We start from the raw sequence: 48,191 nt of genomic DNA, 5'->3' as shown, positions 1-48,191 counted from the left end.
GAAGGAGTTGGTATCAACATGACGTAGTTGTTATCAACATGACGTAGTTGTTATCAACATGACGTAGTTGTTATCAACATGACGTAGTTGGTATCAACATGGCTGAGTTATTACCAATCAATACCTTTTTGTGCTTTTATATTATTATCAAAAGCATGTTTAATCGATTGCACTTCACTAACCGTATCAGCTAATTCTAAGAGTGAACGATGTGCGCCACGGCCTGTGGCTATTACATGTTGCATCGGCGGGCGATTAGCGATGGCGTCTAGTACTTCATCAAGATCAAGGTATTTAAACGACAGCATGTAAGTCAGTTCATCAAGTAGCACAACATCAATGGTTTCGTCAGCTAATAGTTTCTTTGCTTCTTTCCAAACAAGTTGAGCAGCCGCAATATCGGTTGACTTATCTTGTGTATTCCAAGTAAACCCTGTTGCCATCACGTGAAAAGGTACGCCGAGCTTTTCTAGGACATTTCTTTCGCCACAAGCCCAAGTGCCTTTTATAAACTGAATGGCTGCTGCGTTTAGACCGTGTCCTACTGCGCGAGTTAGCGTGCCAAATCCTGATGTTGACTTACCCTTACCGTTACCTGTAATTACAATTAATATACCGCGTTCATCAGTGGCAGCATCAACTCTTGCATCAACTTTATCTTTTACTTTTTGCATGCGTGCTTGGTGTTTTTCACTTTTTTGTGTTTCGTCAACCATGAGTATTCCTATGGGTAATTATAGTTTTTTTAAAGAGGAGAAAAGGCAAGGCTAACGTTAAGGGGGTCCCTTAAAAAATAGCAATTTACCGTGTATTCCCGCACGATTTTATTGATGTTAATGGTGGTGATTTTATTGTGGATAGGTATGCTGACTCATTGGCAACTCTTAAGTCACTACAATTTACAGTTGCGGGAACAGTCAAGGTTTCTCACCTTATTCCCTAAACACGTTTACGTTGCGTTAGTTTACGAGATTTTTAATTATTTACAATATCTAGCGGCATTAAACATCATTGATTTTATGTTTTTGATAAATAGAATCTAAGGCAAGGAATTTTCAGTAATAAAAATGCCAACAATAGTTGTTGGCATTTTAGTGTTTTCTAATAATAACGTTATTTAACTAAGCCATTGGCTTACCAAATTTTTACACGTTTCTCAGGGGCGATATACATAGCATCACCTTCTTTAACGTTAAACGCTTTGTAGAATTCAGGCATGTTAGATAAAGAGCCTAATGCACGGAACTCACCAGGTGAATGAGGGTCAGTTGCTACTTGATTACGTAATGATTTCTCAACCTTTTTTCCACGCCATACTTGAGCAAAGCCCATGAAGAAACGTTGATCGCCAGTTAGTCCGTCAATTACCGGTGCTTCTTTACCATTTAATGAAGCAATATAAGCTTTATACGCGATAGTTACCCCTGATAAATCACCAATATTCTCGCCCAGTGTTAAAGAACCGTTTACATTTAAGTCTTCAAATACTGAATAGCCATCGTATTGTTTTACCAAGTCATCGGTGCGAACTTTAAAGGCCGCTAAATCTGCTTCAGTCCACCAGTTACGCATGTTACCGTCGCCATCATACTTACTCCCTTGGTCGTCAAATCCGTGACCCATTTCATGACCGATAACCGCGCCAATACCGCCATAGTTAACCGCATCGTCAGCAGCTAAGTTGAAAAATGGTGGCTGTAATATGGCTGCAGGGAAAACAATTTCATTCTTAGTTGGATTGTAATAAGCATTAACAGTTTGCGGCGTCATGCCCCATTCTTGCTTATCAATTGGACCACCTAACTTAGCGACTTCTTTTTGATGAGAAACACTACCAGAACGCATTTTATTGCCAACTAAGTCATCACCTTTAATAACAAGTGCGGAGTAATCTTCCCACTTATTTGGGTAACCAATTTTAGGATCAAAGCTTGCTAGTTTTACATGGGCAGCTTTTTTAGTTGAATCAGACATCCACTCTAGTTCATCAATACTTGCACCATATGCTCCGCGTAAGTTTTCAACAAGTTGTGTCATACGGGTTTTAGCTTCAGGCTTAAAGTGACGGCTCACATAAACTTTACCAATAACCTCACCTAAATTGCTGTTAACTACGCCAACACCACGCTTCCACATTGGACGTTGTTCTTTTTGTCCTCTTAACTGCTGAGAATAAAAGTCAAAATTTTCATTATCTAAATCAGCGGTTAAAGAACCAGAAAAGTTACTTAAGGTATGGAAAGTTAAGTAAGTTTGCCAATCAGCTAATGAGGTTGCTGCAAATATTTCGCCAAAACCTTTAACAAATGAAGGTTGGTTAATAATGATGTCTTTTTGGGCTGATACGCCTTGAGCAGCAAGGTAAGCATTCCAGTTAAATGCATCAGTAACTGTGTTTAAGTCAGCGACATCGAATTTATTGTAAGTTTTACTGCTGTCACGAGTTTCAACTTTTGTCCAATGAAAACCTGCTAATTTAGTTTCAATTGCCATGACCGTTTGCGCAGCAGCTTTACCGTTTTTCAAACCAGCTAAGTTGAACATATTTTCAATATGAGCAACATAACCTTTACGTAATGCGGCAAAACGTTCGGTTTCATCAAAGTAGTAATCTCTGTCGGGTAAGCCTAAACCTGTTTGCCAAATATGAGTGGCATAGCGAGTTGAGTCTTTACCGTCAACGCTGATATAAAACGCTAATGGGCTACCGACACCATTTTTTTGATTTTTACCAAAAAATGTCGCAAGTTCATTCTTGTCTTTTAAACCATTGATGCTATCAAATAATGGTTGGATAGGAGCCGTACCTGCAGTATTACGTGCATCCATGTTCATATATGAACGGAATAAGTCAGCTACTTTTTGTTCGTCGCTGCCCATTTTTAAATTTTCTGTTGCTGCTAATTCTTCAATGATTACTTTTACATTGTCATCAGCTTCGTCACGTAAGTCATAAAAGGCACCAATTGACGTTTTATCTCCAGGGATTTCATTAGCGTTCAACCAAGCACCGTTTACATAACGATAAAAGTTGTCTTGCGGACGAACGGATAAGTCCATTGTTGCTTTGTCGATACCTGAAGCTAATGCAGTTTTTTGCATGATAGGCATTTCTTGCTTAGTTGTCTCAGTGCTTTCTGGATTGTCGTTGCAAGCGGCAAGCAACAATAACGAAGAACAGACTGCACCTGTTATTATTTTTTTCATGGTAATCTCATTATTATTAAGTAAAGAATATGGTTATAAAATGGTAAACGCATTGATACTAAAGGGTTACAGGGCTTTTTACTAGATTTGGACATGAATTTTTACATAATGTATCAGCAGTGCCGTATTTTATTTTGTACATTAAGCCTGATGATTTTTTTATTTTTTTATTTAACTAATTGAAAGTAATCGTAATATTTTTCACTTTGATTTTTATCAATATTAATTATTGGCTTTTTTGCTGCCAAATAAAACATTGACTGTGCTATGCTGTGGCTACTTATAGAGTAATCGTTCTCTTACTGAATAACATAAGATGAAGTTTAATTAATGTTTCAACCCGTCAGTTTTTTCATTGGGCTACGCTATAGTCGTAGCCGTAAAAGTTCTGGATTTGTATCCTTTATCACTTTTTTCTCCATTGTCGGTATCGTCCTGGGTGTCGCATCATTGATCACAGTTGTTTCCGTTATGGACGGTTTAGAAGGTGAACAAAAACGGAGAATATTGGGTCTAGTTCCCCATATTGTCGTCGCCAATCAACCTCAGCAAAACAAAAACAATGCTTTACCTACATGGCAAATCCTACGTGAACAATTATTACTTACGCCTAAAGTTAAAGAAGTTACTCCTTTGTTGGAAAGTGAAGCACTCATACAAGCTAATTCTGGCGCATTACGCGGTGTACTCATTCAAGGAATCATGCCTGAATTCGAGCAGCACAATATTGTTAACAACTCTATGGTATCAGGACATTTAGATAATCTATCGACACAGAGCTTTGCCATTGTTATCGGACAGTCGCTAGCAAGGCAACTTGATGTCGATTTGGGTGATAAAATACGTTTAACACTGCCTAATAAAACCGTCTTTACCCCAATGGGGAGAATTCCGGTGCAACGCACTTTTACCATCGCTGGTATTTTTAGTGTTGGCTCACAAGTTGATGAAGGACTGGTCTATATTCACAGTAAAGATGGCGCAAAACTTCATCGACAAAGAGGTGATGGCGTTGAAAAACTTCGTTTGTATCTTGATGATGCTTTTGCTGCTGAGCAAGTGGTCAAACGTTTAAAACAACAATATCCACAGTATGATTTTACGACATGGCGCGATACTCAAGGCGCTTTATTTTCTGCTGTGCGCATGGAGAAAAATATGATGTGGTTGATGTTGAGCTTAATTATTGCCGTTGCCGCGTTTAATATTGTTTCCGCTTTAGTGATGGTTGTTATCGAAAAAAAGGGTGAAATTAGTATTTTACAAACACTTGGGCTAGATCGTCTTGGCGTGGTAAAAATATTTATTACTCAAGGTTTAGTTAATGGTTTTTGGGGCGTCACTATCGGTACTGTGGTTGGCGCTATACTAACCTTAAATTTAAATACTATATTTACCCTTCTCGGTGTTAATTTATTGGGAGCAGGGCAGTCTTTGCCCGTCGAACTATCAGTGAACAATGTGTTTAGTATTGTTTTATCAGCGTTAGCGATGAGTTTTATTGCTACATTATATCCCGCTTATCAGGCTTCTTTAACAGAGCCTGCCGAGGTTTTACGAAATGAGTAAAGGTTTACTTTGTCAGCAATTATCAAAGTCATATTATCAAGGTAGCATTGAAACCAAAGTCTTAGACGGGCTTGATTTGTCAGTAGATGCGGGTGAACTTGTTGCTATAGTGGGCAGCTCTGGTTGTGGTAAAAGTACTTTTTTACATATAGCTGGAGCACTAGATTCTCCGTCTTCAGGGCAGGTCTTTATTAGCGGTGTTGATATCCACCAGTTATCTGACAAGCAACGTGCTAAATTTCGCAATAAACATATTGGTTTTATTTATCAATTCCATCATTTAATGATGGAGTTTTCAGCACAAGAAAACGTGGCAATGCCTTTACTGATTCGCGGGGATTCACCTAAATCGGCCCTAGCTGCCGCACAAGAAATGCTCACACAGGTTGGGTTAAGTCACCGCTTTGAGCACCGGCCCTCCGCGCTTTCTGGTGGTGAGCGTCAACGTGTGGCTATTGCTCGGGCATTAGTGACTAAACCTTCATTAATATTAGCTGATGAACCAACAGGTAATTTAGACTTTGATACCGCAGAGCAAATATATCAGTTATTACGTGACCTTAATAAAACGGTAAACACCAGTTTTGTTATTGTTACCCATGACTTAATACTTGCTGCCAGAATGGATCGTCAACTACGTTTATCGCACGGCCGGTTAGCGCCCCTTGAAAGTTAAGGCTTTTAAATGACCAAATCATTAAGTTTATTTTTAGGTTTACGTTATGTGCGTAGCCGAAACGGTAATGGCTTCTCTTCGTTTATTTCAGCATCTTCCACTATCGGTATTGCGCTTGGTGTAATGGTATTGATTATTGTGCTCTCAGCAATGAACGGGTTCGAGCGAGCATTAGCGCAACATTTGCTGTCGGTTATTCCTCACGGTGAGCTAATTGCTATTAATACGCCGATAGATAACTGGCAAAAACACGTGGCGAAAGCACAACAACATCCACAAGTGATAGCCGCTGCACCTGTGATAAAACTTACCGGTATGATGCAACATGGCAGTGAACTCAAAGCCGTTGCTGTGCGTGGTGTCGATGTAAAGTTAGAACAGCAAGTTTCTACCATTGCCGATTATATGATTGCCGGCAGCTGGCAAGCGATCGTTGATAATGAAAATACCGAAAACCCTACGGTTGGTGTTGTTATCGGTTCGGGAGTTGCAAAAAAATTACAACTTGAATTAGGCGACTCACTACAATTGTTACTATCGAGTGTTATTGCCCAAAAAAATAACCAGCAAGCGAGTGCTAAATTTCCTGTGCCGGTTAAGCACCAAGTAAAAGTTGTTGGCATTTTTAAATTTGGCGGTACGATTGACGAAAACTCTGTATATCTTTCACTTGAGCATGCCGAAAAAATGGTTAATCTCGCGAAGGGGCAAGTTCAGGGAATTCGCATAAAAGTAGCTGATGTTTTTCAAGCGCCCCAGGTAACACGTGATGTTGCTTATAGCTTTGATGATACTTATGTTGCCATTTATGATTGGACACGAAGTCACGGCCATATTTTTAATGATATACAACTTGTACGATTAGTGATGTTTATTGTCTTAATATTAGTCATAGCGGTAGCAAGTTTTAATATTGTTTCAACGCTTATTATGGCAGTCAATGAGAAAAAAGGTGATATCGCTATTTTAAAAACTATGGGAGCACCGGCGAGCGTTATAATGATGACCTTTATGTTTCAAGGACTGGTTAATGGAGTCGTGGGTTGTCTAGTGGGGACAGTGTTAGGTATTGTTATCTCATTAAATTTAACTGATATTGTTATTGCAGTAGAAACACTTCTTAACGTAAAAGTGTTATCAGGTGATATCTATTTTATCGACTTTCTTCCCACTCACTTAAGCCAAGCTGACGTTGTAATTACTGTTTGTACTGCTTTACTGATGAGTCTACTGGCGACTATTTACCCCGCATGGCAAGCAACTAAAGTTGAGCCAGCGCAGGTGTTAGGACAAATGTAGCGGGTTTCACTTTTATATTATTAACCGATAATTTTTATCACCAACGCGAGACTAGAGCAGATTTTTACTTTCTACTTTTACGTTTATTCCATTGTTTGATAACAGAATATCGCCATAGACCATGTATGGCAAAATAACCTATTAGCGAGAAAAGTACCGCTAGCACGCCACAGCCAAGTAAAAATGCTGGTCCAATAGTTGATAAACTATCAACCAGCCATTGCCAATTCGCTTCAAATACAAATTCTTTTTCAGATCGGCCTAGTAGCCAGATGCCAACCATATAACAGCCATAAAAAATTGCGGGTATTGTGAGCGGATTAGTTATCCAAACGAGTGCAACAGAAAGTGGCAAATTCGAATGTACTATAATAGCAACACCAGCAGCTAAAACCATTTGAAAAGGTACCGGGATAAAGGCAAAAAATAAACCTACGGCAAAAGCTTTTGCGACAGAATTACGGTTTAAATGCCATAAGTTGGGGTTATGCAATGACGCACCAAAAATTTTTAAATGTTTATTATTTTTTATGGTGTTGTGATCCGGCATATAACGCTTGAAGAGTTTTTTAGGCATATACTTACTTATATTATCTAGGCTTTATTTATCGATTAGACAGATACGGAAATTAATCACTATGGAACGGTGGCTATTTACATTTTTTATCGGTGCTATTTTGTCACTATTCTTACCGATAGTACCAGACATTTCGCAAGTTTATATTTGTTTTTGTTTTGCTGTCATTTTTTGTCTCATCAAAAGGTTACGGAGTTATAGTGGGCTCTTTTTTGGCTGTGCTTGGTTACTCTATGCTGGCTTCGTTTATCAAAATATATGGCAAGTTAATAGCCTAATTACAGATGATTTTTTCGGTACAACCTTAACGGTAAGAGGTGTTGTTGCTAATATTCCAAAGTCATTAACGCGTAAAACAAACAAGGATGAAAGGGTTAAACAAGTATCACGTTTTAATTTTGTTGTTGAAGAAGTCAATCAACAAAAACTTCAATCAAAGATAAATATTCGTCTGCGTTGGGATCATAAGTCTGTTAAACCGGATCACTTAAAAAAAGTTACTAAGATTAACCAAGGCCAGAAATGGCAACTTACGGTGCGAGTAAAACCTGCCCATGGTTTTGCAAATATTGGCGGTTTTAGCTATCAAACATGGTTAAGACAAAAGGAACTCCATGCTACTGGCTATGTAAAACATTCAGCAAAAAATAAATTAATAGCAGCGCAGCCTAGTTATCGTCAAAAATTGTACTTACAACTCAATGAATTAATGGACTCATTGACTTTAACAAACGAGCTGCACCATTTTATTTTTGCTCTTACCTTTGGCGAGCGTGGCAAAATTACGGCTGAGCAATGGCAAGTTTTACAAGCAACAGGAACACAGCATTTAATGGCTATTTCTGGCTTACACTTAGGCTTAATTGCCAGTGGTGCTTTTGGATTCATGTTGATGTTTTTTCGCTATAGTCCGTTTTACGTACTGTTAACTCAAAAAGGCAAGTTATGGTTGGTAAAAAAGAACAGCCGTATCGTGGCTTTCGCTTTTAGTAGCTTAGTCGCACTATTTTATGCTTATCTGGCCGGCTTTTCTTTACCCACATTACGTGCCTTGATCATGATGCAAATATTTATTTGCGCTAAGCTAGTGGGGGTTAAATTAACAATAATACGTTGGTTATTACTGAGTATCGTTTGCATTATATTAATATCACCCTTTAGTCTATTTAGTGTCAGTTTTTGGCTAAGCGTTTATGCGGTATCACTGATATTATTGGTTATCTGGCGATGTCGAAAGTTACTCTTAACATCAGGTGATGGTCAAGTTGACAAAATAAAAGCCTGGCTCCACTCTCTAATTATTATCCAGCTAGGCTTAACATTATTTATGTTGCCCGTGGCGGCTTTATTGAATCATCAACTGCCTCTTTCTGCATTACTTGCTAATATTATTGCCGTGCCTTGGATGAGCTTTACCGCTATTCCGTTATGTTTATTGGCTGTGGTTGCTATGCCTTTGAGTGAAACGCTGGCTATGTTTTTTCTTGAGTTATCGTTAATATCATTAACGTTTATTTGGCAGTGGCTAAGTTACTTATCGAGCCAACAATGGCTGTTTATCGACGTTAGCCATCAGACATTAATGATTATTTTGATAATCAGCGGTTTATGCTTCATCAGTTATTTTTTAGCCTTACCCAAAAAAGTACTGGCTGTTGCGCTATTACTGACTTTTTTATTGAGTTATATGTTTTTTAATGACCAACAAAAAAATGATGATTGGCAAGTAAATGTCCTTGATGTTGGGCAAGGGTTAGCGGTTGTTATTGAAAGGCATGGGCAGGCTATTTTATACGATACTGGGGCAAGTTACCCCAGTGGATTTAACTTGGCAGAAAGTGTGGTTTTTCCTTATTTACAGTATCAAGGTTTGACCACTCTTGACTATTTACTGTTAAGTCATGCAGATAACGACCATGCTGGTGGCTTGGCTTTTATCGATAAAAAAATGGCGCTAAATAAAATTATCGTTAAGCACATCAAATATAATCAACCGGTAGAAGATGTTGGCAGGTATAGTTTTGTTAACATGTACAGTTGTAAACAAGGCGATGATTTTTCTTGGCAAGGTCTCACTTTTTCTGTGTTGTGGCCGGTGGTTCTTGAAGATAAAGAAAATGATAATTCGTGCGTGATCCATATTTCTGATGGTAAATATAAGGTGCTATTAACGGGTGATATTCCTCATAAAGTTGAAAAAATACTGGTCGCTAATACTGAAATCGCTAATCAGTTAAAAGCTGATGTTATTGTTGCGCCGCACCATGGCTCTAAAACCTCATCAAGTACGCGTTTTATTAAAGCGGTTTCACCCGAGGCCGTTATCTTTAGTGCGGGTTTTATGAATCGATGGAAGATGCCTAATAAAGCGGTACTTAAACGTTATCATCAGCTTAATGTAACGCCGTATGCAACTGCTGAGCATGGAATGATCCGCATAAACATTACCGAACAAGCCCTTGAAATTCAATCTTATCGTCTGCATATCAATCCATATTGGTTTGCTAATTAACGTTGTAAATATTATTAGTTGGTTGCAACTAAGAAATAACGCTAAAATGGCTTGGATATGAATAATTAATCGCGAAGTCACAGAGAGACTGAATGTTAGCAAGTAAAAGCAAAGTAGCCGCACAAGCCACAACGTGGCAAAATTTTAAACGCTTAATGAGTTATGCCAAACCTTACAAAGCAGGGTTTGTCATCGCTATATTAGGGATGCTTGGCTATGCCGGTATCGACACTTTATTTTTCTCGCAGTTACAGCCATTAATCGATGATGGTTTAACTGATGCTAATCCTAACTTTATGAAGTGGGCCCCACTTTTTGTTATTGTTTGTTTTATTATCCGAGGTATCTGCCATTTTTTTGGTAATTACTGTTTAGCTTGGGTGGGTAATAATGTAGTTACCGATTTAAGACAAAATTTATTCGAACACATTATGGCGCTACCGGTGACTTTTCATGATAAAGAGTCTACTGGAACGTTAATCTCTAAACTGACCTTTGATACCGAGCAAGTTCTTAATGCAACCAGTAAAGCGTTGCTTACCTTAGTACAACAAGGTGCTATGGTGATTGGCTTTCTCGCGGTTATGTTTTACAACAGTTGGCAGTTATCAGCAATATTCCTCCTTATAACTCCTATCATCGCTATTATTGTTACTGTGGTTTCGAAACGTTTTCGCCAAGTTAGTAAAAAAATTCAAAATGCGATGGGAGAAGTCACTTCTGCTGCCGAGCAGACCTTTAACGCTCATAAGGTTGTCTTAACCTTTGGCGGACAAGAACGTGAATTCGAACGTTTTGGTCAGATAAATAAACATAATCGCCAACAGCGCATGAAAATGGTGGCCACAAAATCTTTCAGCGTACCCTTGATACAAATTATCGCTTCTTTTGCGTTAGCGTTTGTACTTTACGTTGCCAATTTAGAAAGTATGAAAGCAAGCTTAACGCCAGGGATTTTCATAACGGTGATTACTTGTATGACTATGCTACTGAGACCTTTAAAGTTATTAACTACGGTTAACAGTGACTTTCAAAATGGTATGGCGGCTTGTGTCAGTATTTTTGCAGTGCTTGACCAAGAAAATGAAAAAGACACGGGCCAACAATCACTTGAGAAAGCCAAAGGAACACTTGCTTTTGAACAAGTTGATTTTTCTTATACTAACGACGAAAAATTAGCGCTTACTCAACTAAGCTTTACCGCGAATGCTGGAGAAACAGTAGCTTTGGTTGGTCGCTCGGGGAGTGGTAAATCAACCGCCAGTGCAATTTTACTGCGCTTCTATGATGCAACAGCGGGTAAAGTATTAATTGATGGAAAAGACATTACCTCATACAAGTTGAAAGACTTACGTGCTCAGTTTGCTTATGTTTCTCAGCAAGTGGTGTTATTTAATGACTCTATCGCTAATAATATTGCCTATGGTAAACCCAACGCCAGTCGTGACGAAGTTTTAGCTGCGGCTAAAAGTGCTCATGTGCTTGAGTTTGCAGAAAACATGGTTGACGGGATAGATACTAATATTGGTGATAATGGTGCTTTACTTTCTGGTGGACAACGCCAACGTGTTGCTATCGCTCGAGCATTATTGTGTGATGCACCTTTTTTAATTCTTGATGAAGCAACCAGTGCATTAGATACCGAGTCAGAACGTCATATTCAAGATGCTTTGCAAGTTTTACAAAAAGATCGTACCTGTATTGTTATTGCTCATCGCTTGTCTACCATTGAAAATGCCGATAAAATTATTGTTATGGAACAAGGGAAAATTCTTGAACAGGGCGATCATCAAACGTTATTAGCAAAAGAAGGTGCTTATGCAAAATTACACAACTTTCAATTTAGCGAATAAAATGACGGTTGAGATTTTGCTATGCGCTTAATTGAAAAGGTTTGGTTTTTTCAACACCCAGCAAAATGGCTGCTCGTGCCGTTCTTGTTACCGTTAACCGTTATTTTTTGGTTGCTATCCGCGTTACGACGAAAATGCTATCAACTGTATTTTTTTAAATCTTTTGGTATCGACATCCCTGTTGTGGTGGTGGGTAATATTGGTATTGGTGGTAACGGAAAAACACCGGTGGTTTTGTACTTAATTAAGCAATGCTTAGCACAAAACATGAAAGTTGGCGTTATTAGTCGAGGTTATGGCGGACAAGCACCGCACTATCCCTATTTACTCAATGCAAGCAGTAGCGCAGCTGAAACAGGCGATGAGCCTTTATTAATTTATCAACGCCATGGTATTCCTGTTGTGGTTGGCGGCGATCGAGTGGCGAGTGCCAGGTTGTTAATGCAGCAAGGCTGCGACGTTATTATTGCTGATGATGGTTTACAACACTATCGCTTAGAACGAGATTTTGAGCTTATTGTTATTGACGGTAAACGCGTGTTTGGAAATGGCTTGTTATTACCCGCAGGGCCATTACGTGAAGGTTTATGGCGTTTAAAAACAGTCGACGCGCTTATCTTTAATGGCGCAACGCCAACCGATAATAAAGTCTATCCAGTCGGTATACCACAAATAACAATGACTTTAATGGCAAAAATGGTGGTCAATGTTAAAACCAAGCAGGAACTATCATTAACTGATTTTTATCAACAGTTTAATGATAACGAAAGTCACACTAAGTGTATCAATGCTATCGCCGGTATTGGTGACCCTAGCCGTTTTTTTAAAACCTTAGTTGATAGTGGTTTTAGTCTTGAAGCATCGGTAGGTTTCAAAGATCATCAGCATTATAATGAAGCACAATTTGTCAGTTTTTCTGACGATATTCCACTTTTGATGACAGAAAAAGACGCGGTAAAATGTACGTCTTTTGCTAAAAATAACTGGTGGTATTTACCGGTTGATGCCCATATTGAAAATAAACAAATAACGCCATTTTTAGATGCGCTATTTGACAAAGTAAAAGCAGATAAACTGAGCCGTATTAAGGCTAGATTCACGCTAAGTTAACTAATAAATAAACTGATAAATAAGAGAATAAACATGGCATTTGATGTAAAACTAATGGAAATATTAGCTTGTCCAGCATGCAAGGGCAAACTTGATTACAATAAAGAACAACAAGAATTGATCTGTAGATTCGACCGCCTTGCTTACGCTATTGAAAAAGGTATTCCGGTCTTGTTAGAAAGTGAAGCGCGCCGTATTACTGAAAATGACTAATTAAATATATTTGGAGAATTAAATGTCTTTTATTGTTGTAATACCTGCTCGGTTTGAGTCGTCTCGTTTACCGGGAAAAGTGTTAGCCGATATTAATGGTAAGCCGATGATCCAATGGGTTGTTGAAAAAGCCCAGCAAAGCGGTGCTAGCCAAGTGATTGTGGCCACTGATAATAAGCAGGTTGAAGAAGCGGTATTAGCATTTGGCGGCGAGGTTTGTAAAACTCGTGCCGATCATCAATCGGGTACCGAACGTTTAGCCGAAGTGATGAACATTTATAACTTTGACGATGATCAGGTTATCGTTAATGTTCAGGGGGATGAGCCTTTTATTCCCGCTGAAAATATTGCTCAAGTTGCCAGAAATCTAGCGGACCAGCAAAGAACAAACCAGCAACAAGCTAGAATGGCGACACTTGCTGTGCATATCCATGACGTTGAAGAGGCTTTTAATCCTAACGCGGTTAAAGTGTTAACAGATAAACACGGTTATGCGATGTACTTTAGCCGTTCGACGATCCCTTATGACCGAGATCGCTTTCTTAATGAGGAAAGTATCGCTGCTATTGGCGATTTTTATTTACGCCATATTGGTATCTACGCCTATCGTGCTGGGTTCATTAAAGATTACGTGCAATGGCCGGCCAGTCAATTAGAGCAAATTGAGTCTTTAGAACAACTGCGCGTATTATGGCAAGGTGAAAAAATTCATGTTGCGGTAGCAGAAACTCGTTTAGTGGTTGAAGGGGTTGATACGCCAGAAGACCTAGAAAAAGCTAGAGCTTATGCTTTAACGCTTTAATTTTTTATAAAATTAAATAAAATAAAAAAAGGCCTTATGTTTTCACATAAGGCCTTTTTATTACGCTAACGAAATATTATTTTAATAGTTCAAGCGCTTTAACACAGCGACCAATTTGTTGATGGCTAGCTTTGACTGTCTTTAACACTTGTGGCTTCATACCACTGTAGTCTTTAATCAGTTGCGCTAATTCTGCTTCACTGACTGCATTACATTGTGTCGGCAACATGCTACCGGCAAAAGACTCTAATAAACCTAAATCACTTCCTTCATTTAATTTAGGAATGTGTGCGAGAATTTTAGCTTTATAAGGCGCTTCTAAAGCTTGTTGCTCACCAGGGAATAAACCCCACATAATATAACGAAGGGTAGAAAGTTTTAGTTTGTCAGGGTTATTAATAACGATGTTAAACCATTTTTCTTTAACTTCAGCCTCAGGTCGAATAACTTCTGCATAAATAGCACTTTTAACACCTGAATCGGTAATGTCTTTTTTGGCTTCAGTGCTCAATAATGCTTGGTAATTACCATGTTGGTAACGGTTCATTTTAGCAATTAATGTCCAGCGCTTGTCTTGATCTATGGTAATACCATCAAAACTTTTTTCACCGTTCAAAATGTTTTGTAAGCGATTTAAATGCTTAGTTGTTTTCGTTACACCAACATAACGGCCATACCAAAGTTTTTGGAAGTCTGAACCCGCTTCGGCATTTTCTAATAAACGTAAGTATAAGTTTTCAACGTCCATATAAAGCGCTGTATAATCTTTTTGCTCTAAACGTGTTGCAACAGTTAGGAAGCCTAAAGCCGAGGTTAACGTACTCGCAATTTTACGTGATACGTTATAATCGCTTTCACCTTCAATATTAGCCATGGCAAACGTTACCAACTGGTCAGCGGCTAAATTTGCATCGTTGACGCTGTCAGACAAACTCTGCCATAGCATTAAGCGCATAGTGGGGTTATCAATCGCATTAATGTGTTGTTGTGCCGATGCCAATGACTTTTCATCAAGATCTACTTTTACGTAACCCCAATCGGCTTCGTTTGGATAAACCAAATCAGGACATGCTTGACCTATCACGGCCTTAATCTCAGTGGTCGCACCTTTATACATAATAGGTGTTGCAGAGGTTAAGTTCATCGCATTACCATCAGCACTAACATTGTATAAACCTATTTGAACACGTTGTTCACGTAATGTTGGGTAACCTTCTGGTGCTGTTTGGTTTATTGCAAACGCGCTAATCTTACCGTCACTACATTGGTAATTAACTTTGATGGTGTTTAAGCCTGCATTATATAACCAGTCTTGTGTCCACTGGGTCATATCTTTACCTGCAGCTTTGCCTAATTCACCGATAAAATCTTCTAAATCAGTATTTTGGTAAGAAAACTTTTTCAAGTAATTGCTGACACCAATACGGAAATTCTCTTCACCTAAATAATAAGGCAACTGCTTTAATACTGATGCGCCTTTACCGTAGGTAATACCGTCAAAATTTGATAAAGCAACACCCGTAGAAGCAACCGGTAGTTCTATCGCATGAGTGTTCACTGAGTCATCAGTGCGGTAAGCCCATTGTTTAGTACCAGAGTAGAATACATCCCAGTTGTTCTCAAAGTCGCTGGCTTCTGCAATAGCTAAGTTGGCCATATAAGTAGCAAAACTTTCATTTAACCATAAGCCGTTCCACCAGCGCATGGTGACTAAATCACCAAACCACATGTGTGCCATTTCATGAGCAATAACATTAGCAAGACTCATACGAGCACTGGTTGATTTCTCTCCACGTGCAATATAGCCTTCATTGAATGTAACCGCAGCAACGTTTTCCATAGCACCGGCATTAAAGTCAGGTGCGACAATTTGGTCATATTTGCCAAAAGGGTATTGCACATCGAAGTACTTATTGAAGAAGGCAAAACTTTGTTTGGTTGGAATAAACCATTCGTCAGTTTTAACGTATTCGGCTAAACTTTGACGAGCAAATAAACGCAATTTCATCCCTTCAAAATCATCTTCCCATACAGCGTAATTACCTGCATGAAGAGAGAAAACATAAGAAGAGAATCTTGCTGAAGCAGGAAATGACCATACTTTGTTATCACCGTTTTCGCTAATAGTTGTTTCGCGAGTGGCGCTAATTATTTGCCAATGAGCGGGAGCGGTCACTTGTATTTCGTAGCTGGCTTTTAAATCAGGTTGATCAAAGTGAGGAAATAATCGGTTCGCGTCATAAGGTTCAAAATCGGTGTATAAGTAAACTTCACCATTTTTAGGGTCAACAAAACGATGGAAACCAGAGCCGTCAGTAGAGTAAGGACGCTGATAATCTATAGTAATACTTTGCTTACCCGCAGTTAACTCGCTAGCAGGAATAGTGATAAACCATTTTTCATAGCTAAACTTAACTACTTTGCCATTAACTTTTAATGACTTTATAGTACCTTCATCAAAATCTATGGTTAAATCATTTTGATTGTTCTCTACTAAGTCAAAGAGTAATTCGGTAGAGCCAGAAAAACTTTCGCTTTTATTATCAATCGTCACACTTAACTTATAGCTAACGTTGCTGACTTGTTTAGCACGCATCTCAGCATAAACTGCTTCAAGTGATTCACTTTGAGTGCGTAATAAACTTGTTTGTTGTTGTACGGTTTCAGCGACTGCTGAGTCGCTTGCTGTGTCTGCTTTTTCACAGCCCATCAGTGCAACACTTGAGCCAATAATAGCAATGGACAGCGCCTTAGCTATTTGAGATTTATTTAATGTCATTTACCCAGATCCTACTTTATTATTTTTAAGATTTCCTAGTGGAAACACTTTTCATTGTAAATACCTCAGTATTTATATCATATAAGCGGGGGAAATTTACTTCAGTCATCGCGTAAATAATGGAGTTGATCGAATTTCAACTGATTTTTAACAAAGCTTGCTTTTTATCAACTTATTTTTATCTACTTTTTTAATTAAAACAGAGTGGTATTAGTATTTTCTTAGTATTTATTCATGTCAAATAAGTGTTGTTTGTTGTTCACTTTTTATTGTTTCTGTTTGCTGCTTTATGTCAAAAGTTAATTGTGCTGAGTAATATTGATCAACGCGATGAGCATTTATTGTAATAAGGAGATTAAAATGCCGACGTTCATCTTATTTTCTATCTGTTCAAACGAATAAACCTTGTAAGGGGACGTTACTTCTCTTTATTATAATCAGGAGCCATTAATCAAAAGAAATAATAATGAACATAAAAAGAACCCTAACAAGCATCGCAATAATAAGTACTATGGCCCTTTCTGGTCATAGTTATGCAGATACCGCTGAAAAAGATCAAGCAAAGAAAGTTTCATCATCAACCTGGCTAAATTTATCTGAAAGTGAGTTAGTTGCCGTTGAAAAATATGCGACCGATTACAAAACTTTTATTTATCAAACACCAACAGAATTGACCTTTGTTACAGAAACTATAAAACGTGCTGAGAAACAAGGTTTTAAGCGTTTGTCTGAAAAAAGTAACTTAAAGCCAGGTGCTCGTTTTTATGACGTCAATCGTGACCGTACTATTTCATTAATTGTTATTGGTAAAAAAGGCCTTGAGCAAGGTACTCGTATTGTTGGCGCTCATATTGATTCACCTCGCCTAGAACTTAAAGGACGACCGCTTTATGAAAAAGAGAAGTTTGCTATGCTGCAGACTTATGTTCATGGTGGTATTAAAACCTATCAATGGGTCAATATCCCTTTAGCGCTGGTTGGCCGCGTTGACAAAAAAGACGGGACAGTTGTTAATATCTCTGTTGGCTTTGATGAAAACGATCCTATTTTTATGGTACCTGATTTAGCCCCGCATGTTGATCATCCAAACAGGGATCGTAAAAGTCGTGATGTGATCAAGAAAGAAGAACTTGATGTTATTATCGCAGCTAAGCCTGACTTAGATAAATCAATAAAAGAATTAATTACCGATTTCTTAAAAACAGAGTATGACATTTCAATCGAAGATTTAGTGTCTGCTGAATTAGCCTTAGTACCAGCAACTAAGCCTCGCGATGTTGGCTTTGATCGCAGCATGATCGCTGCTTATGGCCAAGATGATAAGGCAAGCTCTATTGCCGCTGTTACTGCCATCTTTGAACAGAAAATTCCAGAGTATACCTCGGTTGCCTTTTTAGTGGATAACGAAGAAGTGGGCAATATTAATAATACCGGGGCAAGCTCAACTTATCTTGTTGATATGTTAAGTGGCTTGTTATACAACCAAATGGGTGACGATTATAACGATTACCAGTTACGTAAAGTTTTGCGTAATACCAAAGTTATTTCAGCGGATGTTAACCCGGGTGTTAATCCTAACTGGGCTGGTGTTTGGGAATTAGGCAATGCGCCACGTTTAGGTAACGGTATTAACTTGAAACTTTACGGTGGTGGTTTTAATGCTAACTCAGAGTACATGGCATGGACGCGTAATTACTTAGATAATAATAAAATCAAATGGCAAACATCGACTTATAAAGGTAAAGCTTCTGGCGGAACTATTGGTAGCGATTTGTCTAATGACAATATGGAAGTAATTGATTTTGGTGTACCCATTTTGTCAATTCACTCTCCTTATGCGGTAGGTTCAAAAGTTGACTTATATTCATTATATAAAGCTATGTCGGCTTTCTATCAGCAAAAATAAACTTAACACTTAATTTCAATATCAAAAGATCAGCATTTGCTGATCTTTTTTCTTTATATAAAGCTAAAATATCATTTTTTATAATGAATACAAGACTCGATGATATTAGTGCTTTAAGTCTTAGTGGTGATTACTTTATAATTACTGTAATGGATCGCTAAACTTAGGAAGAATTCTTGATATGCTATTAAAATTATTTCAGCTACAAAACCGCCCAATAAACTCATTGTTAAACAATTATAAAAAAACACTTTTATTACTGCCTATCTTTTTGGGTATACAAGCATGTGGAGGAGGTGGTGGCAGCGATAATACGACCCCAACAGCGCCAAAAAGTTATGCTTTTTCATTAACGTCTACACTGACCAATAAATGTGGCGAAAAACTACCGTTTGTTGATGTTGAGTTGTTTATTCAAAATAATGATTGGAGTGTTGTTACAAAGTTACAGCCAAACGATGATGGACTTTTTAGTTTTTTATCAGACAATGAACTCATCAATTACACACTTGTTGCTAAAACTCAGCAAGAAGGAAAAGTGGAAGGTTTAGATTTTGTTAGCTTTCATCAGGTAAAAGCAACAACGCCCGCCATTTATCAGGCAGAACATATCAGTAAAGTTGTTGATGCTAATTGTGAATGTATCACTCGAAATGTTGAAGTGTCACATACCCCTATCTCTGATATTACCCAAGTAACCAGCTCAGCAACATTTACCAGCACTGAAGCTGTAGACTCACAACGCACTAACTTTATTAATGTTGAAGCTTGCCGAGCAATTGATGGCGCTTGGCCACTACATTCTTTCTCGCTTGTTGGTACTGGAAATAACAGTAACGTTCTGGGTGCTGCTGGCTTTATTGATGATTTTAGTCAAACAGCCGTTAATAGCGACAATCAAGCTGTATGGCAACTTTCAGCTTTCGCCGCTATTGAACAAATTGGCTTAAATAAAAATCATCAGCCTTTTACAACACAACAGTTATTTTTAGGGCAGGCGCATTTTGCAACAAGAGTTCTTGAAGATGATAACTCAGTTGATTTATTTAATAGCCATCTTTATGTTTCAGAAACTGTTTATCAATCAAATGCTGAGGTTATTTTATCTGAAACTGATTCTGCCTTTGGTCAAATAAAAATATCGAGCCAGCACCAAGTTATTTCTTCAGCTTTTAACACTAGTTTTGCCTTAGCGGCTGCAACGAAAAAACCAGATGTTGATGATATTTATTTCTCAGAAATCAAATCAGACTGGAGTTATGATTACAGTAATGTTGCTAATTATCCTTTGGCTATAATTACCGTCAATTATCAAGCTTACCACCCCGAAAATAATACACCTATGCCAGCTAAATGGACAAGTTATGGGCGAATTACTGGTCAATTACCCGTAACTACAGCTTTACCTGGTTATGAAGGTATTATTAATGATGAGACCCTTGTATTGGGTACCAGTACAGATTTGGTACAAAGTGAAGATACTGATAAATATGAAAATTATTTATTGTATTATCAAAATGAAAATAATAACTCTTTTGCTAATAATGTAAAAAATTATCACATATCAATAAAAAAATAAGGTTATCTTTATATGAAAACGGCGCTATAAAGCGCCGTTTTTTATTAATACACGTTACTGTTAGCCATTAATCTACTGCTTGTTTCGCTCTAACAGGATTTGCATACATAGTTAATAACCAATGCTGCTGCTGTTCAGTTAAATCAGACATCCTGCTATTTAACTGATTCATTACGCTTTGCTTAATGTCATCTTGCTGGTGAAGCTGGGCATAAGCCGTTAAGTTGCTGTCATATAATTTATAGTTACTGATAATCTCTTTATCAATAGCTTTTGCAACGGCTTTACTATCGGCATAGTCGCCTTTAATCGCGTGGCAGAACTCAACATGAACACGACCTTTTTTCCCCATTAACCCTTGTGTAATACTATTTAAGTCTTCGTTTTCTTTCTTTTTATAACACCCCGTTGCTTCTCGTTCTGCAAGTTCGATGGCTTTATCTCTATCACAGGGATCAAATTCATACGAAATTGAAACAGGTACAATATTAATTTCATTTAAATAGTCTGCAAGCAGCGTTTGCTTGTCTTTGTTTAGTAATAACATTGAAATTAAAGCCGAGTTGGTTTTGTCTATCCCGTCTTTAGCACGACCTTCTCGCTGCGCTATCCAGATGTTTTGTTGGCGCTCATAAACTGTATGGTGAATATAGGCTGATAATTGCTTTGACGCATTGAGCATGGCACGTTTTGACTCTTCACTACGTTTAACAATGAAGCTTTTGTTAATACGCATTAAGTCAGCAACCCAAGGTTGATGCAATAAGTTGTCGCCAACTGCTGCCTCAACGGTATTAATGCCGCTGTTGTACAACGCCCAATTAATTAATGCGACATCAAGTACTATGTCTCTATGATTACTGATAAACAGCATAGGTTTACTTGTATCAATTTTCTCTAAACCATGAAAAGTAAAACCATCGGTACTTTTTTTTACTAGGTGATGCAAGTACTTTGCTACTTCACGTTGAATGTCTTCGATGTTATGAAACTTACTCACGCGTAACTTTAACGTCCATTTTACCACTGAGCGACAAATTACCGGTAGAAGCTTGTACAGTCGAGGCATTTTAAAACTAGCAATAGAAGAAAGTAGCCCTTGGTCATTAATCAGTTTTCGGATCACAGTTGCAACCTCATCATCACGATAAGGGCGAATATCATCAAACATGTAAGGTCTCTTTACTGCTTAACAGCGATTAATTAACTTAAAAATTGGCGGATATTATAACCGCTTTTTAAATGAAAAGACTCCTATTGTTTATGCTTTACTTTTTTAAATAATATAATTTCATTAGCTTAGGGGTAAATAATAATATTAATATAAAAAATGAAGCAAAATCCAAATAAAATGTATAATTTTTGCTACAGTTAATTGTGTAAGCTCTTTTATGAATTAATTTATATTTTTTTCATACTAAGGCCTTGCGTTTTTCGACTTTACCCTCAAGTCTTAAATAGAGCAATAAACAAAAGGAATACCTATGAAAATAAATCTTTCAGGTCACCACGTAGATGTTACCGATGGTGTAAAAGAACATATCGATGAAAAATTCTTAAAAATTTCTAACCATTTTCCAACGCTGATCTCATTAGACATTATTCTTTCAAAAGAGCATGGAAAATATGGAGCAGAAATAACAACAAATTATGAAGGTGGTCGTATTGCTGTATCAGCAGAAGACGATGTCATGTTTCCCGCAATTGCTAGTGTAGCCAAAAAGCTTGATGCCGCACTTAAACATAGAAAAGGCCAATTAAAAGCAAATTTACACAGTAAGCCTGTTTCAGTTACGCCTGAAATTGCCCATGAGAAAGTTCAAGAAATGAATTTGAACTAATTTCAAAGTAGTTATACTTAAATGTTTACGGGAGCTATTGCTCCCGTTTTAGTTTCTAGCTTATTATTATCATTATGAATGGTATACTTAACGTGTGAATAAATAAGGTAGTAGAAGTAAAATATGTTGGCCCTTTCAAATAATGTCTGGTTAGATCAAAATGAACTCGAGTTAACCGCTATTCGTGCACAAGGGGCGGGAGGACAAAATGTCAATAAAGTATCATCAGCGATTCATTTACGCTTTGATATTAAGGCATCGTCTTTACCTGATTTTTATAAAGAACGTTTATTAGCATTAAAAGATAAACGTATCACTAAAGAGGGAATTTTAGTTCTCAAGGCGCAACAGTATAGAACACAAGAGAAAAATCGTGAATCTGCGCTTGAGCGTGTTGTTGAAGTGATTAAATCAGCAATGGTTATTCAAAAGGTTCGAAGAGAAACTAAACCATCAAAAAATTCCAAAAAAAGACGCTTAGCGGGTAAATCTCACCGCGGCAATGTAAAAGCACTCCGCGGCAAGGTCACTGACTAGTTAACATTGGTTAAGATATTTTCATTTTACGTCGTAAGCCGACTAAAGATAATGCCAGTAATGCAAAGTAGGATAAGCTACCGCCACCGCTACTATCACTTGAACTGCTCTCCTGATTAATCAGCGTATTTTTTACCGGAGATAGGCTTTCAGACGTTGTGGTTGAACTATTTGAAATGGTAACAGTACGAATGGTTACAAAATTCTCATCTGCAGGTACAAAATTACTATTAGCACATTGCTCGTCGGTATAGTCTGGCATTGGTATACTTTGACAAATGGGTAACTGAGCTATTTTATCGATATTATCCATACCTTCAATCACTTCACCAAACACCGTAAAACCACCATTTTGTCTATCTAAAATAGCGCTATTATCTTTATAATTAATAAACCACTGACTGGTTGCACTATTGGGACTGTTTGCTACTTTTGCCATCGCGACAGTTGCTCTAACATTTGAATACAATGGCTCATTTTTTACAGAACTATCAACATCAATGGCCGTTAATGGAAAGTTTCCGTTAAATTCAAAGCCTCCCGCTTGCATAATAAAGTTAGGCACTAAACGATGAACAACAGTATTGTTGAAATCCCCGTCATTAATGTACCTTAAAAAATTTTCTACTGTTTTAGGCGTGGTTTGATCGTGTAAGTTAATTTTGAAATTCCCTTGAGAAGTTTCAAATTCAACAATTGTCGCATTACTCGATACTGATAATAGTGTCGCAATAGAAAATGCACCCGTTAGTACGAGTGATTTAGGAGAAGTTTGATACATAGTAACCTTAAATTTATTAGGGATAATAATAGTTGAATACAATGCTAGAGATACTAAAAGTATTAGTCTAAAACAACAAGAGCTTTTCTTACCTGTAAATTTGAGTTTGTGGTTGTAGCGTTTTTTTTCAGCATATCAATGAGGCTATAAAAGCGGTGAGAGCTGATAACGTATATCGTTATTAACGACATACGTTAAATAAATCCCAGTATATTTGAGATTAAAATAAAAAAAGTCGTCTGAATTTACCTAATGTGATTTAAAATCTGAGCAAAAAGTACCAGTAGTTAACAAACATTTAAAGTGAATGAAAAAAACGATTAGTGCGTGGTAAAAAGTTATTATTGTAATCTAGAGAAAAAGCGACTTGACTAGATTTGCCAACAATTTCCTTCCTTGGCACTAAGCCAATTACCCGTGAATCTGCACTATTATCTCGGTTGTCGCCCAGAACTAGATACTGACCAGTAGGCACTATAACTTGGTTGAAGTTATCCAATTGTGACGCCAACTTACTGGTTCGAATAAAATGTGGCTGGCCATTGATCGTCTCAATCTTGTCGTGGTAATTGTTCGATGGCAGGTTTGTTGTTGATTCTTTTTTGTAGCTAATCACTTGGTTGTTTATAATTAATTTATTGTTTCTCATAGTAACTGTATCACCTGGAACACCAATTACACGTTTTACTAAACGTTTATCTGAGACCACTGAATCAAAAATAATGATGTCATTGGTTTGTGGTTCGGAAAGTGTAACAAGAGAAATATGAGTGAAGGGTAAGCGAATATCATAAGCCATTTTATTAATAAAAATTCTATCGCCTTCAACAATTGTTGGTTTCATCGAACCTGTAGGTACGTCACTCCAGTCAGCGACAGCGCTACGAAAAACTAACATTAAACCAATAAAAATAAATAATAACTTATTTTCTTTCCATAGTTTCTTGAGACTATTTTTCATTTTCTTTCCTTTTAAATATTGATGACACAGGTATAGTTATTAACAGAAAATCTTAGTTTATTATGACCATTATTTTTTGATTTGTTGCTTATGAAATGTAACGGATTATGACAACTTTACTGTTTAACAAGGAAAGAGCTCATGAATAATGCATTAATAATAGCTTTGTATAATTTTTAAAAAGTAAACTTCGTTGGTCACTCCACTTGCTAGTGTGAAACTTATTTAGTGTTCATATCACTATAGGTTTCGAGCTTAAACTATCGGTCGCTAAGGTAGACTAGATAAAATCAAACGTTAACTTGAGAACAAATAAAAAATTACTATTTACTTGAATTTTTTATTAAAGCTAAGGAGAATTCCTGTAGAATTTACCTGTATTTGTAAAGTAACTAACCAAAACGATTATATTAATGACTAAAAAGATAAAAGTACCGTTAAAACATAAAAACGCTGAATCAGCTGAGATAACCTTAGGTTTAACCGATCCTAAAAGCCCAAGTAATGTCGGTGCTGTAATGCGCGCAGCAGGATGTTATCAAGTTGATAGCGTACTCTACAGTGGTGTTAGGTATGCAAGAGCCGCGAAATTTCATACCGACACACAAAGTGCCAGTAAAAAAATACCTTTAATTGGTGTTGAATCTTTGGTGGAAAGTTTACCCGAAGGGAGCAAGCTAATATGTGTTGATTTAATTGAAGGAGCGGTGCCATTGCCGGCCTTCATTCACCCTAAAAATGCTATGTATGTGTTTGGCCCTGAAGATGGCACTATTAGTCAGGCTGTTATCGATAAAGCTGATGCTGTGGTATATATTCCAACGAATGGTTGTATGAATTTGGCAGCAACAGTAAATGTTTTACTTTATGACCGCTTAGCAAAGTCTGCAATAGCTATTGGTGACGATGAACTTATCCGAAAAAGTAGAGATACAAATAACACGGTAAAAGTGAAACAGTAAAATGGCTTGTTGATAGTGTTAATCTAACGATTTGTTCATAAAACAAACAAAAGAATTAATAAAGTCGATAAAAAACTTGACTCTTTCTGTCAACGATATACAATGCACGCAGCTAGAAAGTACTACCTATATTTATGTACCAAGTTTCGAAGTTATGTTAGTAGCTCGTCCTGTTTAATAAGTCATAGCAACACTCTCAGCATCATCGTTTTAGTGAATTAAATTTATTTAATGGCTAAAACAAAATTAAGATTAATTATATTAAACAAATAGGATACTATTATGTCTACAACTACTGGTACAGTAAAATGGTTCAACGAGTCTAAAGGTTTTGGTTTCATCGAGCAAGAATCTGGTCCTGACGTTTTCGCACATTTTTCTGCAATCTCTGGCGACGGTTTCAAAACTCTAGCTGAAGGCCAAAAAGTACAGTTTACTGTAACTCAAGGTCAGAAAGGTCCTCAAGCTGAGAACATTCAAGCTCTTTAATTTTGTATCTTGAGCTAACTTAGGTTACCTCATACAAATAAATTGCTAAAAAGGGTAAGACTTATGTCTCACCCTTTTTTTGTGGGAAAAATTTAGTTTCAACGTTTAAAACTTAAGATATGCTTTCAGCTTACCAAGCTCTATCTACTTCGAATAATTTTAAATACGATTATGCACAAGTTAATGCCGTTGCCAAACTTGATGATCTTTCTGAACAAATCTATCAACATGAGCATAAATCTTGGCTTGCTAAACGACTGAAAAAATCGTCTGCTATTCGTGGGATTTATCTTTATGGGAGAGTCGGTCGTGGTAAAACCATGCTTATGGATCTCTTCTTTCAAAATTTAGCCGTTACTGCTAAAAAACGTATTCACTTTCATCGCTTTATTGAAGAAGTACATCAACAATTAAATTTATGTACAGGACAAAGTGATCCATTAACGTTTATTGCTAAGCAATGGGCTAAAAAGATCAAAGTACTGTGTTTTGATGAGTTTTATGTTTCAGATATTGGTGACGCTATGTTGCTTTCTGGCTTATTTCAGGCGTTCTTTCAACAAGATATTATTTTAATCGCTACCTCTAACTGTCGACCCGAAGAACTTTATCGTAATGGGTTACAGCGCGAAAGATTTATGCCTACCATAGATTTAATTAACGATTATTGCCAAGTATTATCGGTTGATGGTGCTGTAGATCATCGCTTAGACCGTTATGATGAAACCGCAATCGCATATCGTGATTATACTTACCCATTAAATAACAAAACGCTTAGACAAAGGTTTTTAGATATTACGGGTATTGTAGGCACTTCAGGTAATATAACCGTTAACCACCGTAAAATCCCTTTTCAAGCGAAAACAGATACTATTATACTTTTTGATTTTTATGCACTATGTTCTGGTCCTAGAAGTCAGCGAGACTACATTAGCCTAGCTGATCATTTTAAATTAGTATTGCTTGACCAAGTTCCTCAATTTGATGGAGAGCGCATAACGTCTGTGATATCAGGCGTAGAAGATGACTATCAACGCGACGGTAAATTGTTAAGCCAACTTCGCCACTTAGATGATGAAGCTCGGCGCTTTATTGCTGTTGTTGATGAATTTTATGATAGAAATATACGACTTATTATTAATGCTGAAGTTGATATTATTGAGCTTTACCAAGGACAGCAATTAAGTTTTGAGTTTGCTCGCTGCCAATCCCGTCTCATTGAAATGCAACAATTAGCATATTAGCCACAAATGTGTTTATTTCACTAATAAATGGTATTTAATTTTCATTTTATTTTATGTTTATTTTGTATCTTATTGAATTTTATTGGTTTTACTAGTTGGCACTAGTTTTGTAATGTCTATATTAAGTTAGGCATTATTTAATCGATAACAATCGAAGGGCATAATATGAAAACACTCATCGCAACAGCACTTATATTGGCAAGCAGCAGTACGTTCGCTTCCACCGCATCTTTTACAAATGACTCATGCAATGCAACAATATCTGGTGGTATTAAAATTACGCCAACCGCTATTGAATTCTCTAAAAGTAAACTGCCACTCTATAAAATTGTTGATAATGAACGATTATATGTCAATGGTGTTCAAGTTGACTTAACAGATAATCAGCAATCCTTGGTTCATGATTATTCGTCTGGCATTAGGGCTGCAGTTCCACAAGTAAAAAGTGTTGCATTAGATGCTATTGATCTTGCGAATGACGGCATTAATTTAGCGTTTAATGAGTTACTCGGTCAAGATAATACGCTGAGTGCTGAAATTACTAGTCAACTTTCAGAGATACGTAAAGAAGTTGATCTGGGCTTAACCAGTGATAATGACATTTATTTTGACGAGGATGGTTTTTCAGGAGAAAACTTTTTCAACGAAGATTTTGAGCAACGTATTGAAAGTGCAATAGAAAAGACGGTGCAAAATTCGATTGGTAGTTTAATGATAGCGGTAGGGCAACAGATGCTTTTCTCTGGTGGCGATATGAACGCTTTTGAATCTCGTATGGAGGATTTCGGTGAAAAAATGGAAAACGAAATGGAATCTCGTGGCGAACAAATTAAAAAAAATAGTGAAGTACTTTGTCAATCTGTTGTCGACATCGATGCACTTGAAGACAGGTTAACTAACGAAATAATAGTGTTAAAAGACTTTAATTTATTAACCACTACTGTTTCATCTAAAAACACTAAAGAACTTATGTAATTTTAACTAAATATAGATAAAATTCTGTATCGCCTATTATAACATGGGCGCGTTACTCTCTAATCATTGACAATAAAAACAAGTAAATAATTCAGTTACTTGTTTTTTGTCAATCGAACCATTGACTTAATTAACTGCCATTTGTCATCTGTGACTGCTCGTCAGCCCAAGAAAGTGCTTGGTTGTAATCTCTAATGACTTTTTCCTTTTCTATACCTAACTTCTTCATAACAATAGTGGTTTCATCCCATTGTGCATGTTCAATGTACTCTAATAACTGGATTAATTCAGCCAATACGCCTTTCTTAGTGAGTAAAGAAATCTTTATCTCTTGCGCAAGTGGTAACTTTTCTAAAACAGTTTCAAGTTTTTCATCTAAAATGGCATCAATTAATGATAATAAGCCCGTTAAGAAAGCAATAGATGAATCTATTGGAGCATTTATATCCTTTGAGACAAGTTCACAAAATTTAGCACGAGCCATCGCTGAATTAATTAACTCTGAAGGTTTATCAGGGTTAACATTTATAGCAAACATCAATCCTAAAAAGCGCTTTAATTCTTGTGACCCTAGTGTTACAAGTGCTTGTTTTATCGTTGATATTTCATTGCGTCTGCGAAATATCGCCGAGTTAACATATCGTAAGAGTTTATAAGAAAGCGTTACATCGCGTTCAAAGACTGAAGTAATACTGATTAAATCTAATTCGGGTTTTGATGTTTCATAAAGTAACTCAGCCATGGCAATCTGTGATGGAGAGAGACTTTTAGTTTTTATCATCTCAGGCTTAGCAAAGAAAAAGCCTTGGAATAGTTCAAAGCCTAATTCTAGTGCTTGATTATACTCGTCGTAAGTTTCAACTTTTTCTGCAAGCAATTTAATATCAGGGAAATTAGTAATCGCTTGTTTAACTTCTTTAATTTCTTCAATAGTGGATATTTTCCAATCTATTTTTATTATTTTGATATAAGGGAAAAAATGTATCCACACTTTTTGATGTTCATAATCATCTAGCGCTAGTGTATAACCTTGTTCATAAAGATCTTTGCAAATAGCTAATAGCTTTTTACCCGGCTTAACCGTTTCAAGAATTTCAACGACGACTTCATCAGTGGTCAGCATATTTGCGTAACCAAGACTTAATGTTTCAAGGGTAAAATTAATAAAGGCGGGCTTATTACCAGTAAATTCTCCTATACCTAAGTTAAATTTACTTGCTTCAATCATTTTTGTGGTGGCTTCATCGCCATCGATATCAGGAAAAACGTTGTCAATGCTGTCTCTAAATAGCAATTCATAGGCAAAAAGGTTTTTGTCTTTATCTAGAATGGGTTGCCTGGCGGCATAAAAATACATAAAAATTCCTGATATTTTCGTAACTATATTGAATATATTGGAAAAAGGATAAATTAGCATCAACTATTTTTATATATTAGTTGCTGGCATAAGAATATTACATGGATAATACCTTTAATATAGTTGAAAACAATAAAAGTATAGTAATAGCAAAATATCTAGTCATACTAGCTTAATCTATTTTTTGCTTAGTAACAGAAGTTTTTAACATTTTTTTTACTTAGTAAAAATATAATAATACTTTCGGAGGTTAATTTGGCATTTGGTACATTATTTTCTTTAGGTTTATATTTTATTGTTATGATCGGTATAGGTTTATATGCCTTTAAAAAATCGACCAGTGACGCAGCAGGTTATATGCTAGGAGGGCGTAATCTAAGTCCTTCAGTGACGGCTCTTTCCGCTGGGGCTTCTGACATGAGTGGTTGGATGCTAATGGGCATACCAGGTGCTATGTATGTGACAGGTTTAAGCAGTATTTGGATCGCCGTAGGTTTAGTGATCGGTGCTTATTTTAATTATTTAATTGTTGCGCCTCGTTTGAGAACTTATACCGAAGTAGCAAATGATTCGATAACGTTACCTGATTTCTTTGAAAACCGTTTTAATGATAAGCGCCATTTGCTACGCGTAGTTTCATCAATTGTTATTATTGTCTTTTTCACGCTTTATACTTCATCAGGTATCGTTGCTGGTGGTAAATTGTTTGAAAGCTCTTTCGGATTAGATTATGAAGTTGGGCTCTACGTTACCGCAGGTGTTGTTGTACTTTATACTATGTTTGGTGGTTTTTTAGCCGTAAGCTTAACCGATTTTGTGCAAGGGTGTATTATGTTCGTAGCACTTGTGCTGGTACCTTTTGTGGTTATAAGCGATATTGGTGGCGTACAAGCAATGAATGATGTTATTCATTCTATTGATGCTGAAAAGTTTAATATGTTCAATGGTGTTAGTGCGCTGGCGATTATTTCAGCGATGGCTTGGGGCTTAGGTTATTTTGGCCAGCCACATATCATTGTGCGCTTTATGGCAATCCGGTCAGTTAAAGATTTACCTGCTGCTCGTCGTATTGGTATGACTTGGATGATCGTTTCTATTTGTGGTGCTATGGCAACTGGTTTTGCTGGTATTGCTTATGTGGCGAAAACGGGCACAGAATTAACCGATCCAGAAACTATTTTTGTTTTATTTTCTCAGGTTTTATTTCACCCTCTCATTTCTGGCTTTTTATTAGCCGCTATTTTAGCTGCAATAATGAGCACCATTTCTTCTCAATTATTAGTGACATCAAGCTCATTAACCGGTGACTTTTATCAAGCGTTTCTAAATAAAGATGCTACTGATAAACAGCTTGTTTTTGTTGGCCGTTTATCTGTACTTCTAGTTGCTATTGTTGCGATATCTTTAGCTTATGACCGAAATAGCTCTATTTTAAGTTTGGTTAGTAACGCTTGGGCAGGATTTGGCGCCGCATTTGGACCACTAGTTATCTTAAGTCTCTACTGGAAAAAAATGAACAAACAAGGCGCTTTAGCAGGTATGTTAACGGGCGCTATAACCGTTCTTATTTGGATTTATGCTCCGATAACTGTCGGTGGTGAACTATTGAGTTCAGTGATGTATGAAATTGTTCCTGGTTTTATACTTTCAACAATAGCGATTGTTGTGGTGAGTAACTTGACCGCGGCACCTGATGAATCTGTTGAAAAGATGTTTGATGAGATGATAGAGCAGCACAATATCGATTAATGGTATTGTAAACTCGCTCAAATAAAGCCCGTTATTGATGTTCAATAACGGGCTTTTTATGTTCAGGATGAACGGTCATGATTTTTGTTCCTGACAAATCATAAGTACCTCCATCCCTGGAGGCAATAGTGTGGTGCCAAGGATGGCAAGGAACGTATATGTTCAGGATGAACGGTCATGATTTTTGTTCCTGACAAATCATAAGTACCTCCATCCCTGGAGGCAATAGTGTGGTGCCAAGGATGGCAAGCAACGTATATGTTCAGGATGAACGGTCATGATTTTTGTTCCTGACAAATCATAAGTACCTCCATCCCTGGAGGCAATAGCGTGGTGCCAAGGATGGCAATGAATGTATATGTTATTTTAATCTCTATTTTATTGAGGTCAGTACTAGATACTGAAACGAGTTCAGCATGACGATCTTGGTATCTGTTGCTTGAATTGAGGTAAGTACTAGATACTGAAACGAGTTCAGTATGACGACTTTAGCTTCTGTTGTTTGGAGGTGAGTACTAGATACTGAAACGCGTTTAGCATGACGATTTTGGTATCTGTTGCTTGAATTGAGGTAAGTACTAGATACTGAAACGAGTTCAGCATGACGACTTTGGCTTCTGTTGTTTGGGAGGTCAGTACTAGATACTGAAACGCGTTGAGTCTGGGGATTTGAGTATTAATATGATGGTTTCAGTGCAAGAGCAATGGAGTTTTAATAAGAGGGGATTAAGAACGTCGTCGCCATGGTTTCATGTGCGACGACGTTAACAGTAAAATATTATTTTTATGACTTAAATAGACCAGCTAATATTTCTATCGATGGCTGTTTGCCACTGCGTAAGCGATTCACTTTTGTCAGCAACTACAATAATATTACTGTTTTTAAAGTGTTGGGATTTTCCTATTAATTTATCTGTTGAAAAATCAGCGGTAAATTCAAGCTCTTCATTATTGGGAACAATAAAAACAGTGACCATGCTTGTTGCACCTTGAAAAACTAAGTGCAGGCTTTTCATGCCATCAAACCGGCAATAATTAGCAAACATTAATTTGCCTATGCTATCTGTAAAACTGCCATTAAACGTCGCCATTTTATCGTTAAGAGAGGCTAAGCTCACATTTGCAGTTGAAGTGTTAGAGAAATGTCCTTCTTCATGGGCAATATGAGCTATCGCATAATCCCCTAGGTTGTTATATGCATTAGAAAACTGCATAAAATTAATCGTTAAACCCATAACAAAGGCAACAGACGCAGCTAAAGCTAAACGCACACGACTTTTACGTTTTTGCTGCTGATGACTGGCCATTGTTTGACGTAAAATAAGTTTATCGCTTAAGCCTGTAGGTACTTCAATATTTAACGCTTGAAAGAGTTTACTGTCTAAACTTTCAAGTTCTTGTGTAAAATTTTGCTTGGCAGGGTCACTGTGAATTGCAGCAAGCATATCTTCATCACGTGTATTTGGATCTGCATAAATACGACGTCTAAATTGCAAATCATCCATTGTATTGACCTCTAACTTTGGGAGTATTATCTAAAGCTTCTTTTAATTGATTACGCGCTCTAAACAACCTTGTCATCACGGTATTCTTATTTAAATCGAGCTGTTTAGCTATTTCTTCACCTGAAAAACCACCAATAATTTGTAAAACTAATGGCTCTCGGTATTCTTCTGGCATTTGTGCTATTTTTTCACGCAGCCAATAGTTTTCAATTTCTTGCTCGCTACTTGTTGATTTAGTATCGGTAATAGTGGCTTCTTCATATTCACTCATATCAAATCGTTTACGTTCGAAACGACGAGCATTCTCTCGTCGTAAAATTGTGATCAACCATGACTTAGCTGCTTTTTCATCTTTTAATGAATCTAAAGCTCGCCATGCCCGTAAAAATGTCTCTTGCACTAAGTCTTCAGCCACATGTTTGTCGTGACATAGCCAATAAGCATAACGGAATAAATCGCCATGCAAAGCTTTAACTAGTGCTTCATATCTAACTTGTTTTGTTGCCATGTTGTAAGAGACCTGAGCTGACATTATTTTATTTCGCTTTTAACAATATATTTCATTTTTATCTTGGGTTCAGAGTTACAATTTTAGCTTCATTTACTTTTAATCCTTGCTTATTAATCGCTTGAATTAAGCTTGTTAAGGCCTTTCCTTGCCAAGTTTTTTGCTCTTTCCCATAATAACATTGCTGTAACAACTCAATTTCGTCCTGAAATTTCTTATCATTAATCTCGATTAACGCATCATCAAGTGTTGCTGTTATTTTGTTACCTGCTTTTGCTTGTAAGGTATTTATCCATGGCGATATTAAAGAGAGCACTTCTAAGCCCTGATTTTTTTTACAGGCGGCTAATAAAAATAAGTAGGGATTATTATTTATATTATCAATCTTCGTTGTTTTTACTGCCAATGGTCTAGAGCGTTTTGCACTGATAAACCATGCTAAAGCAGTAAGTAGCCATAAGGTTAAAAATAGCCATTGCAGCCAGGATGCCTGAGTAATAACAATTTTTTCTGTTGGAATAAGTGCTTTGTTTTGCTGGTTTTTCATGACAGCTGGAGCGGTGTTAAGCTCGCTATTAGGTAAAACTGTAATTTTTTGAGCAGCAATTGTAGCGATTTGATAACGGTTAGTGACGGTGTTCCACCACGGAATACTTATCTCTGGTAGTTGATATTCGCCAGGCTTACTGGCAACAATGGCAAAATTTCTAACTTTTTGGCTAACCAAATGGCCACTGCTCATGCCGGTATGTAATTGAGCTTGGTCTGGATAGACTTTCAGGCCTTTGGGCACCGTCATCTCTAAAAGTGGTAATTGTTCTTCGGATAAACCTGCTGCAGTTAAGGTAATGATGCGCGTAATCGGCTCGCCTACTTTGAACGTTGTTAAATCAGGTTGCCAGTCTTGATGAATAGCCAGTAAATTACTCGGTAACCACGTGCCTTGAAATGTTTCAGGGATAGGACGAACTACCAGTTGAATTTCATCGCCAATGACACTAACAGGTTTAGTTTCTGAAAAGCTAAACATGTTATTTCTTCGCGTTGAAGGCACTAAGATTTCGCCAGAGAACAGCGGTGACTTTAACGTAAATTCACCGCTATTTTTAGGACTTATTGCATAGGTTCTTTCAATAACTCGATAGCGACGGCCATTAATAATAGTATCTTCTTCTTTATCTTTTCCAATTTGAGTAATGCTGGCGCTTTCTAACGTTGGTTCGCTTAAGCTGCCACGCTTCAATTCTGCAGCAAAGTGCAGCTTTACTGTTAAGGTTAATTGTTGTTGAACATAGACTTCTTTGGTCGATATTTCAGTGGTAATAAAAATGTCTTGTTGTTTGTCAGCAAGCGGATCATTTTCAGCTAATATTTGTACTTTTATGGCTTGAGAGTTTATGCCCGCAATGGTGAAAGGAGGAATAATAAAATCGCCTGCTGATTTGCCTATTAGTAAAGTAGTCCAGGTTGTTGTTTGTGTCGTTTTAAAATTAACCATACTGGTTTGAGAACTCACCGATGTTCTACCAACGACAAAGTCTTTTAATAACGCGGAGGTATTTAAAGCGTTGGTGTCGACATCGTCATCTATGGTGATTTTTAAAATAAAAGACTCATTAACCACGATAGGATTCTTATCAATAGTTGCACTAATTTGAGTTGCCGCAAACGCATTAGAGGTAAAAAGCGTATTACTGAGCAAAATAGTTAGTAGGGCTATTATTGTTTGGGTCATTATTTTTACCATTGTTTTTTTCCTTTTGCGCGACTACTTCGACTATTACGGCGCTTTTGATATTCGAGCTGCATTTTGTTTCTCAGTAACATATAAGGATCATCAGTTACTTTGTTGAGTAATTGTTGGTGTTTTTGTTCGGTCTCTTCTGCTAATTGTTCGGCGGCACGAAGCTGAGCAGGTGTTTGCTCGGGTTGGCTTGGGTCGTCTTCTTTACCTTCCTCTTCTTTAGCTTGTTTTTCTTGCTCGGCTTTATCTTTTTGTTCTTGTTGAGACTTTTCTTGTTCGGTCTGCTCTTTGTCAGTCGCTTCTTTTTGATCATCTTGTTGCTCAGATTCATTTGGCTGAGCTGGATCTTCACTGTTTTTCTGCTCTTGATCTTTCTCCTGATTTTCTTGCTCGTTTTGTTCTTGCTGGTTTTGCTGCTCTTGATTTTTGTCGTTGTTTTCTTCGTTGTTCTGTTCTTGGTTTTCTTGTTGCTGCTCTTGTTGTTTTTTTAACTCTTCAAGGTAAGCCTTATTGGATTTTGCATCTTGATGCTGTGGCTCTTTTAGTAACGCTTGTTCATACGCTTTAATTGCTTCATCAATACGTTTTAATTGCGCTAGAGAATTACCTTGGTTATAAAGAGCTTCGGCAGTGTCTTGGCGTTGAAATGCTTTTAATGCTTGCTCGTAATTTCCTGAGCGATAATAAGAGCTCCCCTGCCAAGATGAATCTTCAAAACTAGTGGCTGCCTGCTCAAAAGCTTCACTGTTGAATTGTTGTTGTCCTTGTTGGTCTTTGGTTTGCCATAAATTTTTCCAAAAATCATCAGTCACCTGTTTGTCTGGGACTGATTCTTTTGTTAGCACTGCATTGGGTTTTGTAGTGCTTGGTAATGTTGTGCTTTGCGCGTAGCTTTTATCAACGGGTGACATTAATAATATTAATGGCAATATCGCTAATAAACGGCCTCGGCGAAAGTAGGGCAACAACAAGGCTAAGACTAAAAATAATAGATAGGGACCCGCTTCTTGCCATTGATCACCCGTATTTGAAGATTCTTTTTGTTGTTGATCTTCAATATCACTGGGTTGTCGAAGTAACGCTTCAATATCACTATTATTGTTAGCGAGTGTTGCATAATAACCACTGCCTCTTTTTGCTGCGCCTTTTAAGGCTGATATTGATAATTTAGGGACGATAATAGAACCACTCGTATCTTTCATCAGTTCACCATTATTAAGCTTTATTGGCGCTCCAGTTGTTGTGCCTATGCCTAAAATATTCAATCGATGATTATTGCTTCTACTCCAATCGGTGATGTCTTGAATGTCATAATTATCGATACCATCAGTAAACCAATATATATCACCTTTGCTATGACCAGCATTAACCAGCATATCGTGAGCGAGCGTTAGCGCAGCTAAAGGGTTACTACCAAGTTCTGGCATTAATTCAGGGGACAAAGATGGCAATAACAATTTAATATTATTAATGTCGGCTGTCAGAGGGCTAATCGTAAAAGCATCACCAGCATAGGCGATTAAGCCTATTTCACCTTCATTTAATTGTTCTAGTAAATCAATCGCTTTGTAACGCGATCTTGTTAATCGATTGGGTGCAATATCAGTAGCATACATAGAATACGACATGTCCATGATCAACACCGAGCCACGTGCTATTTGATAAACGGGTTGTGGCAGTTTTTTCCACGTAGGTCCGGCTAAAGCTACAATTGCTAATAAACCTATGATAAAAGGTAAAGTAAGTGACAACTTCTGCTGACTGTCTTGCTTATCAACCAAGACGCTTGCTAAATGTTTTGGAAGCAATTGTTGCCAGCCGGATTGGCTCAACCGGTATTTTTTAAGTAGTTTTAACGCAAAAATTAAGGCGATGATGGCTAATAACCACCAAGGACGAATAAAGTGAAAGTCAGCCATTTTAACTATTCGCTCCTTTTAATGTGATAGTGGGTAGGTTCAGCCAAATTAGATAAAGAAATGATAATAATAATGCTGCAGATAATGGCCAATAAAATAATGCCGTAAGGGGACGCATTTGTTGTTGGTCTTGCTCTATCGGTTCTAGCGCATCGAGTAATTGATATATTTCACTCATATCTTTACTGTCACGGGCACGAAAATAATAACCACCCGTTTTGCTAGCCAATTGTTGCAACGACTCTTCATCTAATTCGCTAGATGGGTTAATGCGACGTTTACCAAAAATTGAATCTTGAATCATTACATCAGCGCCAATGCCCACTGAATAAATGGTAATGTTTTTTGCTACTGCGAGTTCTAATGCTTGTTCTGGGGTTATTTTACCCGCCGTATTTTGACCATCGGTTAACAGTAATAACACACGATTTGATTGTTTCTTTGTATCAAAGCGTTTTACTGCCAAAGCAATAGCATCTCCAATTGCAGTTTGTTTACCGACTAAACCTAATACGGCTTCATCAAGCATCTGCTGTACTGTTTTTCTATCAAAGGTCATTGGTGTTTGCATATAGGCATCATCACCAAAGAGAATAAGACCTAAACGATCACCGGTGCGACGTTCAATAAACTCACCTAATAATACTTTTAACATATCTAGGCGGTTAACGGTGCTGCCATTTATTTGCATGTCTTCAACTTGCATACTGCCAGACAGATCTACAGCTATCATCATTTCGCGCCCTTCGGTGGGTACATTTACTGCTTCGCCGAGCCATTGCGGCTGACTGGCAGATATAACAATTAAGCTCCAAATCAGTAAAAACAAAATAGGTGGAGACTTTTTAGTTTTAGCTGAAAAACGTTCACTAGAAGTATTTTGAATTAGTATTGGCATTTTTAATGCTGCCGCTTGGTTTTGATTCTTTGCTGGTAATAGATACATTAATAATGGTATCGGCAGCGCTAACAATACCCAAGGTAGTAGTAGATTAATCATGACTGTTTCTCATGTTTTGTTACCGAATTTTGCTTTAGTAACTGCGGCGGAAGCGCTTGACTGAGCCAAAGATGAGCGGCTTCCTTCAACGTTTCATTTTCTGAATTTTTAGTGAGCTGATATTTATGACTAAATTGCTGTTCAGATAAGGTTAGAAATTTTTCTTGATGCTTAATTGCTAACGTGTTCTTGAAAAAATCTTTTAATCGTTCGCCATGTAACGAGGCAATTTCATTTCGTGGAAAATACTGAAATGCAGCCCATTTTAATAAAGTGATTATTTCGTCATTATTATCGGTGCTTTGAAGTTTTGATAATGCTAATTTTTTAGCATGAGATAATTTTCGGCGTCTTTGCCATTTTACAGTAACGAAAATAAGCGCTATTAATATAGACGCAAGTAAGATCCACCAGCCATAAGCGAATGGGTAATTATGAACCTGCTCTGGTAAGTGAATATCTTTTAATTGAGCTAATTGCTCAGACGGTTGTTTTAACGCTTCCATGAGGCGACTCCGTCAGTTAATTGTTGCTCTAAAGTTTGACCTGATGAGAAGTGCAATACTCGGGCGCCTGCTTTAAGTAATAAATCTTTTTTCAATTGAACTCGTTCATTGGCTTGTTGATGATAATTTATAGTCGCCTTTTCATCACCAATCAATAATTGCTGTCGCGAGTTTCCGTCGGTCACCGTAACGTTCATTTTATGTTTACTATTAGGTAAGTCGTGCTCAAGCGGATCACTTATCAAACAGACAACTAGTTCACAATGACGACTAATATGGGATAAGTGGCGGATAGTTTCTTGGCTAATATAATTACCATCGGTGATTAAATAAACCAAACTTCCAGGGCGAGCAAGTTGTCTTAGTCGTGCACAATTCTCTTCAAAAGCAGCATTAGCAGAATTATGCTGTTGTTCAATAGACGAATGTTCTTCGTGTTTTTGCTGTTCGATAGATAACGTATGTTGATGAGTTTCTACTAAACTGTATAAATAATGAAGCACGCCTTGTTTGCGACTGCGCGGTTTTAATTCACTATGTTTATGTTGATTAAAAACAATACCGCCGACTCTATCGCCTCGGCCTTTAGCATGCCAAGTCACTAATGCCGCTAAGTGTGCAGCTTGTACTGATTTAAATAAAAGCTGACTACCAAACAACATTGAATTACTGAGGTCGGTTACTACGAGTACTGGACGTTCAACTTCTTCACGAAAAATTTTAGTATGGGTTTTACCTGTTCGTGCTGTTACTCGCCAGTCGATGGCACGTATATCATCACCATTTTGATAATGACGTACTTCGTCAAATTCCATACCTCGCCCTTTACTACGAGATAAGTAATTACCTGACATTTGACCATGCTGACTTTTACGCGCAGCGAGATCAATGAGTTTAGTTTTGTTTTGGTATTGAATTAATTCATCGATTGATAATTCAATACCATTACTTAAAACACTACTAAGCAGATTTGCAACGTCTTGCTGGTTTTGTTCTTTTTTTTGATTAAGCCACATAAATTTACTTACAAGATTGATCGTTCATTATTTGATGTTGTTAAAGCGATTAATGCTATTTAAGCAACAGCGACTAAGCTTAGTAAGTGATCAAGAAGTTGATTACTGTTAATACCTTCAGCTTCAGCCTGGTAAGTCAGCAAAATGCGGTGACGTAATACATTATGGAATACGGCTTGTACATCTTCAGGGCTAACAAAATCACGGTTATGTAACCAAGCTCTAGCACGTGAACATCGGTCAAGTGCAATAGTTGCTCGGGGACTTGCGCCATAAGCGAGCCATTTTTTTAATTGATCATCATATTTTTCTGGAGTACGCGTCGCCATAATTAAATCAACAATATAATTTTCAATAGCCGGTGCCATATGAATTTCCATCACTTGGTCGCGAGCAGCAAAAATATCACTTTGCGATATTTCTTTTACCGGTTTTTTACTTTCTTTGCCATGTTGAAGTGCTTCACCGCGGTTGAGCTTTAAAATAGCTAATTCACTTACAGCATCAGGATAATCAATTTCAATGTGCATTAAGAAGCGATCTAATTGTGCTTCAGGAAGAGGATAAGTACCTTCTTGTTCAATAGGATTCTGTGTTGCCATCACTAAGAATAAGTCAGGAAGAGGATAAGTATTACGTCCAACCGTAATTTGTCCCTCTGCCATCGCCTCTAATAAAGCGGATTGTACTTTTGCTGGCGCGCGGTTGATTTCATCAGCGAGTACTAAATTTCTAAAAAGAGGACCCGGCTGAAAAACAAAAGTGCCATCTTCAGGGCGATAAATATCGGTGCCGGTTAAATCAGCAGGTAATAAATCGGGGGTAAATTGCACGCGGTGAAAATCAGCTTCAATACCTTCAGCTAATGCATTTACGGCACGAGTTTTTGCTAAGCCGGGAGGACCTTCTACAATTAGGTGACCATTGGCAAGCAATGCAATAAGTAAATTTTCAACAAGGGCGTGTTGACCTATAATTTGTTGAGATAAGTATTCTTTTAGGGATGAAAAATGTTCAATTGCCATGCTAACTACCACTTACTTGTTTTTATTGTTAAACCTGTGGGTATATATATAAGGTTCAGGTACCATAAAACAAGGATTTTTTACAATTTGACATGATTTTTAACAATTTATTTTCGAATGAATAGCTCACGTTTTAGCTGGGAGTTGTATTTATTTCATTTGAGGTTAGAATAAAGCAATCAACAAGTGGTCAGACCTCTTGGTTTGAAGACGATAAAATTAGATATTACGATAGAAGGGTAAAACATGACAAAAATGAATTTAACGACTCGAAACGGAGAACGCATCGCTGTAGTGGCTGGGTTGCGAACACCTTTTGCAAAACAAGCCACTGCTTTTCATGGTGTACCAGCAGTAGATTTAGGAAAAATTGTCGTTAATGAATTGCTAAAAAAGCATGATATTGACCCTACTATTATCGATCAATTAGTTTTTGGCCAAGTGGTACAAATGCCTGAAGCGCCAAACATTGCCCGCGAAATTGTTTTGGGTACTGGCATGAATGTAAATACAGACGCCTATAGTGTCTCAAGGGCTTGTGCAACAAGCTTCCAATCAACGGTTAATGTAACCGAAGCTATTATGGCAGGTTATGTTGATGTGGGTATTGCTGGTGGTGCTGATTCTTCATCAGTTGCGCCTATTGGTGTGTCAAAAAAGTTTGCACGTATCTTACTTGATTTAAGTAAAGCGAGAAGCTTGGGGCAAAAAATATCACTTATTCGTCAGTTGGGCCTAAAAGATATTATGCCTGTTCCACCAGCTGTTGCTGAATACTCTACGGGTATATCGATGGGGCAGACTGCAGAGCAGATGGCAAAAACCCATAATATCTCTCGTGAAGCTCAAGATGAATTAGCACATCGTTCGCATACTTTAGCCACAAAAAGTTGGCAAGAAGGTAAGTTAGCCGGTGAGGTGATGACCGCCTACAGTGAACCTTATAAAAGTTTTATTGAAAAAGATAACTGTATTCGTGAGAACTCAGAACTTGCCAGTTATAAAAAATTACGTCCTTGTTTTGATAGAAAACACGGCACAGTGACTGCAGCAACAAGTACACCATTAACAGATGGTGCCTCTGCCATTATTTTAATGCGTGAAGGGCGCGCAAAAGAATTAGGTTATAAACCGCTTGGTTATATCAAAAGTTATGCTTTTGCTGCCATTGATGTTTGGCAAGATATGCTTATGGGGCCAAGTTATGCGACGCCATTAGCACTTAAGCGTGCAGGTATGGAATTAAAAGATTTAGATTTAATTGAAATGCATGAAGCTTTTGCAGCACAAGCGCTTGCTAATATGAAAATGTTTGCCAGCACAAAATTTGCCCGTGAGCAATTAGGTCAAGATAAAGCGATTGGCGATATTGATATGGCTAAATTTAACGTGATGGGTGGTTCGTTAGCTTATGGTCATCCTTTTGCTGCAACAGGTACGCGTTTAATTGTACAAACCCTTAATGAGTTAAATCGTCGAGGTGGAGGTACCGGTTTAACTACCGCATGTGCCGCTGGTGGTTTAGGCGCTGCAATGATAGTGGAGACTGACTAATGACTGTACCTAATAACACTCAAGCAAACGATGAAGCGCTTAAACAAGAGAGTAACAATATGAGTACGTTTACATTAATTCGCCAAGAAAATGGTATTGCTCATTTAGTGATGGACGTGATTGGCGAATCCATGAATACCTTGAAAGCTGAGTTTTCTGAAGAAATTGATACGGTATTAAAAGAAATACGTAATGACAATACGATTAAAGGTGTTGTCTTAATCAGTGGCAAAAAAGATTCTTTTGTTGCTGGCGCAGATATTAATATGCTGGCGAGCTGTCAAAGTGCGAGTGAAGCAACGGCTCTTTCTCGCAATGGGCAAATAATTTTTGATCAAATTGAAAACCTCTCAATTCCTGTTGTTGCTGCTATTAATGGTGCTTGTCTAGGTGGCGGACTTGAACTTGCTATGGCGTGTCATGCTCGTATTTGTAGTGATAATGGCAAAACAGCCTTGGGATTACCTGAAGTACAGTTAGGCCTATTACCGGGGAGCGGTGGTACGCAGCGTTTACCAAAATTGGTTGGTATTCAAAAAGCATTAGATATGATGCTAACAGGTAAACAATTACGCGCGAAACAAGCCTTGAAGATGGGCTTGGTTGTTGATGTTGTGCCAAACAGCATTTTAATTTCTGCTGCTGAAAACTTAGTGCTAGCGGCACAAGGTAAAGCGAGTAAGATTAAAAAGAGTCAACGCAAAATCAGTGTTTTAGATAAGGCACTTGAAGGTAATGCGGTTGGCCGTAAAATAATTTTCAATCAGGCGACTAAATCTGTATTGGCTAAAACCAAAGGCAATTATCCTTCACCCCTCAAAATTATTGATAGTGTACGCAGTGGTATCGAAAAATCATCGGTCAGTGGTTACCAAACTGAAGCCGATCATTTTGGTGAACTTGTTATGTCACCAGAATCAGCTCAATTAAGACAAATCTTTTTTGCTACTACCGACATGAAAAAAGAGCAGGGCATCGAAGGTGTTAATGCTAAGCCGATTAGCCAAATTGGTGTTTTAGGTGGCGGCTTAATGGGCGGTGGTATTGCTTTTGTTAGTGCAACTAAAGCGAATGTTGATGTACGTATTAAAGATATTGCGCCGCAAGGTATCAGCCATGCGATGAAATATGGTTATGACATACTCAACAAAAAAGTTAAACGTCGCTTTATGTTGAAAAGTGAAATGCAAAAGCAATTGGCTAAAATTACGGGTTGTGTTGATTATAGCGGTTTTAAAAACGTTGATATGGTTATAGAAGCTGTTTTTGAAGACTTGTCATTAAAGCAAAAAATGGTTGATGACATGGAAAGTATTTGTGCTGAAGACACTATTTTTGCGAGTAATACCTCAAGTTTACCTATCGGACAAATAGCCGCAAAAGCTTTGCGCCCTGAAAATGTCATTGGACTGCATTATTTTTCTCCGGTAGATAAAATGCCGTTAGCCGAAATTATTGCACATTCAAAAACCTCTGATCAAACTATTTCAACGACAGTTGCTTTTGCTAAAAAACAAGGCAAAACGCCGATAGTTGTTAAAGACAAAGCGGGTTTCTATGTTAATCGTATCTTAGCGCCTTACATGAATGAAGCCGCCTTATTATTACTTGAAGGCGAATCGATTGGTAAGTTAGATAAAGCACTGGTTAAGTTTGGCTTCCCTGTTGGACCCATACAATTACTAGATGAAGTCGGTATTGATATAGGTGCTAAAATTGGTCCTATTTTACAAGCTGAATTAGGCGATCGATTTGCTGCACCAGAAGCATTTAATAAACTTATTGCCGATAAACGTTTAGGTAAAAAAGTGCAGAAAGGTTTTTACCTCTATAAAGATAAAAACGGCAAAAAAGTCACCAAAAAACTTGTTGATGAATCTGTCTATCCATTATTAAATATCATCATTAAAGATCAAAAAACAAATGATGAACTTGTCCAGCGTTGTGTTTTTATGATGTTGAATGAGGCTGCTAGGTGTTTAGATGAAGGTATTATTCGTAATGCTAGAGACGGTGATATCGGCGCTATCTTTGGTATCGGATTCCCACCATTTTTAGGTGGACCATTCCATTATATCGATACGTTAGGTGCAGAGGTGATTGTTAATAAGTTGAACCTGTGGAGTAGTGAACTAGGCGAACGCTTCAAGCCTTGCCAGGCATTAATTACCATGGCTGAAACAGGTAATAAATATTATTAGTAACAGGCAATGTTATGCCACCTCGGTGGCAATTTAACGAAAAAGAGGCAATTTAATGCCTCTTTTTTTTATGCTTTTTACCCTTTAAAATAAGTTGAATAAATACTCTAAATTAGTTATATTTCGCCTATAAAGTTTTAGCCATTCTTTTAGTCAGTTTAGCGGTAAATATTATGTTGTTATTTTTAGCGGTTGTCAGTGTTGTTTGTTCGATGTTCTTTTACTGCCAGGCATTACGTAGTGGTTTAGGTTTGAAGCGCTGGGCATGTGCAGGATTAGTTTTTGGGCCTTTTATTTGGCCAATGTTCTGTATGAAGAAACGGATGAAAATGAATAAGATGTTTGGCTTTAATACACTAATTTTAAAAGCTTAGAAGTTTTTAAAATTAATTTTTCTTTATCACTCTAGATAAAATAAGACAGCTACATTCCTTGTAGCAAACAGTGTCTTTCTTCAAACTAACCATTGATAATAGTGGCTCAATGATTATTACTTCCACCACTTACTGGCTGGCATTTCTTTAATTTCAATGCTAGCAGCAATAGGGTTTGCTTTAGTTGTTACAAATAGAGCTTTAAATAAGTTGATCATCTTGGACTCCTAGACTTTTATAGAGCCACGTAAGCGACCGATTGTATCTACATCTAACTTTTGTTCATTTACTTTCACAGAGCCACGTAAGCGACCGATTGTATCTACATCTAACTTTTGTTCATTTACTTTCACAGATCCACGTAAACGACCGATTGTGTTTATATCTAACTTTTGATCATTTACTTTTATAGAGCCACGTAAGCGACCGATTGTATCTACATCTAACTTTTGTTCATTTACTTTTACAGAACCACGTAAACGACCAATTTCATCTATCATTAATGAATCAGACTTTATAACAGGTGCTGGCGAAGCAGACATTGCCAAAGATAAAATAAGTGAGCTAAGCATTAAAATTTCCTTAATTTTTTATTATTAATTTCATCTATGCTAAAGCACGTATTATGCCAGAAATCAAAAGCCTTGTTAAATAAGGCTTTCGTGGAGGTTTTTTAGAGGAATTTTCGTATGTCAAAAACTTGTCAGAGACTAAAGTAATTCGTTAGAATTTTATAATGCTAAATGACATTAAAATGACGTTTTCCCAAAGTTGGTCGATGCTGTGGTGATTTGATAAGAAAGTAAGTACTTTTGAAAGTCTCCTTCCGGTAAAGGTTTACTGTATAAATAACCTTGCAGTTGCTCACAGCGTAATCCAGAAAGAAAACTTAGCTGTTGATTAGTTTCAACCCCTTCAGCGACTACTTGCATACCTAAGTTATGTGCAATAGTCACTATAGTGGCAACCATATTACGACCCTGCTCTGACTCTTCAATATCATCAACAAAAGCTTTATCTATTTTTAAGGTATTAAGCGGAAACTTCTTTAAATAAGCGAGTGATGAGTAGCCCGTGCCAAAATCATCTAACGATAAGTGAATACCCATAGCTCGAATTTGCAACATAATATCAATAGCTTTTTGGGGAGAGTCCATAACAGTACCTTCCGTTATTTCTAATTCAAGGTACTTAGCCGGTAATTGACTTTCTTTGAGAATGTCAGCAATCATGCCAACCAAATTAGGCTGGGTAAATTGCACCGCTGATAAATTGACCGCTACCCGACCACTAAATAGCCCGGCATCAACCCATTTTTTAGTTGCAAAACATGACTTTCTTAAAACCACTTCGCCAATGTCAATTATTTGGCCTGTTTCTTCCGAAATAGGGATAAAAGTTATTGGGCTAATGATGCCTTTTTTAGGGGTTTCGAAACGCACTAAGGCTTCCATACCGGCCACTTTACCGGTAGAAATTTCAATCTTAGGTTGATAGAAGACTGAGAAAGAATCTTCTTTTAAACCATGGCGTATTAAGCTTTCAACTTGTAAGCGCTTAACTGCTGCCTTATTCATCGAATCACTAAAGAACTGATACTTATTACCACCATTGTTTTTAGCATGATACATGGCTGTATCTGCGTTTTTCAGTAGCTCTTGCGGTGATATACCATCTTCAGGATAAAGTACAATACCTAAGCTACTAAAAAGAACTACTTCTTGATTTCTCAGTTTCAGCGGCTGGGCAATGGTCGTTAGCACATCTTTAGCAATACTGGTGATCGTATGAATATCGTTGGTGTTTTCAATAATAATACTAAATTCGTCACCACCTAAGCGATAAACCGTATCTTGCTTTCTGCCAACAGCTTGCATTCTTTTTGCGACCTGACATAGAAGTACGTCTCCTACTTCGTGTCCCATAGAGTCATTAATCTTTTTAAAATTATCTAAATCAAAAACCAGTAGAGCATGAGGGGCTTTTTTATTAACTAGCAGAGTTTGATTAGCTTGAAAATATGAACGATTAGGCAGGCCCGTTAAGGTATCGCTATTGGCCAATTTACGCAGTTCAGCTTCGGTTTCTTTGCGTTTAGTTATATCAGAAAACACACCAACAAAATGAGAAATACTTTTATTCTCATCAAGTATCACATCGATATTAAGGTCGGTTAAATACTCTTCGCCATTATCACGTTTACTTTCGATTTCATCGTGCCAACTGCCTTTGGTTATTAAGTGCTTTTTTACATCTTTGGTGAAACTTTTTGGATATTGGGCAAACTCTAAGGTTATACCAAGCATTTCTTTACGCGTTTTTTGGGTAATACGTTGGTAAGATTTATTGACATCAACAATATTAAAAGCACGATCGTATATAACAACCGCATCAGAAATATTCTCAATACACTTGGCAAATAATTTTAAACGTTCGTCAGCTTTTTTTATTCGGCTTATATCTTTTAAAGTACCTGTCATACGGGTTGGGGTGCCTTTTTCATCGCGTTCGACTATTTTTCCGCGATCAAGTACCCATATCCATTTATCATCTTTATTTTTAACACGATAGGTCGCTTCAAAATGGTCGGTATCGTTATCGAAATGGTCGTTTATTGCATCACGAACTCGCGCGATATCATGTTCGTTAATATTTGTTTTGTCTGAGCCGACGTTACGCTTACCATCTTGTGGAAACTCTAAAATACCCCAAATATTTGAGCGATATATCTTGCCAGTGATTATATTCCAATCCCACATTTCATCGCCACTTCCCCATAGAGAAAGTTTTAAACGTTCTTCACTTTTTTGAATCTGTAAGTGAAATAAGCGTTTATGTCGCATTTGCTGAATAACATAGCCAATCAATAAAAAGCAGAGTAGCGTATAAGCTATAATTGCAGTTTTAGAAAGCCACCAAGGTGCTAATATATGAATGTTTAAATTGCTCTTCTTATTTGGAACAGCACCTAATAAATCATACACTTCAACTTCAAATATATAATCACCGGCACTTAAGTTGGTGTAAGTAGCAAAATGCTTGTTTTTACCTGTGTGTATCCATTCTTTTTCTAGCCCTATTAAGCGATACCGGTAGGAAAGTTGATTAGGAAGTTTTGAATTTGGGGATGTAAATTCAATGCTAAAAGGAGATTGTTCATGCTTGAGGGTCAGCACTTCTAAATGATTAATGTCACTATTAAGTGTAAACTCTTTATTTTTGTTACTTTTTTGAGCTGATTTTTTTACATTTATTTTTTTATTAGCAATGAGTAAATCTATAAATACTGGAGGATTTATTTGTTGCTCTATATTCATTATTTTTGATGGTGATATTTGGTGGAAACCATTAATACCGCCAAAATAAACTTTGTCATCTCCAGCCTTTAATGAGGAATTAAAAACAAATTCGTTATCAGATAAATGTAAATCCTGGCTAAAGTTATTTATTTTTTTTGTTTCAGGGGATATCACACTGATGGCTCCATCGCTAGATAACCAAGCATTTTCTTTTTCATCAATTTCAATTGAAGCTATGGAATTATTTAAAAGACCAGAACTTTCATTGAAGTATTCTGTCTCTTTTGTTTCTTTATTGTAAAGTAACAATCCTTGCTCGGAAGTCAGCCAAACCCATGCGTTGTATGATTTTATGTTCATAACATCAACCATAGCTAAGTAATCAATATTTAATAAATCATGATAAGTAATGCTGTTTTCAACAATGCCACTAGATGTTATTTTTAAACTGATCAATTGATTATTCGATGAAAAGGTCCATAAAGTATTATTACTATCAATATGTATTGATTTTATTTTATTAAGGTTATTATCTTTTATAATAAAGCGATTAAAATTTTGA

38 protein-coding genes and 1 riboswitch (1 of these 39 only partly in view) are annotated in these 48,191 nt (G+C 37.2%); of the genes, 20 read left to right on the top strand and 18 right to left on the bottom strand.

Going from position 1 to position 48,191, the window contains the following annotated elements:
• Positions 1-110: 110 nt before the first annotated feature.
• Both cobO and H4J56_RS14545 read right to left on the bottom strand, forming a co-directional pair.
• Entirely contained in the window at positions 111-716 is a 606-nt protein-coding gene (gene cobO, locus H4J56_RS14550; RefSeq protein WP_182215101.1) for a cob(I)yrinic acid a,c-diamide adenosyltransferase, read from the bottom strand.
• Positions 717-838: 122 nt separating this feature from the next.
• A riboswitch (cobalamin riboswitch) is annotated at positions 839-983 on the bottom strand.
• Between the two features lie 151 nt (positions 984-1,134).
• Entirely contained in the window at positions 1,135-3,207 is a 2,073-nt protein-coding gene (locus tag H4J56_RS14545) for a M13 family metallopeptidase (protein ID WP_182259523.1), read from the bottom strand.
• Positions 3,208-3,537: 330 nt separating this feature from the next.
• Here H4J56_RS14545 and H4J56_RS14540 point away from each other — a divergent pair, with 330 nt between their 5' ends.
• From H4J56_RS14540 to lolE, 3 genes are read left to right on the top strand one after another with little or no spacing between them, the layout of a single operon-like run.
• Positions 3,538-4,776 (top strand): lipoprotein-releasing ABC transporter permease subunit, encoded by a 1,239-nt coding sequence (locus tag H4J56_RS14540; protein WP_182222050.1) that lies wholly within the window; start codon positions 3,538-3,540, stop codon positions 4,774-4,776.
• Entirely contained in the window at positions 4,769-5,452 is a 684-nt protein-coding gene (gene lolD / locus H4J56_RS14535) for a lipoprotein-releasing ABC transporter ATP-binding protein LolD (RefSeq protein WP_182215095.1), read from the top strand. The genes H4J56_RS14540 and lolD overlap by 8 nt, the downstream gene beginning before the upstream one ends.
• Before the next feature lie 9 nt (positions 5,453-5,461).
• Positions 5,462-6,751, top strand: coding sequence for a lipoprotein-releasing ABC transporter permease subunit LolE (gene lolE / locus H4J56_RS14530; RefSeq protein ID WP_182259522.1), 1,290 nt, complete (start codon positions 5,462-5,464; stop codon positions 6,749-6,751).
• 64 nt (positions 6,752-6,815) lie between these two features.
• Here lolE and H4J56_RS14525 read toward each other — a convergent pair whose 3' ends face one another.
• A complete protein-coding gene (locus tag H4J56_RS14525) occupies positions 6,816-7,328 on the bottom strand; it encodes a DUF2062 domain-containing protein (protein ID WP_182222052.1) in 513 nt (170 codons plus the stop codon).
• A gap of 61 nt (positions 7,329-7,389) precedes the next feature.
• Here H4J56_RS14525 and H4J56_RS14520 point away from each other — a divergent pair, with 61 nt between their 5' ends.
• From H4J56_RS14520 to kdsB, 5 genes are all read left to right on the top strand, one after another.
• Positions 7,390-9,840: a DNA internalization-related competence protein ComEC/Rec2 gene (locus tag H4J56_RS14520; protein ID WP_182259521.1), complete on the top strand. Its 2,451-nt coding sequence runs from the start codon at positions 7,390-7,392 to the stop codon at positions 9,838-9,840.
• Between the two features lie 92 nt (positions 9,841-9,932).
• Positions 9,933-11,693, top strand: a complete 1,761-nt coding sequence (msbA, locus tag H4J56_RS14515) for a lipid A export permease/ATP-binding protein MsbA (protein WP_182230436.1) — start codon at positions 9,933-9,935, stop codon at positions 11,691-11,693.
• Positions 11,694-11,714: 21 nt separating this feature from the next.
• Entirely contained in the window at positions 11,715-12,803 is a 1,089-nt protein-coding gene (lpxK, locus tag H4J56_RS14510; protein ID WP_182259520.1) for a tetraacyldisaccharide 4'-kinase, read from the top strand.
• 33 nt (positions 12,804-12,836) lie between these two features.
• The gene (locus H4J56_RS14505) at positions 12,837-13,016 is read left to right on the top strand and encodes a Trm112 family protein (RefSeq protein ID WP_070376055.1); all 180 of its coding nucleotides are present in this window, start codon (positions 12,837-12,839) and stop codon (positions 13,014-13,016) included.
• 22 nt (positions 13,017-13,038) lie between these two features.
• Positions 13,039-13,818 (top strand): 3-deoxy-manno-octulosonate cytidylyltransferase, encoded by a 780-nt coding sequence (gene kdsB, locus H4J56_RS14500; protein WP_182230438.1) that lies wholly within the window; start codon positions 13,039-13,041, stop codon positions 13,816-13,818.
• Between the two features lie 76 nt (positions 13,819-13,894).
• Here the strand turns inward: kdsB and pepN are convergent, their stop codons facing one another.
• Complete coding sequence (gene pepN / locus H4J56_RS14495) at positions 13,895-16,597, bottom strand: aminopeptidase N (RefSeq protein WP_182230439.1); 2,703 nt, start codon at positions 16,595-16,597, stop codon at positions 13,895-13,897.
• A 466-nt stretch (positions 16,598-17,063) separates the two neighbouring features.
• On the opposite strand from pepN, the gene H4J56_RS14490 reads away from it, so the two are divergent.
• Positions 17,064-18,503 carry a hypothetical protein gene (locus H4J56_RS14490; RefSeq protein WP_220465288.1) on the top strand — a complete coding sequence of 480 codons (1,440 nt, stop codon included), beginning with the start codon at positions 17,064-17,066 and terminating at the stop codon, positions 18,501-18,503.
• Positions 18,504-18,684: 181 nt separating this feature from the next.
• Positions 18,685-20,082, top strand: a complete 1,398-nt coding sequence (locus H4J56_RS14485; RefSeq protein WP_182222057.1) for a hypothetical protein — start codon at positions 18,685-18,687, stop codon at positions 20,080-20,082.
• A 67-nt stretch (positions 20,083-20,149) separates the two neighbouring features.
• Here H4J56_RS14485 and H4J56_RS14480 read toward each other — a convergent pair whose 3' ends face one another.
• The gene (locus H4J56_RS14480) at positions 20,150-21,253 is read right to left on the bottom strand and encodes a 1-acyl-sn-glycerol-3-phosphate acyltransferase (protein ID WP_182230440.1); all 1,104 of its coding nucleotides are present in this window, start codon (positions 21,251-21,253) and stop codon (positions 20,150-20,152) included.
• A gap of 313 nt (positions 21,254-21,566) precedes the next feature.
• On the opposite strand from H4J56_RS14480, the gene hpf reads away from it, so the two are divergent.
• Together hpf and arfB are read left to right on the top strand one after the other, a co-directional pair.
• Positions 21,567-21,923, top strand: coding sequence for a ribosome hibernation-promoting factor, HPF/YfiA family (gene hpf / locus H4J56_RS14475; protein ID WP_070376060.1), 357 nt, complete (start codon positions 21,567-21,569; stop codon positions 21,921-21,923).
• 123 nt (positions 21,924-22,046) lie between these two features.
• Positions 22,047-22,460 carry an alternative ribosome rescue aminoacyl-tRNA hydrolase ArfB gene (gene arfB / locus H4J56_RS14470; RefSeq protein WP_070376061.1) on the top strand — a complete coding sequence of 138 codons (414 nt, stop codon included), beginning with the start codon at positions 22,047-22,049 and terminating at the stop codon, positions 22,458-22,460.
• Positions 22,461-22,470: 10 nt separating this feature from the next.
• On the opposite strand, the gene H4J56_RS14465 is transcribed toward arfB, so the two are convergent.
• Both H4J56_RS14465 and lepB read right to left on the bottom strand, forming a co-directional pair.
• On the bottom strand, positions 22,471-23,241 hold the full coding sequence (locus H4J56_RS14465) for a peptidylprolyl isomerase (RefSeq protein ID WP_182230441.1): 771 nt from the start codon (positions 23,239-23,241) through the stop codon (positions 22,471-22,473).
• A 298-nt stretch (positions 23,242-23,539) separates the two neighbouring features.
• Positions 23,540-24,202 (bottom strand): signal peptidase I, encoded by a 663-nt coding sequence (gene lepB / locus H4J56_RS14460; protein WP_182215073.1) that lies wholly within the window; start codon positions 24,200-24,202, stop codon positions 23,540-23,542.
• 413 nt (positions 24,203-24,615) lie between these two features.
• Here lepB and H4J56_RS14455 point away from each other — a divergent pair, with 413 nt between their 5' ends.
• From H4J56_RS14455 to H4J56_RS14440, 4 genes are all read left to right on the top strand, one after another.
• Positions 24,616-25,164 carry an RNA methyltransferase gene (locus H4J56_RS14455; RefSeq protein WP_182215072.1) on the top strand — a complete coding sequence of 183 codons (549 nt, stop codon included), beginning with the start codon at positions 24,616-24,618 and terminating at the stop codon, positions 25,162-25,164.
• A 282-nt stretch (positions 25,165-25,446) separates the two neighbouring features.
• Positions 25,447-25,653, top strand: a complete 207-nt coding sequence (locus H4J56_RS14450; RefSeq protein WP_070376065.1) for a cold-shock protein — start codon at positions 25,447-25,449, stop codon at positions 25,651-25,653.
• 119 nt (positions 25,654-25,772) lie between these two features.
• Positions 25,773-26,897, top strand: coding sequence for a cell division protein ZapE (gene zapE / locus H4J56_RS14445; protein ID WP_182215070.1), 1,125 nt, complete (start codon positions 25,773-25,775; stop codon positions 26,895-26,897).
• A 165-nt stretch (positions 26,898-27,062) separates the two neighbouring features.
• Positions 27,063-27,872: a DUF2884 family protein gene (locus H4J56_RS14440; protein ID WP_182215068.1), complete on the top strand. Its 810-nt coding sequence runs from the start codon at positions 27,063-27,065 to the stop codon at positions 27,870-27,872.
• Positions 27,873-28,002: 130 nt separating this feature from the next.
• Here the strand turns inward: H4J56_RS14440 and H4J56_RS14435 are convergent, their stop codons facing one another.
• The gene (locus tag H4J56_RS14435; protein ID WP_182230442.1) at positions 28,003-29,229 is read right to left on the bottom strand and encodes an EAL and HDOD domain-containing protein; all 1,227 of its coding nucleotides are present in this window, start codon (positions 29,227-29,229) and stop codon (positions 28,003-28,005) included.
• A gap of 255 nt (positions 29,230-29,484) precedes the next feature.
• On the opposite strand from H4J56_RS14435, the gene putP reads away from it, so the two are divergent.
• Positions 29,485-30,978: a sodium/proline symporter PutP gene (putP, locus tag H4J56_RS14430; protein WP_182230443.1), complete on the top strand. Its 1,494-nt coding sequence runs from the start codon at positions 29,485-29,487 to the stop codon at positions 30,976-30,978.
• A gap of 791 nt (positions 30,979-31,769) precedes the next feature.
• Here putP and H4J56_RS14425 read toward each other — a convergent pair.
• From H4J56_RS14425 to H4J56_RS14390, 8 genes are read right to left on the bottom strand one after another with little or no spacing between them, the layout of a single operon-like run.
• The gene (locus H4J56_RS14425; protein ID WP_182230444.1) at positions 31,770-32,483 is read right to left on the bottom strand and encodes a DUF3379 family protein; all 714 of its coding nucleotides are present in this window, start codon (positions 32,481-32,483) and stop codon (positions 31,770-31,772) included.
• On the bottom strand, positions 32,476-32,991 hold the full coding sequence (locus tag H4J56_RS14420; RefSeq protein WP_070377194.1) for a sigma-70 family RNA polymerase sigma factor: 516 nt from the start codon (positions 32,989-32,991) through the stop codon (positions 32,476-32,478). The genes H4J56_RS14425 and H4J56_RS14420 overlap by 8 nt, the downstream gene beginning before the upstream one ends.
• A 58-nt stretch (positions 32,992-33,049) precedes the next feature.
• Positions 33,050-34,726, bottom strand: a complete 1,677-nt coding sequence (locus H4J56_RS14415) for a BatD family protein (RefSeq protein ID WP_182259519.1) — start codon at positions 34,724-34,726, stop codon at positions 33,050-33,052.
• 5 nt (positions 34,727-34,731) lie between these two features.
• Entirely contained in the window at positions 34,732-36,654 is a 1,923-nt protein-coding gene (locus H4J56_RS14410) for a VWA domain-containing protein (protein ID WP_182259518.1), read from the bottom strand.
• Position 36,655: 1 nt separating this feature from the next.
• Entirely contained in the window at positions 36,656-37,654 is a 999-nt protein-coding gene (locus H4J56_RS14405) for a VWA domain-containing protein (protein ID WP_182230447.1), read from the bottom strand.
• Positions 37,651-38,160 carry a DUF4381 domain-containing protein gene (locus H4J56_RS14400; RefSeq protein WP_182222075.1) on the bottom strand — a complete coding sequence of 170 codons (510 nt, stop codon included), beginning with the start codon at positions 38,158-38,160 and terminating at the stop codon, positions 37,651-37,653. The genes H4J56_RS14405 and H4J56_RS14400 overlap by 4 nt, the downstream gene beginning before the upstream one ends.
• Complete coding sequence (locus H4J56_RS14395; protein ID WP_182230448.1) at positions 38,148-39,176, bottom strand: DUF58 domain-containing protein; 1,029 nt, start codon at positions 39,174-39,176, stop codon at positions 38,148-38,150. Before H4J56_RS14395 ends, H4J56_RS14400 begins: the two co-directional genes overlap by 13 nt.
• 59 nt (positions 39,177-39,235) lie before the next feature.
• Positions 39,236-40,201 (bottom strand): MoxR family ATPase, encoded by a 966-nt coding sequence (locus tag H4J56_RS14390; RefSeq protein ID WP_070376075.1) that lies wholly within the window; start codon positions 40,199-40,201, stop codon positions 39,236-39,238.
• 246 nt (positions 40,202-40,447) lie between these two features.
• Between H4J56_RS14390 and fadI the strand changes: the two genes are divergently transcribed.
• The 3 genes from fadI to H4J56_RS14375 all read left to right on the top strand — a co-directional run bounded on the left by fadI (position 40,448) and on the right by H4J56_RS14375 (position 44,330).
• The gene (gene fadI / locus H4J56_RS14385; RefSeq protein ID WP_070376076.1) at positions 40,448-41,755 is read left to right on the top strand and encodes an acetyl-CoA C-acyltransferase FadI; all 1,308 of its coding nucleotides are present in this window, start codon (positions 40,448-40,450) and stop codon (positions 41,753-41,755) included.
• A 59-nt stretch (positions 41,756-41,814) separates the two neighbouring features.
• On the top strand, positions 41,815-43,956 hold the full coding sequence (fadJ, locus tag H4J56_RS14380) for a fatty acid oxidation complex subunit alpha FadJ (RefSeq protein WP_182259524.1): 2,142 nt from the start codon (positions 41,815-41,817) through the stop codon (positions 43,954-43,956).
• A gap of 173 nt (positions 43,957-44,129) precedes the next feature.
• Positions 44,130-44,330 carry a hypothetical protein gene (locus tag H4J56_RS14375; RefSeq protein ID WP_182215051.1) on the top strand — a complete coding sequence of 67 codons (201 nt, stop codon included), beginning with the start codon at positions 44,130-44,132 and terminating at the stop codon, positions 44,328-44,330.
• 227 nt (positions 44,331-44,557) lie between these two features.
• Here the strand turns inward: H4J56_RS14375 and H4J56_RS14370 are convergent, their stop codons facing one another.
• Both H4J56_RS14370 and H4J56_RS14365 read right to left on the bottom strand, forming a co-directional pair.
• Positions 44,558-44,902, bottom strand: a complete 345-nt coding sequence (locus tag H4J56_RS14370) for a polymer-forming cytoskeletal protein (RefSeq protein ID WP_182244692.1) — start codon at positions 44,900-44,902, stop codon at positions 44,558-44,560.
• A 177-nt stretch (positions 44,903-45,079) separates the two neighbouring features.
• Positions 45,080-48,191, bottom strand: partial view of an EAL domain-containing protein gene (locus tag H4J56_RS14365; protein WP_182230450.1) — the 3' portion only. Its footprint extends 1,505 nt past the window's final position; only the last 3,112 of its 4,617 coding nucleotides appear in the window; its start codon lies off the right edge, out of view; the stop codon is at positions 45,080-45,082.

This window comes from Colwellia sp. BRX8-4 (genome assembly GCF_014077345.1).
GTDB lineage: Bacteria > Pseudomonadota > Gammaproteobacteria > Enterobacterales > Alteromonadaceae > Colwellia_A.
This window is presented reverse-complemented; position numbering and strand designations above follow the sequence as displayed.

Coding starts and splice junctions, on each gene's coding strand:
- H4J56_RS14450 (WP_070376065.1), top strand. CDS start 25,447: ATGTCTACAACTACTGGTACAGTAAAATGGTTCAACGAGTCTAAAGGT.
- H4J56_RS14455 (WP_182215072.1), top strand. CDS start 24,616: ATGACTAAAAAGATAAAAGTACCGTTAAAACATAAAAACGCTGAATCA.
- lpxK (WP_182259520.1), top strand. CDS start 11,715: ATGCGCTTAATTGAAAAGGTTTGGTTTTTTCAACACCCAGCAAAATGG.
- lolD (WP_182215095.1), top strand. CDS start 4,769: ATGAGTAAAGGTTTACTTTGTCAGCAATTATCAAAGTCATATTATCAA.
- H4J56_RS14435 (WP_182230442.1), bottom strand. CDS start 29,229: ATGTATTTTTATGCCGCCAGGCAACCCATTCTAGATAAAGACAAAAAC.
- H4J56_RS14485 (WP_182222057.1), top strand. CDS start 18,685: ATGCTATTAAAATTATTTCAGCTACAAAACCGCCCAATAAACTCATTG.
- H4J56_RS14545 (WP_182259523.1), bottom strand. CDS start 3,207: ATGAAAAAAATAATAACAGGTGCAGTCTGTTCTTCGTTATTGTTGCTT.
- arfB (WP_070376061.1), top strand. CDS start 22,047: ATGTTGGCCCTTTCAAATAATGTCTGGTTAGATCAAAATGAACTCGAG.
- lolE (WP_182259522.1), top strand. CDS start 5,462: ATGACCAAATCATTAAGTTTATTTTTAGGTTTACGTTATGTGCGTAGC.
- cobO (WP_182215101.1), bottom strand. CDS start 716: ATGGTTGACGAAACACAAAAAAGTGAAAAACACCAAGCACGCATGCAA.
- H4J56_RS14390 (WP_070376075.1), bottom strand. CDS start 40,201: ATGGCAATTGAACATTTTTCATCCCTAAAAGAATACTTATCTCAACAA.
- pepN (WP_182230439.1), bottom strand. CDS start 16,597: ATGACATTAAATAAATCTCAAATAGCTAAGGCGCTGTCCATTGCTATT.
- H4J56_RS14480 (WP_182230440.1), bottom strand. CDS start 21,253: ATGTTTGATGATATTCGCCCTTATCGTGATGATGAGGTTGCAACTGTG.
- H4J56_RS14375 (WP_182215051.1), top strand. CDS start 44,130: ATGTTGTTATTTTTAGCGGTTGTCAGTGTTGTTTGTTCGATGTTCTTT.
- lepB (WP_182215073.1), bottom strand. CDS start 24,202: ATGAAAAATAGTCTCAAGAAACTATGGAAAGAAAATAAGTTATTATTT.
- fadJ (WP_182259524.1), top strand. CDS start 41,815: ATGAGTACGTTTACATTAATTCGCCAAGAAAATGGTATTGCTCATTTA.
- H4J56_RS14520 (WP_182259521.1), top strand. CDS start 7,390: ATGGAACGGTGGCTATTTACATTTTTTATCGGTGCTATTTTGTCACTA.
- H4J56_RS14540 (WP_182222050.1), top strand. CDS start 3,538: ATGTTTCAACCCGTCAGTTTTTTCATTGGGCTACGCTATAGTCGTAGC.
- H4J56_RS14415 (WP_182259519.1), bottom strand. CDS start 34,726: ATGACCCAAACAATAATAGCCCTACTAACTATTTTGCTCAGTAATACG.
- H4J56_RS14490 (WP_220465288.1), top strand. CDS start 17,064: ATGAACATAAAAAGAACCCTAACAAGCATCGCAATAATAAGTACTATG.
- fadI (WP_070376076.1), top strand. CDS start 40,448: ATGACAAAAATGAATTTAACGACTCGAAACGGAGAACGCATCGCTGTA.
- H4J56_RS14420 (WP_070377194.1), bottom strand. CDS start 32,991: ATGGCAACAAAACAAGTTAGATATGAAGCACTAGTTAAAGCTTTGCAT.
- H4J56_RS14370 (WP_182244692.1), bottom strand. CDS start 44,902: ATGCTTAGCTCACTTATTTTATCTTTGGCAATGTCTGCTTCGCCAGCA.
- hpf (WP_070376060.1), top strand. CDS start 21,567: ATGAAAATAAATCTTTCAGGTCACCACGTAGATGTTACCGATGGTGTA.
- H4J56_RS14440 (WP_182215068.1), top strand. CDS start 27,063: ATGAAAACACTCATCGCAACAGCACTTATATTGGCAAGCAGCAGTACG.
- H4J56_RS14410 (WP_182259518.1), bottom strand. CDS start 36,654: ATGGCTGACTTTCACTTTATTCGTCCTTGGTGGTTATTAGCCATCATC.
- H4J56_RS14425 (WP_182230444.1), bottom strand. CDS start 32,483: ATGGATGATTTGCAATTTAGACGTCGTATTTATGCAGATCCAAATACA.
- zapE (WP_182215070.1), top strand. CDS start 25,773: ATGCTTTCAGCTTACCAAGCTCTATCTACTTCGAATAATTTTAAATAC.
- H4J56_RS14395 (WP_182230448.1), bottom strand. CDS start 39,176: ATGTGGCTTAATCAAAAAAAAGAACAAAACCAGCAAGACGTTGCAAAT.
- H4J56_RS14405 (WP_182230447.1), bottom strand. CDS start 37,654: ATGATTAATCTACTACTACCTTGGGTATTGTTAGCGCTGCCGATACCA.
- kdsB (WP_182230438.1), top strand. CDS start 13,039: ATGTCTTTTATTGTTGTAATACCTGCTCGGTTTGAGTCGTCTCGTTTA.
- msbA (WP_182230436.1), top strand. CDS start 9,933: ATGTTAGCAAGTAAAAGCAAAGTAGCCGCACAAGCCACAACGTGGCAA.
- H4J56_RS14400 (WP_182222075.1), bottom strand. CDS start 38,160: ATGGAAGCGTTAAAACAACCGTCTGAGCAATTAGCTCAATTAAAAGAT.
- H4J56_RS14525 (WP_182222052.1), bottom strand. CDS start 7,328: ATGCCTAAAAAACTCTTCAAGCGTTATATGCCGGATCACAACACCATA.
- H4J56_RS14505 (WP_070376055.1), top strand. CDS start 12,837: ATGGCATTTGATGTAAAACTAATGGAAATATTAGCTTGTCCAGCATGC.
- H4J56_RS14465 (WP_182230441.1), bottom strand. CDS start 23,241: ATGTATCAAACTTCTCCTAAATCACTCGTACTAACGGGTGCATTTTCT.